Source organism: Streptomyces sp. NPDC043685 (assembly GCF_056436585.1).
Genome location: NZ_JBWKCH010000003.1, coordinates 1 through 57,671, shown reverse-complemented (window position 1 = coordinate 57,671; position 57,671 = coordinate 1). Strand labels below are relative to the sequence as shown.

Here is a 57,671-nt window from a genome sequence, read left to right as displayed (position 1 = left end):
GGCGGGCCGTTCTGCCCGTGGGCCTGCCAGCCCCAGAAGTGTTCGCCGGTGCGGCCCCAGCCGGTCTGGACCTCGTCGGCGATCCAGAGGATGCCACGCTCGTGCAGCACCTCCCGGAAGGCGGCGTACAGCCCGTCCGGCGGCGCGGTGAAGCCACCGACGCCCTGGACGGGTTCGGCGATCAGCGCGGCCGGCGGGCGGGTGTGTCCGAGCAGGTCCTTCAGGTCCTCGACGCAGGCCGCGATGAAGTCGTCGTCGCCGAGGGAGGCGAACGGGCCCCGGGTGCGCACGCCTCCGTGGACGTACAGCGTCTGGAGCGGGGAGAGGGAGGTCGGGGACCAGCCGCTGTTGCCGGTGATGCCCACGGAACTGAAGGAACGGCCGTGGTAGCTGTTGCGCATCGCCAGGACGGTGTTGCTGCGCCGGTACGTCGTGGCCAGCAGCAGGGCGGTGTCGTTGGCCTCGGTGCCGGAGGTGGTGAAGAACACCCGGGCGTCCGGGATGCCGCTCAACTGGGCGATACGCTCGGCGAGTTCGACCATCGGGCGGTTGAGGTAGAGGGTCGAGGAGTGGATGATCCGCCCGGCCTGCTCGCTCACCGCCTTGGTCACCTCGGGCAGCGCGTGCGCTGTCATGGTGGTGAGGATGCCGCCGAAGAAGTCGAGGTAGCGGTTGCCCTGGGCGTCCCAGACGTGGCGGCCCTCGCCATGGGTGATCTCGAGGGGCTCCTCGTAGTAGAGGGCGAGCCAGTCGGGGAGCACGGCCCGGTGGCGGCCCAGGAGGTCGTTGATCACGGCTGCACCAGTCCTTCGTAGGCGTCGGGGCGGCGGTCGCGGTAGAAGGCCCACGTCTGCCGCACTTCTTCGATCAGGTCGAGGTCGATGTCCCTGACCACGAGCTCCTCCTGGCTGTCGCTGGCGACGTCCCCCACGAACTGCCCGCGCGGGTCGACGAAGTAGCTGGTGCCGTAGAAGTCGTTGTCGCCGTACTCCTCCTGGCCGACGCGGTTGATCGCCGCGATGTAGTACCCGTTGGCCACGGCGGCAGCAGGCTGCTCCAGCCGCCACAGGTGGGACGACAGGCTCCGGTGCGTGGCGGAGGGGTTGTAGACCAGCTGGGCCCCGGCCAGGCCGAGCTGACGCCAGCCCTCCGGGAAGTGGCGGTCATAGCAGATGTACACGCCGACCCGGCCGGCCGCCGTGTCGAACACGGGCCAGCCGAGGTTGCCGGGCTTGAAGTAGAACTTCTCGCGGAAGCCCTTGAGCTGCGGGATGTGGTGCTTGCGGTACTTGCCGAGGTAGGTGCCGTCCGCGTCGATCACGGCCGCGGTGTTGTAGTAGAAGCCGGGCTGCTCCGCCTCGAACACCGGCGCGACGATCACCAGGCCGGTCTCGCGCGCGAGCGCCCGCATGCGCCGCACCGTGGGCCCGTCGGGGACGGGCTCGGCCCAGCGGTAGTGCTCGGGCTCCTCGACCTGACAGAAGTAGGGGCTGTTGAAGACCTCCTGGAAACCGATGATCTTCGCGCCCCGGCGGGCCGCCTCGCGGGCGTGCTCCTCGTGTTTCGCCACCATGGACTCGGTGTCGCCGGTCCAGGTGGCCTGGACCAGGGCGGCACGTACGACGTTGGCCATGAGCTGCTCCTTCGACGCGACGTCTGCGCCTCTACGCCCGTAGAAGCGGGCCGTAGAGCCACGAACGTAAGCCTCCGGCACGGGGTTGCCAAGACCATCGTCGCCAACCCGCTGGGCATTACGCGATTCGCACCCCTGCGGGTGAGTCGCCGGGAGCACGACGCCGCCCGTCACACGGCGAATCCGGCGACCCGCAGGGCGTGCACCAGATCCCAGCGGCGCTCCTGCGACACACCCCGGGCGGCCTCCAGCAGGAGCGGTACGAGCCGCCCCGGATCGGGTTCGGCGCTGCGGGCGGCCTCCTCGGGGGTGCGGGCTCTCACATACGCGTCGAGCAGCACACGGACCTCGCGGTCCCGCCCCTCGGCGACCAGCCCGAGGACGGCCCGTCCGAGCTCGGCCGGCGGCCGTGCGACCCCCTGCCGCAGCATCTGCCGCCCGTCCTCCGGCCGCCCCGCCGCGACCAGCGCGTCGGCAGCGGCGACCAGCCGTCCGGCGGGCAGCGCGGCGGCCTCCCACAGCAGGGTCTGCCAGTCGGCGTCCAGCCCGGCGAGGCGCAGCCGCTCCGCGAGCAGCGGAAAACGGCCCGGCTCCCACGAGGCGATCTCGGCCAGCAGCGCGTGCGCCTCCCCGCTGCGTCCCTCGCTGCGCAGCCTGGCCAGCACCTCCACGGTCCGCCCGACCTCGGCCGGATCGGCGTGCCCGGCCCTGTCGGCCTCCGGCGCGGGGCGCTCCACCGCCACCTCCTCGCCGACCCCGGCGAACCGCGCGCCGCGCGGGGTACGGCCGGTGGCTACGGGGGCCGTGACGGGCGGGGACGGCACGGCAGCGGGCACCTCGACGACGGGCACGGCCTCCTCATCGCCCATCCCCGCGAACCGGGCACCGCCGCGACGGCGTTTGCGGGGGTGAGGGGCACGGGGTGAGGGGGCCGGGGGCGCGGGGGTTGCGGGTTCGGGGGTTGGGGGTCCGGGGGCGGGTGGCGCCGGGGCAGGGGCGTGGAGGGCTGGTGGTGCGGTGGCAGAGGGCGCCGGGGCCGGTGGTGCGGTGGCAGGGGACGCCGGGGCGGGTGGTGCGACGGCAGGGGGCACCGGGGCCGGTGGTGCGGCGGCGGGGGGTTCGGGGGTCTGGGCGGTGAACGCGCTGGGGGTGGGTGCGGCCGGAACGCCCAGGGCGTCGTCGGCCGTACCGACCGCGAGGCCTTCCCCGGGCTTGCCAAGGCTCGCGGCCCACCGGGGAGCATGCCACCGGTCGACCGCGAGGCCTTCCCCGGGGCTGCCCGGGCTCGCGGCCCACCGGGGAGCATGCCACCGGGTCGAGGTGCCGAACGCCTCGGGCGCGCCGCCCGCGGCGTCTCCGGCAGCTCCACCCCGCGGCCCGTCACCGTCGCCCCACGCCCCGAACGGGGTCCCCCGCTCACGCCGGTCCACTTGATCCATCCGCGACCGGAGTTCCGCGCAGCGCGCGTCCGCGCGTTCGTGGTCGTCCTGGGCCCAGGCCAGGGCCACGCGGAGGGCGTCGGCCTGTTCGGGGGTCGTGGCCGAGGTCAGGTGGCGGGCCAGGGCGGCCCGGCGTTCCGCGGCGTACCGCTGTTCGCGGAGCATGGCGTCGAGGCGGTCGCCGAGGGCGTCGCGGCCCCCGGGCCGGGCGTCGTACGCGGTGAGCGCGGCGGCGTGCAGGGCGCGTGCGCGGTCCGTCTCCGGGCCGGTGCCCGCGGCGCCGTACGACCCGGCGAGGTCCTGAAGCAGTGCCTCGACCATGTCCCAGGGCGGCATCTCCCGCCCGTCGAGGCAGGCCCGCATGCCCTCCGGGTCGCGCTGCCAGAACACCGCGCACCAGCCGCCGGACGGATCGAGGCGCGCCAGCAGGCCGTCCAGGTACCTCGCGAACTCCCCGACTGCCGCCGGGAGTTGATCCGCCGCCATCGCCAACTCCCGTGAGACCGGAGCACTCCGTCCCGTAGGCAACACCAGTTGTGTTACGGACGTGCTACGGGGAGTTTTCACATGCGGCGCGGGGATCTCAGAGCGGCACCGGCACGCACCGCCCGACCAGTTCGTCCATCGACAGCCCGAGCACCGAGGCCAGCGCGGCCACCGTGAAGAAGGCCGGGGTCGGAGCCCGGCCGGTCTCGATCTTCCGGAGGGTCTCGGCGGAGATACCCGCGCTCGCGGCGATCTCCGCCATGCTCCGGGAACCTCGCGCCTCGCGCAGCAGCCGGCCGAGCCGCTCGCCGCGTTCGCGCTCTTCGGGGGTGAGAGGGGTGCGCACCATGACCCCATTCTAATACCGGTATAGTAATTGGCATGGTGGAGCTCAAGACAGACACGTCGATCGACGCGATGTACGAGGCGGGCCAGGTCGTCGCCCGCGCCCTGACGGCCGCGCGGGAGGCCGCCGGTGTGGGCGTCTCGCTGCTGGACCTGGACGAGGTGGCGCACGCGGTGCTGCGGGAGGCGGGCGCGACCTCACCCTTCCTCGGGTATCACCCCTCCTTCGCCCCGACCCCCTTCCCCGCCGTCCTGTGCGTCTCGGTCAACGACGCGATCGTGCACGGCGTCCCCGGCCGCTACCGTCTGCGCGACGGCGACCTCGTCTCCATCGACTTCGGCGCCGAACTGGGCGGCTGGGTCGGCGACTCGGCCCTCAGCTTCGTCGTGGGCACCCCGCGCGAGGCGGACCTCCGCCTGATCAGGACCGCCGAACAGGCCCTCGCGGCCGGCATCGAGGCCGCCGTCGTGGGCAACCGCATCGGCGACATCGCCCACGCGATCGGCACGGTGTGCCGGGGCGCCGGCTACGGCATCCCGGACGGCTTCGGCGGCCACGGCATCGGCCGCCGTATGCACGAGGACCCCGGGGTGCCGAACGAGGGCCGCCCGGGGCGCGGCATGCGGCTGCGACACGGCATGGTGCTGGCGATCGAGCCCATGGTCATCGCCGGTGGCACGGACGACTACCACGCGGCCCCCGACGGCTGGACCCTGAAGACGAACGACGGTTCCCGTGCCGCTCACGCCGAGCACACCGTGGCGATCACCGACTCGGGGCCGAGGATCCTGACGGCGCGCTGAACCCGGCCACGGGCCTCCCTTTCCTCCTGGTATGCCCTGAAGGTGCCTCTCGTCGACGATCGTGCGAAGGTGTTCTACGAACGCGCCCCAGGTGTAACCGGCTGCCACCCGGGTTACCCGACCCCGGCACGTCGACCAGCGAGGGCGTCCCCCGCCCGCGCGCCGGGGACGCCGGGAACGGAAAAGCCCATGAGCAGCGGCTTCACCAGCCCGGAGGGCTACGGCTCGGATCCCTTCGGAGAATTCCTCGCACGCTTCTTCGGCGGACCTCGTCCGGGTCCCCGGCAGATCGATCTGGGCCGGTTGCTGAGCCAGCCGGCCCGGGAGCTCGTCCGCGGCGCCGCCCAGTACGCCGCCGAGCACGGCAGCCGGGATCTCGACACCCAGCACCTGCTGCGGGCCGCGCTGGCCACCGAGCCCACCCGCACCCTGCTCAGCAAGGCCGGGGCGAACCCCGACTCGCTCGCGTCGCAGATCGACGACCGGTCGGGGCCGGCGCAGCACACCCCGGACGACGCCCCGCCGCCGACCGCGCTCTCCCTCACCCCGGCCGCCAAGCGTGCCCTGCTGGACGCGCACGACATGGCCCGGGCGCGCGGCTACGGCTACATCGGCCCGGAGCACGTGCTCAGCGCCCTGGCGTCGAACCCCGACTCGGCCGCCGGGCACATCCTGAACGCGGCCCGCTTCGCCCCCTCCGAACCGCCCGAGGCGCCGGAGGCCCCGCAGTCCGAGCGCCCGCGCCCCACCAACACGCCGACGCTCGACAAGTACGGCCGTGACCTCACCGAGCTGGCCCGGCAGGGCCGGATCGACCCGGTGATCGGCCGGGACGAGGAGATCGAGCAGACCGTCGAGGTCCTCTCCCGCCGCGGCAAGAACAACCCGGTGCTGATCGGCGACGCGGGCGTCGGCAAGACCGCCATCGTGGAGGGGCTGGCGCAGCGCATCTCCGAGGCGGACGTACCCGATGTGCTGATCGGGCGCCGCGTGGTCGCCCTGGACCTCACGGGCGTGGTCGCGGGCACCCGCTACCGGGGTGACTTCGAGGAGCGGATGAACAACATCGTGGGCGAGATCCGCGCCCACTCCGACCAGCTGATCATCTTCATCGACGAGCTGCACACGGTCGTGAGCGCCGGTTCCGGCGGCGAAGGCAGCTCGATGGACGCCGGGAACATCCTCAAGCCGGCCCTGGCCCGGGGTGAGCTGCACATCGTGGGCGCCACCACGCTGGAGGAGTACCGCCGCATCGAGAAGGACGCTGCGCTGGCCCGCCGCTTCCAGCCGATCATGGTGCCCGAGCCGACCGCCGCCGACGCGATCGAGATCCTGCGCGGTCTCCAGGACCGCTACGAGGCCCACCACCAGGTCCGCTACACCGACGAGGCCCTGGTCGCCGCCGTGGAGCTGTCGGACCGCTACCTCACCGAACGCCGGCTGCCCGACAAGGCGATCGACCTGATCGACCAGGCCGGTGCCCGGGTCCGGCTGCGCGCCCGCACCAAGGGCACGGACGTGCGGGCCCTGGAACGGGAGCTGGAGCAGCTGACCCGGGACAAGGACCAGGCCGTCGCGGACGAACAGTACGAGCAGGCCACCCAGTTGCGCGACCGGATCGCGGAGCTGAAGCAGCGCATCACCGACGCCGGCGGCGACGGCGAGGTCGACGAGGGTCAGGACCTAGTGGTCGGGGCCGAGGCGATCGCCGAGGTGGTGTCCCGGCAGACCGGCATCCCGGTCAGCAGCCTCACCCAGGAGGAGAAGGACCGCCTGCTGGGCCTTGAGCAGCATCTGCACGAGCGGGTGGTCGGCCAGGACGAGGCCGTCCGGGTCGTCTCGGACGCGGTGCTGCGCTCACGCGCCGGGCTCGCGGCCCCCGACCGCCCCATCGGCAGCTTCCTGTTCCTCGGCCCGACGGGTGTGGGCAAGACCGAGCTGGCCCGGGCGCTCGCCGAGGTCCTCTTCGGCAGCGAGGACCGCATGGTCCGACTCGACATGAGCGAGTATCAGGAGCGCCACACCGTGAGCCGGCTGGTCGGCGCCCCGCCCGGTTACGTCGGGCACGAGGAGGCGGGCCAGCTGACCGAGGTCGTGCGCCGTCACCCGTACTCGCTGCTCCTGCTGGACGAGGTGGAGAAGGCCCATCCGGACGTCTTCAACATCCTGCTCCAGGTCCTCGACGACGGGCGGCTGACCGACTCGCAGGGCCGCACCGTGGACTTCAGCAACACGGTGATCGTGATGACGAGCAACCTCGGTTCCGAGGCGATCACCCGCCGGGGCGCCACGACGGGCTTCGCCGCCGGTGGCGCCGACGCGGACGAGGAGGCCCGTCGCGAGCAGATCCTGCGCCCGCTGCGTGAGCACTTCCGCCCCGAGTTCCTCAACCGCATCGACGAGATCGTCGTCTTCCGCCAGCTCACCACGGAGCAGTTGCGCCGGATCACCGACCTGCTGCTGGACCGCACCCGGTCCCTGGTGCGGAGCAAGGGCGTCACGGTGACCTTCAGCGACCGGGCCGTGGAATGGCTGGCCGAACGCGGCTACCAGCCGGAGTACGGCGCCCGCCCGCTCCGCCGCACGATCCAGCGCGAGGTGGACAACGAGCTGTCACGGCTGCTGCTGGACGGCCGGGTGGAGAAGAACGGCCAAGTGAGGGTGGACGTGCAGGACGGTCGCCTCGCGTTCAGCACATCGCCCTGACGGGGCGCGGGGAACTGCGCCACCAGTCCCCCGCGCACCCGCGCCCGGCACTCAGCGCACAGGCCGCACCACCATCGCCGACCCTCCACCCCGCCGCACGGTCTCAGCGGCTGCCAGCCACTTGCCGCCGGGCAGCCGCTGCACCCCCGTGGCCGCGCCGATCTCCGGGTTGACCTTGAAGGAGTGCCCGATCGCCTCCAGTTGCTTCCTCAACGCGGCGTCGTCGTACAGCCCGGGCTCCAGCTCGGTCTGCGCGGCGTTGCGCTGGCTGGCCCGGGGCGCGGCGATCGCGTCGACCAGCGGCAGCCCACGGTCGACGAACCCGGTGAGCGTCTGGAGCACGGTCGTGATGATCGTCGCGCCGCCCGGCGACCCCAGTGCCACCACGGGCCTGTCGTGCCGGTCCAGCACGATCGTCGGCGAGATGGACGACCGCGGCCGCTTGCCCGGCCCCGGCAGGTTCGGGTCGTGCACGGCCGGGTTGGCCGGGCTGAAGGAGAAGTCCGTCAGCTCGTTGTTGAGGATGAAGCCCCGCCCGGGCACGGTGATCCCGCTGCCCCCGGTCTGCTCGATGGTGAGGGTGTAGGCGACGACGTTCCCCCACTTGTCGGCCACCGTCAGATGCGTGGTGCTGTCGCCCTCGTAGGTCGTGGGGGCCGCCGTGCCACCGGCGCCGCAGCGCGCGGGGTGGCGCGGGTCCCCGGGCGCCACCGGACTGGTGAGCACCGCGTCGTCCTTGATGAGGCACTCGCGCGAGTCGGCGAACCGCTGGGACAGCAGTTCCTTCGTCGGCACGTCCTCGAAGGCGGGGTCGCCGACCCACCGCCCCCGGTCGGCGAAGGCGATCCGGCTGGCCTCGATGAAGCGGTGCAGATAGCGGGCCTTGCTCGCCTTGGACAGGTCGGTCCGCTCCAGGATGTTGAGCGCCTCACCGACCGTCGTGCCACCGGAGGAGGACGGTGCCATGGAGTAGACGCCGAGGCCGCGGTACGAGGTCCTGGTGGGCGCCTGGAGCTTGGTGCGGTAGGCGGCCAGGTCCTTCGCGGTCAGGTCGCCGGGCCGGGCGTTCCAGCCCGAGGCGGGGTTCACCGGCGGCTTGTTGACGGTGTCGACGATGTCGCGGCCGAGGCGGCCGCGGTAGAGCGCGTCGACGCCCTTGCGTCCGAGCTCCGCGTAGGTGCGGGCGAGGTCGGGGTTCTTGAAGGTGGAGCCGACGACGGGGAGTCGGCCGCCCGGCAGGAACAGCTCGGCGGTGTCCGGGAAGTAGCGGAAGCGGGTCTCGTTGGACGCCGTCTGCGAGCGGAAGGTCTCGTCGACGGTGAACCCGTCGCGCGCCAGGCGCTCGGCCGGCTTCAGGACACTCGCGAGCCGCTTGCTGCCCCACCGGTCGAGCGCCGTCTGCCAGGTGGCGGGCGTGCCCGGGGTGCCGACGCTCAGGCCGCTGCTGACGGCGTCGGAGAAGGCGAGGGGCTTGCCGTTCTCGACGAAGAGGTTCTCGTCGGCGCTGAGCGGGGCGGTCTCGCGGCCGTCGATGGTGCGCACCGTGCGGGACTCGGCGTCGTAGTAGACGAAGTAGCCGCCCCCGCCGATGCCGGCGGAGTAGGGCTCGGTGACGCCGAGCGCGGCAGCCGTGGCGACGGCCGCGTCCACGGCGTTGCCACCCTTCTTGAGGACCTCGATCCCGGCCGCCGAGGCGTCGGGGTCGACGCTCGAGACGGCGCCGCCGTAGCCGACGGCCAGCGGGGACTTCTCACCGCCGGTGCTCTGCGCGGCGGGTGGCGGGGCCGCCGCTCCCACCGAGACCACCACGGCGGCCGAAACCGCCAGGACCGTCAGATTCCGTGCGACAGGGCGACGCATCCGCACCTCCAGTCAAAGGCCGTCCGCGCAGCTTAATTCATCGCCATGGCCGCGTCAGGCAGGCGTCGAACACCGGTGCGTCGGGCCCGCTAGCATGCGCGCCCATGAGTGACGACGTGCGCAACATCGTTCTGGGCGTGATCGCAGCAGGCATCAGCGCCACGCTCGGCTGGGTGGCCCGCACCTACCTGTGGAGGCGCAAACTGCGCAGGAAGCAGGCGTTCTTCGGGCTGCCGGACAACTCCGAGTCCCTGCTGGTGGTGAACCGGGGTGCCACCGGGCCCGAGTTCGCCGTGATGCGCTACGACGTGTTCGCGCTGCTCGAACTCGCCGCGCTGATCAAGGACTGCAAGGCCCACGCCCAGATACTCCCGCACGACACCGCACGCCAGGGCTTCGGGGAGCGCACCGAGTTCTGCGTGGGCGGCCCGGCGTCCAACCGCCGGATGGCGGCCCACCTGTCCTCTCTGCTGCCGGGTGTGCGGGTGAACGTCGACGCCGAACCGGGGCCGGACCGGGGCGCGTTCCAGGTGGGCGGCGAACGCTACCGCGTGGACAACGGCAGGCAGGAGTACGCCCTGCTCGCCCGCCTCACCGCGGACCGCAGCCGGAACAGCCGGCCGGTGTTCCTCTTCTGCGGCCAGACCTCGATCACCAACCAGGCCACCACGCGCTACCTCGCCCGCAACCACGAGAAGCTGACGCGCAAGTACGGCAACAACCCCTTCGTCCTGCTGCTCAAGGTGATCAACTCCCAGGCGTACGGCCCCGATGTCGTCGAACTGGTGGACGACGTGACACGAGCGGCGCAGACCCCCCTGCCCGCCGCGACGACGGCTCCACGCAATACACACCGTGCGTCCTGAAGTCCTCCACGGCTCAACAATCGTTACTGGCACGTAACTTACCGACGGGTTACCTCTGGTAAGCCGCCGACGTTACCGTTCGGTCACTTTGCACTGACACGAGTGAGGAGTGACCCGTGGGACCCCACCGCAAGGCCCTGCGCACCACCGCCGTAGGCGCCGTCTCGGCGACCCTGGTCGCCGGCACCGCCCTCGGGCTCGCCCCCACCGCCCAGGCGGCGCCGCACCCCGTCCGCTTCGTCGACATCACGGGCGACGGCGGCACCGTCCTCAAGGCCAACGTCGTCACCCCCGCCGGCGCCCGCGACGAGGACCGCTACCCGCTGCTCGTCATGCCCACCAGCTGGGGCCTTCCCCAGATCGAGTACCTGGCCCAGGCGCAGAAGCTCGCCGACTCCGGGTACGTCGTGGTCACCTACAACGTGCGCGGCTTCTGGCAGTCGGGCGGCGAGATCGAAGTGGCGGGCCCGCCGGACATCGCCGACGCCTCGAAGGTCATCGACTGGGCGCTCGCCCACACCCCCGCCGACGCCGGGCACATCGGCATGGCGGGCGTCTCCTACGGCGCGGGCATCAGCCTGCTCACCGCCGCGCACGACCGGCGGATCAAGGCCGTCGCCTCGCTCAGCGGCTGGGCCGACCTGATCGACTCGATCTACGGCGGACGCACCCAGCACGTCCAGGCGTCCGCCCTGCTGGACGGCGCGAGCCTGGTGACGGGCCGCCAGAGCCCGGAACTGCGGCAGACCTTCGACGACTTCTACCACTCCAACCTGGCGAAGGAACCGGAGCTCATCGCCTGGGGGAAGAAACGTTCCGCTGCGACCTACGTCGACCGGATCAACGACAACGGCGCGGCGATCATGCTGGCCAACGCCTGGGGCGACAGCGTCTTCCCGCCCAACCAGTACGCCGACTTCTACGAGAAGCTGACCGGCCCCAAGCGACTGGAGATGCGGCCGGGAGACCACGCCACCGCCGAGCTGACCGGCCTGTTCGGGCTGCCCAACGACGTATGGAAGGACACCGAGCGCTGGTTCGACCACTACCTGAGGGGCGAGGACAACGGGATCGACCGCGAGCAGCCCGTGCAGCTCAAGTCCCGTGCGGCGGGCGGCTACGAGGGCTACCCGGACTGGAAGTCGGCTGGAGCGGACGACCGGAAGATCGCCCTCGCCGGCTCGAAGACCATCCACGCGAACGTGAACTCGGGCGCGGACGGCGGAATCGTCTTGCTGTCCAGCATCCTCGACCAGGTGGCCCGGCTGCCCCCGATGGCCTCGATCCCGCTGCTCCCCCGCCGCTGGGCCGCCGTCTGGCAGTCGGAGAAGCACGCCTCGGCCCAACAGGTGCGCGGGACGGCCCGGTTGCACACGACCCTCACCGCGACCAAGGAGAGCGGCACCCTCGTCGCCTACCTGTACGACGTGGGGCCGCTCGGCCTCGGCAAGCTGGTCACCCACGCGCCGTACACCTTCCACGGGCGTACCCCCGGAAAGCCGTTCGGCGTGGACCTGGAGCTGTACTCCACGGCCTACGACGTCCCGGCCGGGCATCGCCTCGCCCTGGTCGTCGACACGGTCGACCCGCTCTACATCGAGCACAACCCGTCCGGCGCGCAGCTGACCTTCTCCTCGCCGGCGAACGACCCGTCGTACGTGTCGGTTCCGCTGCGCGAGCAGTGATCTCCGGCTGCCGCCGGACGGGCCTGGCCGATGTGAACCGCCGCCCCCATGGCCTTCGGGCCGTGGGGACCGCGCCCGGTGGGAATGCCCCGCGGACCGGACGGGCGGTCTGCTCACCCCCTGCGGGATCGGCGGCCTTCGGCGAAGTCCCCCTCTCCGACAGGGATGAAGAGCACATCGTAGTCGAGGTCCGATCCGATGAGCCGTCCGGTGCTCGCCCGTTCAGTGCTTGATGATCTTGGAGAGGAAGTCCTTGGCCCGGTCGCTGCTGGGGTTGGTGAAGAACTCGTCGGGGGTGCGGTCCTCGACGATCCGGCCGTCGGACATGAAGACGACACGGTTGGCGGCCGAGCGGGCGAAGCCCATCTCGTGCGTGACGACGATCATGGTCATGCCCTCGCGGGCGAGTTGCTTCATGACCTCGAGCACCTCGTTGATCATCTCCGGGTCGAGGGCCGAGGTCGGCTCGTCGAAGAGCATCGCCTTGGGCTCCATGGCCAGGGCGCGGGCGATCGCCACGCGCTGCTGCTGGCCCCCGGAGAGCTGCGCCGGGTACTTGTCCGCCTGGTCGGCGACGCCGACCCGGTCGAGAAGTTCCCGGGAGCGCTTGTCGGCGTCCTCCCTCTTGCGCCCGCGCACCTTGACCTGCCCCAGCGAGAGGTTCTGCAGGACGGTCTTGTGGGCGAAGAGGTTGAACGCCTGGAAGACCATGCCGACGTCGGCGCGCAGCCGGGCCAGGGGCTTGCCCTCCTCCGGCAGCTCCTGCCCGTCCAGGATGATCTGCCCGGACTCGATGGTCTCCAGGCGGTTGATCGCCCGGCAGAGGGTCGACTTGCCCGACCCGGACGGGCCGATGACCACGACCACCTCCCCCCGGCCGACGGTGAGGTTGATGTCCTGAAGGACATGCAGCTCCCCGAAGTGCTTGTTGACGTCACGCAGCTCGATCAGCGGATCGACGGCCATGCTCAGCCCTACTCACTCTCAGCTGTGTGGTGGTTGCCGCAACGTATCCAGGCAAGATCGCACTTGTGGGGCGACACGCACTTTTCGATCATTAGCCGTATTTACGTCGGACTTTGGGTCGGCGGGCGTCGTCATGGGGCTCACGACTCCGCGACTTCGGCGTACAGCTGCGACAGCTCGGGCACTCCGTTGACGGCCCACTCGTGCCCGGAGTCCACCACGTCGAACTCCCGGCCGGAGGCCAGCCGTACGACCGGTTGCCCGTCGGACCGGATCTCCCAAGCGGCTCCCGGCACGGTGCGCACGATGACGGAGCCGAGGTAGAGCCCGGCGTCGTTGCCGAGCCAGGGCAGCATCTCCTCGTCGTCCCGCCAGCGCGGTACGAGCTGGTCCAGGGCCTCCAGGGAGGCCGCCGAATCGTCCAGCCGGACACCCTCGCGGTACGCCTGGGAGCGGAGCAGTTCGCACTCGGCGAGGAGTTCCGCGATGCCCGCGGGGTCGGGGAACCCGACCTTCTGGCGCCGGTGGCCCAGGAAAGGGATGTTCATACGTCCAGCGTGTCATTCGTACCGCCGTACGCACCACAGGGCGCGCGGACCCGCCGATCCGGGGCGTGTTCAGGCCGGGTTCACGCGACGCGCGTTGACGGCTCACTCCCGTCTCCCTAACTTCACGGTGCGCTTCATGTCCCGGCGGTCGTTACCTCTTCGGTTGCGTCCCCGCGTCCGGTGTTGTCGCGTCGTGTGTCGCTGAGCGGGAGGAGTCGGCCGTGCGCCGATCTGTCCGGGAGGTCCTCGTCGTCCTGGCCCTGTGCGGGTCGCTGGTCCCGGCGGTCTCCGCACGGGCCGTGGAAGAGGGGCGGGCCGCGCCGGTGCCGCTGGAGCGGCTGTTCGACAATGTGGCCGTCAGCGAGGACGACCGGCCCGGTCGGGCCGACTTCGACGGGTCGGGAGCCTCCCTGTCGGCGCGGGACCTCACCGCCGCGGGCTGGACGCCGGGCCGTGCCCTGACAGTGCAGGGCGCCCGGCTGACCTGGCCGAAGCGGCGGCCCGGCGAGCCGGACAACGTCCGCGCCACCGGGCAGGACGTGCGGATCACGGGGCGCGGGGACGCCCTGGCCTTCCTGGTGGCGGGCACCGCCGGCACGGAGGTGGGCGGCCCGGGCACGGTCACGTACGCGAACGGCTCTCGCTCCGGGTACCGGCTGACCGCGCCCGACTGGCGCACCGGGCCGCTCGCGACCAAGGCGGTGGCCCTGCCGCACCTGAACACCCCGGGCGGCCAACTCACCGGGCCGGCCCGCCTCTACGTCGTGACGGTACCGCTGGTCCCGGGGCGCGCGGTGGCCTCCGTCCGGCTGCCGCGCGCGACCGGACTGCACGTCTTCGCGCTGTCGGTACGGACCGCCACGCGGGGCTGGACGGGCAGCTGGACGACGGCCACGGGCGGCTACACCGCCGTGGGCCCTTGGACGGACCGGACGCTGCGGCTCGTCGTGCACACGTCGGCCGGCGGGCCCCGGGTGCGGGTGCGGTTCGACAACACGTTCGCGGCGGCTCCGGTGCGGATCGGCAGCGCGACCGTCGCGGTGCAGGCGTCGGGCGCCACCGCGCGGGCCACACCGGTGGCGCTGGCCTTCGGCGGAGCGCCGGGCGTGACGATCCCGGCCGGGGGCCAGGCGTACACCGACCCGCTCGGATTCTCCGTCCCGGCGGACGCCGACCTGCTGGTGAGCTTCCATCTGCCCGGCACGGTGTCCGCGGCGCCGGTGCACGGGCTCGCCCAGCAGCGCTCCTACGTCAGCGAGCCCGGTGATCACGCGGCGGACGGCGCCGCCGGGGCCTACACCGCCACGATCACCCGCTGGCCGCTGCTGGCCGGGGTCGACGTGAGCGGCGGCCCCGGCTCGGTGGTGCTGCTCGGCGACTCGATCACCGACGGCGACAAGTCCACGGTGGACGCGAACCGGCGCTGGCCGGACGTCCTGGCCGGCCGGCTCCTGCGCCAGAGCACCGTCCCGCGCTACGGCGTGCTGAACCTGGGCGTCTCGGGCAACCGGGTGGGCAGCGACCGGTACCCCGGCGACGGGATCTCCACGGACACGGCGGGGGTGAGCGCCCTGCACCGCTTCGACCGGGACGTCCTCGCCCAGCCGTCGGCGCGTACCGCCGTCGTCTTCGAGGGCGTCAACGACCTGCGGTGGGGCGCTTCGGCGGAGCAGGTCGTCGCGGGGCTGCGGGAGCTCGGGGCGCGCGGGCACGCCCGGGGGCTGCGGATGCTCGCGGCGACGATCCTGCCCTGCGAGGGCGAGGCCCGGTGCACGGCCGCCGTCGACACCGAGCGCGTCGCGGTGAACGAGTGGATCCGCGGCAGCGGGGTCTTCGACGGGGTGCTCGACTTCGACGCCGTGGTCCGGGATCCGCAGCGGCCTGCGCGGATGCTCCCGGCGTACGACAGCGGGGACCACCTGCATCCGGGCGACGCGGGACTGGCGGCCCTGGCGGACTCGGTCGACCTGCGGCTGCTGCGGCCCTAGACCTCCAGGTCCACGACCACGGGCGCGTGGTCGGAGGCGCCCTTGCCCTTGCGCTCCTCGCGGTCCACATAGGCGTCGCTGACGGCCTTGGCGAAGGGCGCGTTCGCGTACACCAGGTCGATGCGCATGCCGCGGTTCTTCGGGAAGGCGAGCTGGCGGTAGTCCCAGTACGTGAACGGGTGGTCGTACTTCAGGGGCCGCGGGACCACGTCCGACAGGCCCGCCTCGCGCAGGGAGGTGAGGGCGGCGCGCTCGGCGGAGGTGACGTGGGTGGAGCCCTCGAAGAAGGCGGGGTCGAAGACGTCGTCGTCCGTCGGCGCCACGTTGTAGTCGCCCATCACCGCGAAGGGGCGGCTGCCCGCCGCGTCACCGGCGACGGCGGCCTTGAGGGCCTCGAACCACGCGAGCTTGTAGGCGTAGTGCGGGTGACCCACCTCACGTCCGTTCGGCACGTAGACCGACCAGACACGGAGCGGGCCGCAGGTCGCCGAGATGGCACGGGGCTCCACCGAGCCGTCGTACCCGGGGTCCCCGGGCAGGCCCTTGACGACGTCCTCCAGACCGACGCGGGACAGCACCGCCACGCCGTTCCAGCGGCCGGTCGCGTGGACCGCCGACTCGTAGCCCAGCTCGCGCAGTTGCTCCGCCGGGAACTGTTCCTCGGAGACCTTGGCCTCCTGGAGGCACAGCACGTCCGTGCCGCTGCTCTCCAGCCAGGCCAGGAGCCTCGGCAGGCGGGCGGTGATCGAGTTCACGTTCCAGGTCGCGATGCGCATGTCCCACAACCTACCCGGCGGGTACGACAACGCGGCCAGGTCCTTCGAGGGCCTCAGACCTCGGCGGAGTCGCCCGGCGTCAGGCGCAGGTGCTCGGAGCCGCCGAGCTGCCCGATCTGCCGGTCGTAGATCGGGCGGGCCAGGTCGGTGAGGAGGGCGTCGTGGACGTCGTAGGCGCGCTGCGGCTCGACCTCGCGCACGTAGTCGATGACCTCGGAGATCTTGCTCCAGGGCGCCATCACCGGGAGCAGCAGCGTCTCGACCGGCCTGCCGGGGACGGTGAGGGCGTCGCCGGGGTGGAAGACCCGGCCGCCGTCGACGAGGTAGCCGACGTTGGTGACGCGCGGGATGTCCGGGTGGATCACCGCGTGGAGCTCGCCGTGGACCTCGACGTCGAAGCCCGCGGCGCTGAAGGCGTCGCCGTGGCCGACGGTGTGGACACGGCCCGGGAAGGCGGCGGAGATCTTCTCCGCGACCGCCTCGAGGGTCCAGATCTCGGCGGCCGGGTTGTTCTCCATCGCGGCGCGCAGCCGGGACTCGTCGAAGTGGTCGGGGTGCTCGTGGGTGACGAGGATCGCGTCCGCGCCGAGCGCGGCGTCCTCCTCGCTGAAGGCGCCGGGGTCCAGGACGAGGGTCCGGCCGTCCTTCTCCAGGCGGACGCAGGCGTGCGACTTCTTCGTGAGCTTCATGGTCTCCATCCTGCCTCGGGACCGTGCGCGGCTCACTCCTGTGGCGTGGTCTCCTCCCGGATGACCTGCTGGGCCACCGTGAACGCGCTGTTCGCGGCCGGTACGCCGCAGTAGACGGCCGCCTGGAGCAGCACTTCCTTGATCTCGCCCGGGGTGAGGCCGTTGCGCAGGGCGGCTCTGGTGTGGAAGGCCAGTTCGTCGAGGTGCCCGCCGGCGACCAGGGCGGTCAGCGTGACGCAGCTGCGGGTGCGCCGGTCGAGGCCGGGGCGGTCCCAGATCTCCCCCCAGGCGTAGCGGGTGACGAACTCCTGGAAGTCCCCGGAGAACTCGTCGGCCTGCGCCAGCGCCCGGTCCACGTGCGCGTCGCCCAGCACCTCGCGGCGGACCTTGATCCCGGCGTCGTACGGGTCGGGCCGGGCCGGGGCCTGCTGCGGTACGGCGACCGGGGCGATCTCGGCGACGGGGCCGGCCTGCGGGGGCTGCGGCGGGGCGGGCGACAGCACCGGCTTGAGGGCGGCCGGGGGCAGGGCGTTCGGGCCTGTGGAGGTCTCGAAGACGGGCTGCCAGGCCGTGGAGAAGTGCCGCACCAGCAGGTCGGTGACGGCCGCGGGCTGCTCCACGGGGACCAGGTGGGAGGCGCCGGGCACGACGGCGAGGCGGGCGTCGGGGATGCCGGCGACCAGGGTGCGGGCCTCGGCGGGACCGGTGACCTGGTCGTCCGACCCCACCAGGACCAGGGTCGGCACGCCGACCCGGCCGAGCTCGGTGCGCACGTCGAACGAGGCGAGCGCCTCGCAGGAGGCGATGTAGCAGCCGGGGTCGGTGGTGCGCACCATCTGTACGGCCCACTCGGTGATCGCGGGCTGCGCGGCGGCGAACCCGCCGGTGAACCAGCGCTCGGGCGCCGTACGGGCGATCGGGTCGAGACCGTTCGTGCGGACGATCACGCCTCTCTGCCGGAACTCGTCGGCCGTGCCGAAGCGGGGCGAGGCCGCGATCAGGGCGAGCGACGCGAGCCGCTCCGGGTGGCGCAGGGCCAGCTCGATGCCGACGGCGCCGCCGAGCGCGCAGCCCGCGTAACCGAAGCGCTGCACGCCGAGCCCTTCGAGCGTGACCAGCAGCCGCGTGGTGAGTTCGGCGACCGACCCGGCCGGGTACGCGGGGGCGCCGCCGTGGCCCGGCAGGTCGAACCGGAACACGCGCCACTGTTTGGTCAGCTCCGGGACCTGGCGGTCCCACATGTGCCAGGTGGTACCCAGTGAGGGCCCCAGGATCAGGACGGGAGCCTCTTCTGGCCCGTCAAAGCGGTATTGCAGGGTGTTCGACGGTGTCTCACTCACGCCTCAGACCTTCTCACGCATCGCGGATGCCCCTACAACGGGGGATCGGGGGGTACCGTTCCGGCCGGGTGAGGACCTGGCGGGCGGCATATAGCTTGAGGCGTCGGATGGTCTCTCGTCAGGCTCGTTGGTGAGCAGCGGGGCTAGATGCGGTGGACTTGGAATCGCTGGTTGGTGCTGCCCGTGGCCGCCCACTGGCAGATGCGGGCTCCGTCGGCGGTGGAGGCCTCCCACACGTCCAGAGCGAGGCCGCTCTGTCGGTTGACCAGACTGATCACACCACCGCCGTGGTCGACTGTCCGCCACTGCTGGCCTGCGGCGTCGGTATCCGGCTGCTGGGTGATGTCGGCGCCGCCGCTGCCACTGGCGACGTGCAGGACCAGACCACTGTGCCCGACCCGAATCTTGTAGTGCCCGCCGTCGGAGGGCAGGAACGTGAAGTGCTGGTTGAGTCCGGCGGTGATCTGCCACTGGATCAGCCGCGCACCGGCGTCCGTGGACGCACCGCTGATGTCGGCGGCCTTGCCACTGTGCTGGGCCACCAGCCGACAGGCCACGCCGGTCTCCACCGGCCCTGACCTGAGTGCGGTCGCGCGGTAGGTGTTTCCGGCCCGGCCGGCGAACTCGATGAGATCGGCCTCGAGCCGTTTCGGCTGGACCGGCTCGCCGCTCGAATCATCCTTCAGCGTGAAGTCGCCGGCGAGGATCCGGCTGCGCACCCGGACGACGCCGGTCCGGTCGGGTGTGACGACGAACTCGGTCCCGCCGCTGCTCCACTCGGCGCCGACGGTGTATCCGCCGCGGCCGCGCAGTCCGCGCACGCGCCCGGTGGGCCAGGCGGCCGGCAGCGCCGGCAGCACGTGCAGTTCGCCGTTGTGGCTCTGCAACAGCATCTCCGCGATGCCCGAGGTGGCGCCGAAGTTGCCGTCGATCTGGAACGGTGGGTGCAGGTCGAACATGTTGGGCGCGAGCCGGTCCGTCCGCACCAGGTCCCGGAGCAGCTTGTGGGCCCGGGCGCCGTCCTCCAGCCGGGCCCAGAAGTTGATCTTCCACGCGAGGGACCATCCCGTCCCGTCGTCGCCGCGCAGCTCCAGCGTCCGCCGCGCGGCCTCGTGCAACTGGGGTGTCCCGCGCTTGGTGATCTGGTTGCTCGGATGCAGCCCGTACAGGTGGGAGACGTGCCGGTGAGTCCGCTCGGTCTCCACCCAGTCGGCCAGCCACTCCTGGACATTGCCCCTGGAACCGACCCGCGTCGGCGCCAGCCGGTCCCGGGCCGCCACTGCCTGAGCGCGGAAGGCGGCGTCCACGCCGAGGATCTCGCCGGCGCGGGCGACGCCGTTGAAAAGGTCGCGCAGGATCTGGTTGTCCATGGTGGGCCCCGCGCAGACGGTGGCGTTCGCGTGGTGAGCGAGCTCCGGAGAGTTGGACGGGTTGGTGACCAGGTGTCCGAGCGTCGGGTGGGCGACCAGGGTGTCGAGGAAGAACTGGGCGGCGCCCTTCAGGGCCGGATAGTTCGAGCGGAGGAAGTCGATGTCACCGGTGAACAGGTAGTGGTCCCAGATCAGGGTGGCCAGCCACGCGCCACCGGTCTGCCACATCCCCCACCGCGCTTCGTCGACCACCGAGGCGCCCCGCCACGCGTCGGTGTTGTGATGCGTCACCCAGCCGCCGGCGCCGTACTGCGCCTGGGCCACCCGGGCGCCGGTCACGGTCAGGTCGTCGATCATGTCGAAGACCGGGAGGAAGCACTCGGACAGGTTCGTCGTGTCGGCGGGCCAGTAGTTCATCGGCAGGTTGGCGTTGACGGTGAACTTCGAGTCCCAGGACGGAGCCATCTGGTCGTTCCAGATGCCCTGCAGGTTCGCCGGCTGGGTGCCCGGCCGCGAGGACGAGATGAGCAGATACCGGCCGAACTGGAACAACAAAGCGGAAAACTGTGGGTCGTTCACTTGCGCGTGCCGTGCGATCCGTACGTCGGTCGGCTGGTCGGCCGCCGCCGTACGTCCCAGATCGACCGACACCCGGTCGAACAGCTTTTGGTAGTCGGCGACATGCCGGCTGCGTAGTGGGTCGATGCCGACGTCGCGGGCAGCGTTGAGGTGGCTCCGCGCGATCCCCTGGTAGTCGCCGTCGACCTTCCTGAAGTTGACGTAGCTGGAGCCGATCGACACCAGCACCGTCACGCTGGTGGCGCCGGAGACCCGCAGCGTGCCGCCCGAGCTGCTGACCGTGCCGCCCGTCACGGCGGCGTTGGCCAGGGCGAGGAACCGGACCCGTCCGGCGATGCCCTCCATGGCGGCGGAGATGCCGTCGAGGGCGATCGTGGCCCCGTCCGGGCTGGACACCGTGGTCCGTTGCGGACTGTCGAAGGTGGAGGTGAAAGCGATGGAGTTGGCCCGGTCGGCCGTCAGCCGGACCACGATCACCTGGTCGGGTGCGCTGGCGAACACCTCACGCTGGTACCGCACGCCGTTCAGTACGTAGGTCGTGGTGGCCGTGGCGGTGGTGAGGTCGAGCGTCCGGTTGTACTGCGACGCACCGGTGGCGCTGCCGAAGGAGAACAGAAGGTTTCCGACCGGCTGGTAGGCCAGCTGTCCGGCCGGGCTGCCCAGCATCGTCTGATTGATCAGGTCCTGCGCCGGCCCCCACTGATCCGCGAAGACCCGCCGTCGGATCTCCGCGATGTTGGCCGCCCCGCGGGGGTTGGCGGAGTCGTACGGACCGCCGGCCCAGACGGTGTCCTCGTTGAGCTGCAGCCGTTCGGTGTCGACGTTGCCGAACACCATCGCGCCGAGGCGCCCGTTGCCGATCGGCAGCGCCCGCAGCCAGTCCGAGCCGGCCGGCTTGTCGTACCACAGGGCGAGGTCGTTCGCGGCCCGAACCTCCGGCGGCACGGCCGAGCCGTCCCTGGCAGCGGCCGTCCACCCACCCGGCACGATCCCTGCTCCAGCCGCCGCCCCGGCGGCGAGAAACCGTCTGCGTGTCACCTCGGACATGTCGTTCTCCCTTCACGGACTGGAACAGGTTGAAGCGCGGTCCGTCACTGCAGCCCTGCCCCCGTGGGCGCGAGGCGGGCCCCGGCGCGCAGGAAGTCCCGTGAGCGGCGGGACACCGCGGGGGCGGCAAGCGAGTGCCGGGGCAGCTCGACCGCGACCGGGCCCCGGCAGCCGACCGCTGCCGGCGCGGCCGGTACCGGGGGAGGTCGATCGCGCCGTCGCCGAAGTCCAGGTGCTCGCGCGTCCCTCGACGCGTGCCGTCGATCCGCACCTGGACCAGGGGCCGCGCCACGTCCCGACGCGGTCGGGTACCGGCAACGGCTCAAGGCAGCGGCCGGCGGTCACCGGCCACCCTGTCCGCCCAGTCGGGCGTCGCGTCGCGCGTCAGTGTTCTGGATCTGCCATCTCTGGTTGTCGCCGCCCCAGCACGACCACAGTTGCGTCTTGAGGCTGGCGGTGTTCACGTCGAGGCAGAGGCCGGAGTGAAGGCTGCGGATGGTGCCGTCGGTGCCCACCGTCCAACGCTGGTTGTCACCGCCGTTGCACGCCCACGTACCGACCACGGTGCCGTTCGTCGTCCCGCTGCTGTACGCGTCCAGGCACTTCTGGCCCCCGAGTGCGGTGATCTGTCCGCCTGCCGTCAAGGTCCACTGCTGGCCGACCGAGTTGGCGCAGGTGTACACCTGGACCTGGATGTTCGCCGTGGTCCCGCCGGGAATGTCCAGACAGCGCCCGGTGCCGGCGTTGCGCAGCAGGCCGGCCGGGGCCGGGACGTCGCCGTCCAGGCCCCAGCCGTACCGGAGGCGCTCGCGGCCGCTGGCACTGGGGGTGCTGAGGGTGAGGTCGGTACCGGTGCCGTGCAGTTTCTGCATGGCATACCAGTCGTCGCCCTGGCCGGCGCGTATCTTCCCGCCCAGCCCGGGCCAGTAGACGGAGCCGATCCGCAGTTCCCGGAGCACCGTGGTGGTGGCCCGGAAGTAGCGGACGAAGTTGTCGGTGCTGCCGGCGTCGTGGTAGTTGAGCCCGGTATCCATCGGCGCGCCGAACTCGTCGACGACAGTGCGGTCGGCGCAGGAGCCGATCGCGTTCCGCAGGTACGCCACCCACTGGTCGTAGGTCTTCGCGCCGCTGAAGAACGTGTAGTGGTGCAGCGACAGGAACGTCCCGTCAAGGCGGCGGTCGGCGCACATGGATTTGATGTCGGTGTTCAGGCCGGCACCGCTGACGAAGATGCGGTTCCGCGGAATCGACGGGCGGCTGCTGATCCAGTTGCTCACCACGTTCGCCCACTCGGCGGCGCTGTGCCCCGCGGGTTCGTTCATCGGCTCGAAGTGGACGAGGTTGTTGGTGCCGTACCGGGCAAGCACGGTGTTCCACATGGCGTCGAAGGCGCTGGGGTTGACGATGCGACCGTCGCGGGCGGCCACCCCGTCGTCCCAGTAGGAGAGGACGACCTTGAATCCTTTCGCGGTGGCCGCGTCTATCGCGCCCGTGTACGCGTTCCACCAACTCGTCCCGACGGTGTAGGTGTTGATCGGGAGCCGGACGGTGTTGGCGCCGAGGTTGTTCTCGAAGCCGGTGTAGACGGCGTTGGCTTTCGCCACGACCGTCTGGTAGCTGTCGGAGCCGCTCAACCCGTGAAGGACCAGCGGTCCACCGTGGAAGTTGTCACCGAGCCGGGCCCAGTTGACGCCGCGGAACGGGGCCGTGTCGGCGGCGGCCGTCGAGGCGTTCTGGTGCTCGACGACCGCGAGCGCGCTGAGAGCGGTGAGGATGCAGGCGAGCGCCCGGGCGAGGTAGCGCCTGGGACGGGTGTGGGGCATGGTCGTGCCTTCCCGGTGGCGGTTGGTCACGTCTGCGCTGTACAGGAGCTGTTGATGTCGGCCGCCCGGCGGCAGGTGGCCGAGCCGGCGCGGAGCTTGCCCTCACCGCGCCGGCCCCCTCCCAGATCGCTCGCAGCGAGCATGTCAGCGTCATGCCGCTGCTGTGGCGCCTGGAAAGCCTCGCTCCCCCGCTTCACCCGGATCTCCGGTCAGCGGGTGGAGTGGCCGCGCACACTCATGCCATTGACCCGGGTATGGCTGACGATCGCTTTTGGCGTCCGCTCACACAGGTCATGAATGGAGAACGTTACGCGTCGACGACCAAAAGATTGACAGATTGCCATGGTCCATTCAAGAGGGAGCCGTCGATAAATGTGAACCTGAGCTCTCGTGCAACTAACCGGAGAAGCGGGACTATTCACGGCACCCCTTTCATAACCTTTTCATGCATCCAATTGGAGTGACGGACGCGTGTAAATCGCGGAAGTTTTCGTTATCGGCGGCCGGCTTGAAGAGTCGCAGTCGCCGTAGTGCCGAATGCGCCGAGCCGCTCTCGGCCGACTCGGCTCCCACCACGACGGAATTCTCGGTCGCCCCGGCGAGCGCGGGTTTGTCGAGCACCGTGTCCGACCGCGCCAGAGGGACGGGGAGCAGCGTCAGGGCGACGATCAGCCGCTCAAGGGGCACCAGATCGCCGGCGGCCCGGCCGCAGTCCGTACAGGATCGCGTGTGCCTGGTGATGCGCTTACGCCACAGCGTGCTCGGTACGCCGTCCCAGCCCCCCAGCGCGGCGGCCAGCCGCGGGCACCGGGGACTGGCCTCCAGCGCGGCGACGAGTGACCGGCTCGCCTCCAGCTGGTTGCGCATCCTCTGAACGCGCACGCCCGCGTGAGCCACGCTCGTTCCCAGCGCCGCCGCGAGCTCCGACCTCGTCAGCCGGCCCGCGGTCTCCAGCCACCACAGCGACAGCAGGGCCCGGGCATCCGGACCGAGCCATCGACTGGCGCGTACGGTCTTTCGGCGATGACCGGACAGCTCGACGTGGATCAGGGCAAGGTTCTCGGCGTCGGCGTCCGGCGGGTCGGTCATCTCGTCGAGGGAGGCCGTCCGTTCGGCGTCCGCCTGCCGCCGGTGCAGATGGGTGCTGATCTGTCGTGTCGCGATCGTGGCCAGCCAGGGCCGGAAGCACTCCGGGGCGCGCAGCGTGCGCAGCTCGGGAAGTGCCCGGAGCATCGTCTCCTGCACCACGTCGTCGACGTCCGCAAGCTCACCCAGTGCCCTGCGCACGATCGCGTACACCAGCGGCAGGTACGTCGCGGCCAGGTCGTCGAGCGCTCGTGCATCACCGGCCTGTGCGGCGACGACCAAGCTCGTCTCGTCGGCTCGGCCGGCTCGCGTCACGAGTCCATACACGTTGTCCCGGGCAAGGCGGCGCCAGGTGCCGCGCTCGTCGGCGCCCTCGGGTTCGCGGGCACGATCGACTCGTGCGCGGTCGGCCGGTAACGCTGGGCGGTCCATCATCGCCCCGGCCCTCCGCCATCGAAGGCAGGAGCGATGCCGTCGACATGTCCCGGCGCCGGGGAGGCAGGCAACACCGTGGCCCCGGCCGGATCGTCGGCGAGTCTCCGGCCACCGGCCGGGATCCGGCCAAGGATCGCCTGGTTGCGCTGGGGGTCCGCGCGTAATGCCCCGGTATGCCCGGCGGCGTCGCAGCCCGATGCGATGGCGTTGCCGGTGACGCCGCGCCCGCCCCGCCCCTTCGCCGGGGCCGGCGCCTCGGCGACCCGGCACTCGGTCTCGAGGGTGCGGGCCCCGCGGTGGACAACCGCCTTCATCGATCCTCCCTCTCCATGGTGTCGAACGTCCCTTCCGCGGTGGATCGGCATGGTCCGGGGGTGACGGCGAGCAGCCGCCGGCCGGCCTGCTCCGGCCGTATGTGCGGTCCGTCGGGTGCGTGTGCCGTTCGCTGACGGGCCGCGGTCATCACCGTTTCGTCAATCCGGATGCCCAGGCCCGGCGTGTCGCCGAGCACGAAGGCGCCGTCCTCGACGTGCAGGTCCATCGCGACGCCGATCGGCGGCCGCAGGTCCTGCAGTTCGCTGACGAGGTGGTTGGGCACCGATGTCGCGGCGTGCAGCAGCGCGGCAGGCGTGTTGCCGATCGGGCTGACCGGCAGGTCGTAGGCGTGCGCCAGCGCGGCGACACGCAGGAAGTGGGTGACTCCCCAGACGGCGGCCGTCTGGACGATGTCGACGCCTCCCGCCGCGATCAGCGGGCGGAACTGCTCGAGGCCGGTGAGGTTCTCCCCACTGGCGACCGCCGTCCGTACGCCACGGCTGACAGCGGCCAGGCCGTCGGCGTCCCAGCGCCGGACCGGCTCCTCGATCCAGGTCAGGTCGAGTGTGCGTTCCAGCTCACCGACGTGGCGTACCGCCTGCTTGCGGCTCCAGGACTCGTTCGCGTCCAGCATGAGCCCTGGCCGGGTCCCGTGCGCGGCCTCGGTCAATACCTCGCGTACTAGCGACAGCCGGTGCCGGTCACGCTCGATGTCCAGGCCTCCCTTGAGCTTCGCCGCCCTCAGCCCGTGTTCGGCGTAGGTCTGGTAGGTGGCGACGAGTTCGTCGTCGGTGAGGCCGATGTCCAAGCCGGAGGCGTAGGCGTGGACCATGCGGTCGTTGCCGCCGAGCAACCGCCACAGCGGCTCACCCGCGGCCTGTGCCTTGATGTCCCACAACGCCGTGTCGAACGCCCCGATCGTGCCGAACACCACGCCGGCATGCCCGGCTTTGAAGGTGTGCCGCAGCATGCGGTCGTAGAGGGCGGTCACCGCGCGCGGGTCCTGGCCGTCGATGGCGGCGAAGATCACCTCGGCTTCCACGTGCGGTCCCAGGCCGACTCCGGTGATCCCCTCATCGGTCTCGACGACGACGACCGGCACGGGCACGACGCCGTCGACGTACACGCCGTTGGCGTCACCGACAGGCCGGCCCCATCGCTGAACCGTCGTCAGGGTCCTGTACCCGGTGATGCGCATGCGTCAGCCCTTCGTCGCGCCGGCCGTCACGCCGTCAGCGATCTGGCGCTGCAGGAACAGGTAGGTCACCAACACGGGTAGCCCGGCGATCAGGACACCGGCTGCGAAGGTGGGAATGTCGGCGGAGTACTGGCCGCGCAGTGAGGTGATGCCCACCATCAGGGTGCGATGGTCGGCCGACGGCATCATCAGCAGCGAGATGAGCACGTCGTTCCAGCAGAACAGCGCGTCGAGGATGCCCACCGACAGCAGGGCCGGAGCGCCCATCGGCAGCATGATGCGCCGGTAGACGCCGTACAGGGTGTTCCCGTCGATCCGTGCGGCGTCGACGAGCTCGGGGGGCACCGCTCGGTAGTAGCTCGTCATCAAGAAGACGGTGAACGGCAGGAACTGCGCCACGTAGGCGAGGATCAGCCCCGGATAGGTGTCGATGAGACCGCCGCCGGCCATGATCCTGGCCAGCGGCACCATGATCACCTGGAACGGGATGAACAGCGCCGCGAGGCAGACCAGATACAGCGCGGACGAGCCACGGAACCGCACCTGGGCCAGCGCGAACCCGGCCATGGACCCGATGAGCAGTAACAGCGCCACTGCGCAGGCCACCACGATCACGGAGTTGAGGAAGTACCGCCCCATGCCGACGCTGTTCCACGCGGTGCTGAGGTTGTCCCACCGGAGCGTGCTTGCCAGGGAGAACCGGTCGAGGATGTACTCCCGGCGGGACTTCATCGCGACGTTGGCGGTGAACAGCAGCGGGTAGATCGTCGCCAGGGCGAGGAGCGCCATCGGCACGGTGACCAGCCATCTGCTCGGTCCCGGACGAGACATCAGTCCTCCCTCCCCGCCCGGCGCAGCACGCTGACCTGCAGCAGGCCCACGACCAGCATGATGAGGAAGAGGACTGTGGACGCGGCCGACGCGAGCGCCGGGCGGCTCATCTGCCCCTGCTGGACCCAGATGTAGTACTCGGGCAGGTAGGTCGATCCTTCCGGGCCGCCACTGGTCATGACGTAGAGCAGCCCGAACATCGAGGTCAGCATCCCGACCATCGTGGTGACGACGACGAACTGGATGGTGCGGGAGAGACCCGGGAGGATCACGTGCCAGATCATTCGCGCGAGCGAGGCGCCGTCGACCCGGGCGGCGTCCAGAAGTGCGGGGTCCAGGGTCGCGAACCCGGCCAGGAACACCACCAGCGCCATCCCTGACGTCGCCCAGATGTGCACACCGACGACGGCGAAGATGGCCACGTCGGGGTCACCGAGCCAGTCCACCGGGCCGGCCCCCAAGCTGCCGAGCACGGCGTTCAGCGGACCGTCGAACGCCAGGAGCAGGTTGAAGATCGCGCCGACGATCACCGGTGAGAGCACAGCCGGGAAGAAGTAGACGCTCCGGAAGAAGGGGTGTCCTGGCACCCGCAGGTAGAGGAAGGTGGCGAGCAGCCCCGGGATCGCGACCGCGACCGGCAGCAGCAGCACCAGCAGTCCGACGTTGCGCAGCGCGGTGCGGAACAGCGGGTCGCCGAGGAGCTCCGCGTAGTTGTCGAGCCCCACCGTGGCGCCGTTGCGTTCACCGTCACCGGTGAAGGAGAAGTTGACACCCAATCCCAGGGGCCAGAGCCGGAGCACCACGATGATCAGGACAGCGGGGGCGACCAGGACGTAGGGGGCGAGACGTTCGGCGCGACGGCCGCCCCGGACGCGCGGAGATTTCGGCGCAGGGCCGCGGCCATCCACCGCCTCACCTGCGCGCGCCCCGTCGTTCCGCCGTGCTCGTGCTTGACCGGTGCGGACCGACGAACCCATGGGTGACATGGCCTCAGCCCGCCTGGTCGGACGCCGCCAGCTGCTTGACCGCCGCGTCGACCGTGACCGATCCGCTCAGCAGTTGCTGGGACAGCCGCCCCAGCAGGTCCACGGTCTTGGACGACAGGGCCACGTGCAGGGCGGGCTTGCCACGGTCGATCTCGGAGACGATGGTGGCGACGGCCGGGCCACCGCTCGAGACGTCCACGGTGCGGTCGGCCGCGATGGCACCCGCGTCGGCGTAGAACGACTTCAGTGCGTCGGTCGAGGTCAGGGAGCGCACCAGGTCGGCGGCGACCTCGGGGGCCTTGGTCCGCTTCGCGACGGCGTAGCCGATGCCGCCGTCGTAGGGAAGGCTCGGCGTGGCGCCGAGCGTGACGACCGGCGACTTCATGACGCCGACATCGCCGGCGTCGAGGAATTCGGCGAAGTCCTTCCAGTGCCCGACGTCCGACATCAACCCGATGACGTGGGCGGCCTTGTTGGACTGGAAGACCGCGAACGCGTCGTTGAACATCGCCGTCGAGTTCGCCCCGTCGTTGTTCAGGCCTTTGTCGTTGACCTCTTTCCAGAGCGAGAAGATCCGCTTGACCGCCGGCGAGGACCAGTTGCGCTCGCCGGCGATCCAGTCGTCGTACTCCGTGGGCGACAGGACGCCCGAGCCGAGCCCGGACAGGAAGAACTGGATACCGACGCCTTCCTTGTTGCCCTGCGCGAAGCACCTGGCACCGGTCGCCTTGGTGATGGTCCGGCAGTCGGCGACGAACTCGTTCCAGCTGGTGGCCGGCTGCTTTGGGTCCAGCCCTGCCTTCCGGTAGAGCGACTTGTTGTAGTAGATCGGGTGTCCTTGCAAGGTCACCGGAGCGGCATAGGTCTTGCTGTCCTTGGTAAAGGCCTCCCACCCGGCCAGCCGCTTCTTGTCGTCACGGACGTACTCGTCCAGCGGCAGAAGGGAGTCCGCGCGGTCACGGATCTGCCCGCCGCCGTTGAAGAGCATGACGTCCGGCCCCTTGCCGGCTTGGATGGCGGCCCCGAGCAGGGTGTAGTACTGCTCGAACGGCTGCGCGACGAACTCGACCGAAACGCCGGGATGCCGCTTGGCGAAGTCGGCCTTGGCCTTTTTGACGTAGGAGGACGCTGTGGCGTCGCCCGACTTCCAGTCCCAGACGACGAGCTTGCCCTTCGAACCACCGGAAGCCGAGTCCGGGTCGGAGGCGCTTCCGCAGCCGGCTAAGAGAACGAGCCCGGCAACCAGGGTCGCCGACCACAGTGTTCGCTGCTTCATTGCTGCCCCACTCTCCTGAGGTGGCCGGCTGTCCGGCAGTTGAGGTTGAGAAGGAACGCAACTCGTATGACTTATGTAACTCGTATGACGTATGACGTCAACCGGATGCCCTATAGTTGGCGCACATCCGTGGTAGGGCACTGGCCCCGGGGGGTGTCATGACGGCAGTACCGCAGTCATCCGCAGAGGCCTCCGAGGCCCCCGCCTGGAGCCGGCGCCCGGCGAACCTCGCCGCCGCGGTCACGGCTGAGCTGGTGGAGCGGATCGTCCGTGGAGTCCATCCGTCCGGTTCGCCGCTGCCCTCCGAGCCCGTGCTCTGCGAGACCTTCTCGGTCAGCCGCACCGTGGTACGCGAGGCGGTGAAGATACTTCAGGAGAAGGGGCTGGTGCAGGTCCGCCAGGGCGCCGGCACGATGGTCACCCCGCCGGCGATGTGGAACATGCTCGACGAGCTGGTCCTCGGCGCGACCATCGCCGAGGACGAGAGCCTGGCCATCCTCGATCACCTCGTCGCGACCCGCCGCGTGCTGGAGTCCGATATGGCCAACGTCGCCGCCCGCCTGGCGAACGCCGAGGTGATCGACCAGCTACGCAGTCTGGTGGAGCGGATGGATGAGCTCGTCGACGACCCCGCTTCGTACCAAGAGGTGGACCGGGCGTTCCACGACACCGTCATGCAGGCGTCGGGGAACCGCATCGGCCGTGCCGTGGTCCGTTCGCTGGAGCGCCAGGTCATCAACTCCGCCCGTTACATGGGCCGAACCGGCCGCGTCTTCTGCATCACGTCCAACCAGGGCCATCGGCGCGTCTACGAGCGGATAGCCGCTCACGACCCCAAGGGTGCGGCCGAGGCGATGTTCACCCACATCACCGAGGCGTGGGTGGTGCGCCGCAGCGGGCCTGGCGAGCCGACCCGGCTGCGGCGTTAGAGGCGACTGACGGGTCCGGCAGCTCGACGCCGCCGGCGTTCCGCTATCGCAGTGCCCACTGCTGGTTGGTGCCGCCGTTGCAGGACCAGAGGGTGATTTTGGTGCCGTTGGCGGTGCCGCCGGCGTTGGCGTCGAGGCACAGTCCGGACTGGACGCCGGTGATGGTGCCGTCGGTGTTGACGTTCCACTGCTGGTTGTTCTGGCCGTTGCAGTCCCAGATGACGACCGGCGTGCCGTTGGTGGTGCCGCGTCCGCTGGCGTCCAGGCACTTGCCGCCGGAGACGGTCAGTTGCTTGCCGGTGGTGTGGGTCCAGGTCTGGCCGGCCGCGCCGGTGCAGTCCGAGAGTTGGGTCTGGGTGCCGTTGGTGGTGGCGGAGCCGGGGACGGTCAGGCAGCGGCCGGACTGCGCGCCCACGATCTGCTGACCCGTGGGCGGCGGGGTGGTGCCCTGCGGTCCGGCGGACGCCATCACGTCCTGGGCGCCGGAAGGCCAGTTGCCGTTGGCGACCGTGACATTGCCGGAGACCACGTTGCCTCGGTCCCCGTTGGTGATGTTCGTGCTGCCGTTGGTCGACCAGTTGTTGGTGACGGTCCAGTTCCCCATGTTCTCGCCACCCCAGTAGTTGGCCGTCGCCCACGTACCGGTGTTCGAGAAGACATTGTTGGTGGCCGTGTAGTACTTCGAGCCCTCGTCGAAGTACACCCCGAAGTATCCGTTGGTCCGCAGGCAGTGGTTCCGGCTGATCAGCGCACTCGGGTTCCATCCGAGCGTGTAGATGCAGCCACCGTCGTTCATCTGCTGCATTACATCGTGGATGTAGTTGCCGATGAGCCGGTTGTTGGACGCGGTGGTCGGCGTCGTGTAGCGCGGCTGGTAGTTGTACAGGCCGCGGTTGGCATAGTGGTTGCTGCCGCCAGCGTCGTTGGCGCCCCAGCCGTACCCGATCGACATGCCGGAGTACGGCATGTTGTAGACCTCGTTCTGGGCGACGGTGCTGTTGGTGACGTACGTGGTCAGGACAGAGACGATGCCCCGGTAGTCCGCCCCGAGGTCATGGATGCGGTTGTTGCTGATCGTGATGTCCCTGTTGACCATGCGCTGGTCGCTGGGGTGGTGGGCGTCGGCGCGCACGCCGCCCACGAGGATGCCACCGGCTGAGCTCCGGGTGATCTCCGACCGGGTCACCGTGATGTCGCGGGCCCCCAGGCCGACGCCGCTGGCGTGCGCGCCCGCGTCGTTGCCGATACCGATGGCCGTCTGGCCCAGGTTGACGAACCGGGAGTCGCTGAAGGTGATGGTGTTGGCGGCGGAGATCTGCACGGCGGCCGGCATCTGCCGCCAGTGGGGCCGGGCGGCCTCGAACTGCGTGCAGCCGTTGTGGCAGGAGTCGAAGCCCGGCCAGCTCCAGTCGCCGGAGAGGTACGCGCCGGTCTGCTGGTCCGCGTAACCCTGGTTGCTGCTGGGGCCCAGCCAGCTCGTACCGGTGAAGGTGATCCCGCTGAACGTGATGTGGTGCGCCGGCTCGCCGTACGTGCCCCCGAGGTTCACCAGCGACTGCAGCGTCGGCAGTTCCACGCTGACGTTGCTCATGTTCTGCCCGGCCTGGGGTTTGTAGTACAGGGCTCCGGCCCTGGGGTTGAGGTACCACTCGCCGGGCGAGTCCAGGAACTCATGCGCGTTGGACAGGTAGAACGGACCGGCCCGGTGCGGCCGCATGAGGGTGTCGTAGCCGAAGTTGTTGTTGTTCCACGCCGGCTGCTGCATCGTGATGAAGTTCCCGCTGATGCTCTGCACCGGCGAGTACCGGTCGGTGAAGGAGTTGACGCTCTCCACCTCGATCCGGCTCTGGTCGGCCAGGTTGTTCAGATAGCTCAGCGCACCGCCCGAAAACCTCATTCCGGCGCTGGTGGCCGTGAAATCGGCCCTGTTCACCTGCGTGCGTGCCCGGGTGGCGACGGCGCCGTCGACATAGAGCTGCCGGGTGTCGAGACCGGTTGGCACGTCGGCCTTCCAGATGTTCTTGGCCGCGTCGGCCACCGACCAGCCGGTGACCGCCCGGGCACCGGTGATCACCGGACGCGCCGACGGGGCGGCCCGCCACACGACCGTGTGGCCGCCCGAGCCGGAGTCCTCCGCCGTCAGCCGCAAGGGTCGGTCCAGCCGGTACACACCGTCGGCCAACTGCACCACGATGTCGTCCGACATGGTGTCGTTGAGCGACCGCACCGCCGCCTGCGCGGCTGTCAGTGAGCACGGCTGCGCGCTGGAACAGTCGGTACCGGTGCCGGACGGTGAGACGTGCAACGTGAGGGGGGCTGCGGATGCGGGCGCGGGGAAGGCCATCACGGCGGTCGCGGTCAAACCGGCCGTCGCGGCTACGGCGAGAAGCCGCATTCGTATCGTGGGGGTCGTGAACACGTTTTCTCCTTGTGGGTTCCAGGACGGAAGGGGAGGACGGCACGTCCGGGCTGCTCGGCGTGCGGGGACGAGGGCTCGCAGAGGGGGCACGATGTTCGGGCGTGGGCGTTGCGCCCGGCTCGGCGCCGATCGCCGTACGGTCGGCGAGTCGTACGGCGGTCGGTGCACGGGCCGGTCGGACCGTGGTGCGGTTTCCCGTCGGCCGATGCGTATGACGTATGACGTCGTTCGGAAACCAAAGCCACCCCTGTCAACCGGTCGAGGGAGCGTTTTCCAGCCCCTGGAGGACGGTCCGGAGATAGGACAGCCCGTCACGGGCAAGGGCGTTCTGCGACGGGGCGAGCGGCCGCCAGATCGAGGCCGCGGTGGCGATGGCCTCGTTCTGCGCGGTGAACGACTCGATGCACACCGCGCCGCCGTAGCCGGTCGTGGCCAGACCGGCGAGGAAGCGTGGCCAGTCGAAGTGGTCGGCGCCCGGAGTGCCGCGGTCGGTGCCGCTGACCTGGACGTGCTTGAGATGGGGACCAGCCGTGACGAGCGCCCCGTAGGGGTCGGCCTCCTCGATGTTCATGTGATAGGTGTCGATCATGAGGCCGACGTTCGCGGGCAGGCCGTCGATCAGCTCCACCGCCTGCTCGACCGTGTTGACGACGCTCGTCTCATAGCGGTTGAGGGCCTCCACGCCGATGCTCACGCCCCGCTCCCCCGCGTAGTCGGCCACCGGCCGCAGGGCGCGGCGCACGTCCGCGTAACAGGCCGCGCGCTCCCCCGGTGACATGCGCCAGGTCCGCCCCACCGCGGCGTAGACCGGGCCGCCGACGCAGGGCGCGCCGACGGCCACCGCACTGTCCACACACGTTTTCAGGTACGCCACGGTGGAGGCGACGACCTCCGGCGGGGCGTTCGCGAGGTCACGTCCGGGCGAGGTGACCGCACAGACGCCGACCGCGCGCAGACCGTAGGCCGCCAGCAGGTCCCGGGTGCGGGCCGGGTCCCAGTCGCCGGGTCGCTCGATCGGCAGCTCGACCGCGTCGAAACCGAACGCGGCGATCCGCGGCACCAGCTCCGCCAGGGCGTCGTCGTCGACCGGCGAGGCCCAGACCCACGGGTTGACACCGATGGTGTACACCGGACTACTTCCAGCGCCGCGGATAACCGGGAAGGTCCGTGCAGCCGCACATCGCGTAGTGCAGCGGCGGCATGCCGGGGTCGACGTACTCGTCCAGGTTGTCCTGGGTGATGGTCGGCTGGGGCAGCTTCCACGGGTTCGGCACCCGCTCGCCGCCGAGGATCTTCAGCGCCGCGATGATCGGGGTGCGCCACTGGTAGGTCGGGTAGGTCGGGGCGATCGCCGTGAGCTTCTTGTCCTTCCACAGCTTCAGGAAGTCGAGCTGGTCCTCGCCGTTGATCGGCGGCACGGGCTTGCCGGCGTCCTCGAACGCCTCGACCGCCGCGCCCGCGACGGCCCCGGCGTCCATCCAGACGCCGTCGATCGTGCCGTACCGCTGGAGGTAGTCGTTGACGATCTTTTTCGTCCTGGCCGGGTCGCCGTCGGTGAACTCGACGCCGACGACGTCGACGCCCGCCTTGTCGAAGGCGACCTTCGCCGCGGACCAACGGGTCTCCAGCACGTCGACGCCGGGCAGGATGCGCAGCGCGAGCACCTTGCCGCCGCGCTTCATCCTCTCGGTGACGAACTCCGCCGCGACGTGGCCGAATCCGTAGCCGCCGATCGGGTTGATGAACGTCACCGGGCAGCTCGTGTCGACGCCGCGGTCGAAGACGATGACCGGCAGGCCCTTCCGGCAGGCGGCCTCCACGGCCGGGGTGAGCGTCGCCGTGGTGTTCGGCGAGACGATGAGCGCGTGGCAGCCCTTGCCGAGCAGGTCGTTGATGTCGGCGATCTGCTTCTGGTCCTTGCCTTCGGCATCGACGTGGACGAACTCGGAGATCCGGCCGCGGTGCGTGTCGACCTCGGCCTGCATGGTCTTGAAACCGACCTGGCGCCAGGGGTTGTTCAGCCCGGCGTTGGAGAAGCAGATCTTGTACGGTCCGGGCTTCTTGAACTTCGCGGTCTCCACCATCGCCGGGTTGAGCGCCTGCTCCCAGGGCTTGCCGGGCGGCCCGGTGGGCGCGGCGTCCAGGAGCGCGAGCTGCTTGTCGTAGTCGGCCCGCACGAAGAACTTCGACTGCTTCCCTGTGCCCGCCCCGGTGCCCGCGGAGGGCGAACCCGATGCGCCGGTGGTGGGCTCGTCGGTGGAGCAGCCGGCCAGCACCAGTAAGGCGCTCACGGCCAGCACCGTCATGGAATGCCTCACTGGATCCCCTTCATCTGGACGGGAGACGGAAGGACGCCGCCGCCACGGCGAGCAGAATGATCGCGCCCTGGACGGTCGGTTCGAGGGCGCCGGAGACGCCGTAGAAGTTCATGAGCGTGAAGAGCGTCTCGAGGGTCAGCGCGCCCAGCATCGCGCCGACGACCGAACCGCGGCCCCCGCCCAGAGCGACACCGCCGAGGACCGCCGCGGTGATCGCGCCGAACTCCAGGCCGGCACCGGCCTGGAACGACACTCCGCTGTACCCGCCGATCAGGACCGCCGCGAGTGTGGCGGCGAGTCCGCTGAGGACGAACGCCATGGTCTTGGCGCGCCACACGCGCACGCCGCTCAGCTCGGCGGTGCGCGGGTTGCCGCCGACGGCGACCAGGGTGCGGCCGAAGTCCGACCGCGTCAGCACCAACGCCGCAGCGGCCGCCGCCACCAGGACGACCAGGGCGTACGGTATCCGGCCCAGCGCGGGCACGTCCTCGAACGCCGACCGGCCGAGCCGGCGGAACTCCTCGGACAGGCCGCCCTTGGGGGCACCGTCGGACCACAGGTACACGGCACCGACGAGGATCAGGAACATCCCGAGGGTCGTGATGAACGACGGCACCCGCAGCCGCGTGGTGACGAGGCCGTTGACGAGGCCGACGGCGATGCCGAACGCGAACAGGAGCACGACGACAGGCCAGCCGGCCGACGGATCACCGTCGATCAGCCGGGCGGCGATGACCACCTGCGCGGTGACCAGAGAGCCGACGGACAGGTCCAACTCGCCGGAGACGATCACGAAGTACTGGCCGGCGGCGAGCAGGACGACCGGCGCGCAGCGGCCGAGGAACGACATCAGCGACGGCGGCGAGAGGAAGTCCGGTTGGCGGGCGGTCAGCAGCACCAGCAACACCGCCAGGATCACGACGATCGGTGCGAGACCGCCGGAGCGGAACTCAAGGAGCCGCAGTGGGCGCGCGATCCGCATGCTAGGACGCCTTTCGCATCGCCCGGCGGGCGTAGACGGCGACCGCCGCGATGATGATCACGCCACGGATCACCTGCTTGAAGAACGCGTCGACCTCGAGTTGGTTGAAGACGGCGTCGATGCTCGCGAGCAGCAGCACGCCGCCGACCGTGCCGGCAACGCTGCCGCGCCCGCCGGCCAGGGCGGTGCCGCCGAGCACCACCGCGGCGATCGACTCCAGGTCGTACAGTCCCTCGGTGCCCACTCTCGGTGCGCCGGCGCCGAGCCGACCGGCGAGGTAGACCCCGGCGAGGCCGGCGCACAGGGCGCACAGCACATGGGCGGTGACGAGGACCCGGCTGCCCCGCACGCCGGAGAGCCGGGCGACCTCCGGGTCACCGCCCACGGCGATCAGGTGGTGGCCGAAGCGGGTGCGCGCCAGCACGAACCAGGCCGCGGCGGCGACGGCGAGCAGCAGCAGGAACGACAGCGGCACCGGGCCGATGCGCTGGTACCCCAGGCCCTGCACGAGGGCGGGCGCGGTCTTGCCGGCCGGGCCGTCGTATCCGTTGTCGAGGTATCCCTTCAGCAGCAGTCCGACGCCGACGGTCGCGATGAAGGGGTTGATCCGCGCTGCGGTGACGAGCAGACCGTTGACGAGGCCGATCGCGGCGCTGACGGCGAGCGCCAGGCCGATCGCGGGCAGCATGGCACTGTCGTCACCGGCCATGGTCTCGGCGGCGACGAGGGTGCTCAGGCTGACCACGTACGCCACGGACAGGTCCAGCGAGCCCCCGACGACGACCAGCGTCTGGCCGACCGCGACGAGGCCCAGACCGGCGGCGACGTGCAGCAGGCTCACCGTCGTCGGCACGCTGAACAGCCGGCCGCCGTCGATCCTGACGATGAGCCAGCCGACCGCCAGGGTGAGGACCAGGGCGACGAACACGCCGGGCGGGGTCCGCCGGGCGGGCAGGGACAGCGCGCCGCTCATCCGGCCGCCTCCCGCGCGGTGCCGACCGCCAGGGCGACGACATCCTCCTCCGTCGCGCCGGCGGGCAGCTCGCCGGCGATCCGGCCGTCGCGCATGACGATGATCCGGTCGCTCATGCCGAGCAGCTCGGGCAGCTCGGACGAGACCATCAGCACGGCGGCACCGTCGCGGGCCAGCCGGCGGACGAGATCGTGGATCGCCGACTTGGCGCCCACGTCGATGCCCCGGGTCGGCTCGTCGAAGAGCAGGATCCCCGGGGCGAGCGCGAGCCACCTGGCCAGCACGACCTTCTGCTGGTTGCCCCCGGACAGGAAACGGATCTCCTGCTCCTCCCCCGCGGCGCGAAGATCGACGGCCGTGAGCAGCTCCCGGACCCGCGCGGTCCGCGCACCGCGGCCGAGCCGGCCCGGGCGGACGGCGCGGGCGGCCAGCAGCGCGTTGTCGAGCACCGATTGCCCGGCGACGATCCCCTCGCCCTTGCGGTCCTCGGAGACGTAGGCGATACCGGCCCGTATCGCGGCGCGGGGCGAGCGCAGCCGGACCGGCGCTCCGTCGACGGTCACCTGGCCGGTGCTGAACGGTGCGGCACCGAACAGGGCGCGGGCCAGCGCCGACCGGCCGGAACCCTGCAGGCCGCCGACACCGAGCACCTCGCCGGCGCGCACCCGCAGGTCGATGCCGCGCAGCTTCCGGTTGCCTCCGCCCCGGACACTCAGCCGCACCGGGCCCAGCTCCTGCGGCTGCGCCGGGCCGGGGTAGTAGCTCGACAGCTCGCGGCCGACCATGTGGCGCACCAGCTGATCGGCGCTGGTGTCCGCGGTGTCCAGGGTTGCCACCGCCCGGCCGTCCTTGAGCACCGTGATCCGGCTGGACAGGTCGAAGACCTCCTTGAGGCGGTGCGAGACGTACAGCACGGCTATCCCGTGCTCCTGCAACCGCCGTACGAGCGCGTAGAGCTGGCCGACTTCGTGGTCGGCGAGAGCCGCGGTGGGCTCGTCCATGATGAGCAGCCTCGCGTCGAGGGCGAGCGCCTTGACGATCTCGACCACCTGTTGCTGCGCCACGCCGAGTCGTCCCACGCGCGTGTCGGGCGGTAACGAGCCCTCCCCGATCGAGGTGAGGAGCCCCGTGGTGTGGCTGAGCATCGCCCTGCGGTCGACGAGCCCGCGGCGCAGGGGCTCGCGGCCCAGCCAGACGTTCTCCGCGACCGTACGCTCGGGCAGCAGGGTCAACTCCTGGTGGACGATGCCGATACCGGCCTGTTGGGCCTCACGCGGGCCGGGGAACGTCCGCGGTGCGCCGGCGAACTCGATCGTTCCCTCGTCGGGCTGGTGGACGCCGGACACCACCTTCATGAGCGTGGACTTGCCGGCGCCGTTCTCGCCGACGACCGCGTGCACCTCGCCCGGCCGGACCTGGAGGTCGACGCCGTCGAGGACCCGCACGCCGAGGAACGACTTGCCGATGCCTCGCAGAGCGAGCAGCGGCGACGGCAGCAGGCCAGACATCGTGGGACCCTCTACATTCGCGTCGTCAGCAGGATTGAGTCACCGGTAGCTGAGCTATCGTCGAATAGCCGCGAACTTTCTTTGCACGCGATGGCGACATCGCGGACCCGAGGGTAAATGCCTCGATGAGCGCCTGGCAATAGCACCGGACATCTCGGTGGCCCATTCGCCGTGCGAACTGCTCAATGCGGGACGGCGATTGGCCGGCGGCGGTTGATACGCAAAATGTGTTATCGAATCGGTCCTCCCACGGTCGCACGCCCAGCCGCGACGACTGATGCGCAAAATGTGTTATGGCATCGATCCGACGACAGTCGCGCGCCGAACCGGCGATGATTCATGCGCAAAATGTGTTATGGAATCGGCCGCACCCGAAGCATATTGACTGTTGCGATAGGCCGCTGCATGCTGTCCGGCAGATCACGGGAGACGGTCGCATCTGGTGTGACGCCCCCCTCTCTTCCGTAGGGACTTGACTGCCCGTCACGGCGGACGGGATGACGAGCTGACGGCACACGCGTGCCTACGACGCGCTCAGGCACTCCGGCGCATCGGAGGTGCGGCCGGCGTATGCCCGTGGTCATGCCATCGTTGCTCCGCCGAAATAGGAGACGGCATGCGTCGCATCATATTTGTCCTGGGGGCGATCGCGAGCGTGCTCCTGTCGCTCGTCATCGCGCCACCGGCGTCAGCGGCGCCGGCCTTCCGAGCCCTGGTCTTCACGAAGACGACCGGCTACCGGCACGATTCGATCCCTGCCGGCCTCGCGATGTTCCGGGAGCAGGCGGCGGCCAACAATTTCGAGTTGGTCCACAGCGAGGACTCGAGCGTTTTCACCCCGGCGAACCTCGCCACCTTCGACGTGCTCATCATGTTCCAGACCTCGGGAATGGTGTGGACCACGGCGGCCCAACGCCAGGCGGTGGAGGGCTACCTCGCCAGCGGCAAGGGCATCGTCGCGATCCACAACGCCACGGACATGGGCGTCGAGAACGAGTACCCGTGGTGGGACCAGACCATCAACGGCGGCGCGCACATGCCGGAGCACTCCCCCGGCGTGCTGTCCGGCACCGCCGTCGTCGCGGACAAGAAGCACCCGTCGACGGCCGGCCTGCCGGACCGCTGGAACCGCAGCGAGGAGTGGTACAACTTCGACCGCAACCCCCGCGGTGACGTCCACGTCCTGGTCACCGCGGACGAGCGCACGTACAACCCGGGCTCCCGCGCCATGGGGCCGGACCACCCCATCTCCTGGTGCCGCTCCACCGGCGGCGGCCGCGTGTGGGCCACCGCCATGGGGCACACCAGCGCGGCCTACAGCGAGACCCATTTCCGCAACCACGTCCTCGGGGGCGTCAAGTGGGCCGCCGGCAACGAGCCCGGCGACTGCGGTGGCACCGTGTGGAGCAACTTCGAGAAGCGCGCCCTCGACGACAACACCGCGGACCCGATGGCCCTCGCGGTCGCCCCGGACGGGCGGGTGCTGTACGTCCAGCGGGGCGGGCAGCTGAAGATCTTCAAACCGACCACGAACAAGACCGTGACGGCCGCCACGCTCAGCGTCTACACGGGCGGTGAGGACGGCCTCACCGGACTGGCGCTCGACCCCGACTTCGCCAAGAACGGTTACGTGTACCTGTACCACTCCCCGGCCGGAGTCCCGAACGACATCAACCGGGTCTCACGGTTCACGCTCACCGGCGACACCCTGAACATGTCGAGCCAGGTGACGATCATCGACATCCCCGCGACCCGGGACCGCACGTTCGCCGAACCCGGCCACACGGGCGGCTACATCGAGTTCGGCCCCGACAAGAACCTCTACATCGGCACCGGGGACGACGTCCCACCGAACCTCGACCCCAACTGGCAGGGCTACGCCCCGCTGGACTGGCGGCAGGGCAAGGCCAACCTCGACGCCGCCCGCACCGCCGGCAACACCAACGACCTGCGGGGCAAGCTCCTGCGCATCCGGCCGTCGGCCGACGGCGGCTACACCGTCCCGGCCGGCAACCTCTACCCGCAGGGCACGGCGCAGACCCGGCCGGAGATCTACGCGATGGGCTTCCGCAACCCGTTCCGCTTCTCGATCGACCCGGAGAACGGGTGGGTCTACCTCGCCGACTACGGCCCGGACCGGAACCCGCCGACCACCAACCGGGGCCCCGAAGGGCTCGTCGAGCTCAATGTCATCAAGACACCGGGCAACTACGGCTGGCCGTTCTGCCACGGCGACAACCAGGCCTACGCGCCCTACAACCCGAGCACCGGCGCCGTCGGCGCCAAGTTCAACTGCAACGCGCCGGTCAACAACTCGCCGAACAACACCGGCCTGACCAGCCTCAAGCCGATCGTCGCGCCGAACATGTGGTACGGCTACGGCGTCTCACCGAACTTCCCCGAACTCGGCTCCGGCGGCTCGGGACCGATGGGCGGACCGGTCTACCGCTACGACGCCGCGAACCCGTCCGAGACGAAGTTCCCGCCCTACTACGACGGGGTCCACTTCTTCTACGAATGGTCGCGCCACACCGTCAAGGAGGTCCACTTCGACTCCGCGACCGCGGTCACCCGGACCAACCCCTTCCTGCCCGGCGCCAAGTTCCTCAAGCCCATGGACATGGAGTTCGGGCCCGACGGCTCGCTGTACCTGCTCGAATGGGGCAACAACTTCTCCGGTGGCAACAACGACTCGGGTCTCTACCGCATCGACTACAACCACGGCGGACGGTCGCCGATCGCCAAGGCCACCGGAACGCCCACCAACGGGGACGCGCCACTGAACGTGCAGTTCAGCAGCGCGGGGTCCACGGACCCCGATCCCGGCAGCACGCTCACCTATCACTGGACGTTCGGTGACGGCACCACGTCCACGGCGGCCAACCCGTCCCACACCTACACCGCCAACGGCAACTACACCGCCCAGCTCAAGGTCACCGACAACACCGGCAGGACGGCCTTCGCCAACGTGCCGATCACCGTGGGCAACAGCGCACCGACCGTCACCCTCACGATTCCGACCAACGGCGGGATGCTGGACTTCGGCGACCGCGTCCCGTACAAGGTGTCCGTCTCGGACCCCGGCGGCGCGCCCGTCGACTGCGCCAAGGTGTTCGTCAACCCCGCCCTCGGCCACGACGACCACCAGCACGAGACCACGGACCATCCGGGGTGCTCGGGCACCATCGACACGTCGCTGCTGGGCGGGCACCCCGACGGCGCCAACCTGTACTACGTCCTCAACGCCCGCTACACCGACGACGGCGGCCCCGGCGGTGCGAACCCGCTCACCGGCTACGCCCAGGCGATCCTCCAGCCCAAGCACAAGCAGGCCGAGTTCTACACGGACCAGTCGGGTGTGCAGATCGTCGAGCAGGCCGGCGCGGAGAGCGGCAAACGGGTCGGCGACATCTCCGACGGCGACTGGATCGCGTTCAAACCGATGAGCCTGTCGGGCGTCTCGAGCGTGCGCTACCGCCTGTCGTCGCCGAGCGGCGGCGGATCGATCGAACTGCGCGCCGACTCCCCGACCGGCACGCTCCTGGCCACGACACCGGTGCCCGGCACCGGCGGCTGGAACACCTACCAGTCCACACCGGCGGTGAACACCGCCGATCTCTCCGGCTCGCACCCGCTCTACCTGGTGTTCAAGGGCACCTCGAACAACTGGTTCGACCTCGACTCGCTCACCTTCGGCGGCAACGGGGTCGGCGAACCGGGCAGCGGCGGCGGTGGCGGCGTCGCCGGCCGGACCTGGACGGTCGCGGCGCAGCACAGCGGAAAATTCATGGATGTCGGCGACGCCTCGACCGCTGACGGCGCCCAGATCGTCCAGTGGCCCGCCACCGGCGGCAACAACCAGAAGTGGCAGGCCGTCGACGCCGGTGGCGGCGCCGTCCATCTGAAGGCGGCGCACAGCGACAAGTGCCTCGCCGTCACGGGCGGGTCCACCACCCAGGGCGCGTTCCTTCAGCAGTCCACCTGCAACAACGGCAACCCGCAGAAGTTCCTCGTCACCCCGTCGACCACGGCGGGCGTGTACACGATGAAGAGCGTCCCCAGTGGACTGTGCGTCGACGTCAACGGCGGCTCGACGGCCGACGGCGCACGGCTCCTGCAATGGAGCTGCCACAGCGGCACCAACCAGCAGTGGCGGTTCACCGCCGTATAGCCCGTCCGGTGGATGCCCGGCGCGGTCGCGCGCCGGGCATCCCTTCCTACGACCAGGTGAGGAACCGCCATGGTGTTTCGAATACCTCGGCCCCGCCGGTACGGACGTCTGTCCGCGCTGGGCACCGCCCTGGCGCTTGTCGCCGTCGGCGCCACCGCGGTGGCGGCACCGATCGAGCCCGGGCAGAGCGCCCCCATCGTGGGCGCGCAGTCCGGTCGCTGTCTGACCGTCCCCGGCTCCGCCACCACCAACGGCACCCAGACCCAACTCTCGGACTGCACCGGCGCGGCCGGCCAGACCTGGACCCACACCGCAGGCAAACAACTGACCGTCCCCGGCAACAAGTGCCTCGACGCCAGCGGACGCGGCACCACCAACGGCACCCCGGTCGTCATCTGGGACTGCAACGGCCAGAACAACCAGCAGTGGAACGTCAACACCGACGGCACCATCACCGGCGTCCACTCCGGACTCTGCCTCGACGCCAACGCCGCCGGCACCGCCAACGGCACCAAAATCACCCTCTGGTCCTGCAACGGCGGCACCAACCAGCAGTGGAGCTCGCCGACCCCGCCGCCGGACCCGCCGGTGCCGGGTGGCGCGGGCACGTGCGACATCTACGCCTCGGGCGGCACCCCCTGCATCGCCGCCCACAGCACCGTACGAGCGCTCTACGGCACCTACGACGGCAACCTCTACCAGGTCCGGCGCTCGTCCGACAGCACGACCCGGAACATCGGCGTCCGGAGCGCGGGTGGCACCGCCGACGCGACGACGCAGGACTCGTTCTGCGCGGGGACCACCTGTGTCGTCACCGTCGTCTACGACCAGTCCGGACGCGGGAACGACCTGTGGTACCAGGGATCGAGTGTGGTTCCCGGATCCAGCCAGAGCCGCCCGGCGACCGCGACGTCGGAGTCGCTGGCGGTCGGCGGCAGCAAGGCCTACTCGCTCTACATCAACCCCGGCAACAGCTACTGGCGGGACGGCCACCTGACCGGCGTACCCACCGGCAGTGCCCCCGAAGGCATGTACATGGTGACCAGCGGCACCCATGTCAACGGCGGCTGCTGCTTCGACTACGGCAACAGTGAGACGACCCGAGCGGCCGACGCGGCCGGGGCGATGGACGCGATCAATTTCAGCACTCAGTGCTGGTTCGGCGGCTGCGCCGGCTCCGGCCCATGGGTCCAGGCCGATCTCGAATGGGGGCTCTACTCCGGTGGCAGTCAGACCTGGAACAGGAACCAGCGGGCCTTCACCAGCAAGTTCGTGACGGCGATGCTGAAGAACAACGGGACGAGCCGTTTCGCGCTCAAGGGCGGCAACGGCCAGACCGGAAGCCTGACCACGCTCTGGGACGGCGCGCTTCCGCCCGGCTACAGCCCCATGAAGAAGCAGGGCGCCATCATCCTCGGCAGCGGTGGTGACTGCTGCAAGCCCGGCGGCGGCGCGAACCTCAGCGCCGGCACCTTCTACGAGGGCGCGATGGTGTCCGGATACCCGTCCGACGCGACCGAGAACGCGGTACAGGCCAACATCGTCGCCGCCGGCTACCGCTGAGTCGCTCCATCCATGAAGGGAGAAACGTGATGCGACAAGGGAAGCATCGTCACCGATGGCGCGCGCCGATCGCCGTGGCCATCACGCTCTTACTCGCCGCGGCCGGCATCAGCGGCATCACGGGGACGTCCGCCGCCGCCGAGGCCCCCTCTCGCGCCGCGAGCGCCGGATGTGGCAAGCCCCCCACGCTGTCGAGTGGTCCGCGCTCGATTCAGAGCAGCGGCAAGACGCGGAACTACATCCTGCGGGTGCCCGCCAACTACGACAACAACCGCCCGTACCGACTGGTCTTCGGTTTCCACTGGAACGGCGGCACCGCAGGCGACGTCGACTCGGGAGGTACCAGCGGATACTCCTGGTCGTACTACGGCCTGCGGGCGATCTCGAACGACAGCGCGATCTTCGTCGCTCCCCAGGGCCTCGGGAACGGCTGGGCCAACTCCAACGGCGAGGATCTGACCTTCGTCGACGACATGATCAGGCAGATCGAAGCGGGCCTGTGTGTCGACACCAACCAGCGCTTCGCCGGGGGCTTCAGCTACGGAGGCGGCATGAGTTTCGCCCTCGCGTGCGCCCGGCCGACAGTGTTCCGCGCGGTCGCCGTCTACGCGGGCGGACAGTTGAGCGGGTGCAACGGCGGTACTCAGCCGGTCGCGTACATCGGACTGCACGGCTTGCGGGACCCGGTGCTCCCGATCGCCACAGGACGTTCGCTGCGGGACAGGTTCGTGCGGAACAACGGCTGCACCCTCCAGAATCCGCCGGAGCCGGCGCGGGGCAGCCTCACGCATGTCGTCACGACCTACTCGGGGTGCCGCGCCGGCTACCCCGTGGCCTGGGCCGCGTTCGACGCGGGCCATACGCCCAATCCTGTCGATGGTTCACCCGGCGACTACGAACCGGGTGAGAAGTCGTGGACCCGGGCGGTGGTGTGGAACTTCTTCACCCAGCTCGACGGCTCGCCGCCCACCCCGCCGACCCCGACGACGTTCCGGCTGCGCAACGAGGGTTCGGGCCGGTGCCTGGACGTCAACGGCGCGAACGCGGCCAACGGCACCCCGATGATCGTCTGGGACTGCCACAGCAACGCCAACCAGCAGTTCACCCAGAACGGTGCGACGCTGCGGGTGCTGGGCAAGTGCGTGCACGTCCCGGCCGACGCCGCCGCCGGCACGCGGGTGCAGATCCAGGACTGCGACGGTGGCGCGAACCAGCAGTGGGCCTTCAACGGCAACGGCACGATCCGCAACAGTCAGAACGGGCTGTGCCTGGATGTCAACGGCGCGAGCACCGCCAACGGCTCCGCGGTCATCGTGTGGAACTGCCATGACGGCGCCAACCAGCGCTGGACGCGAGCATAGGCACACGAGTGAAGGCGGTACGTGACATCACGTGCCGCCTTCACTTGCTCCCTGGCGAGCCCGGGCGCACCACTCCATCACCGTGGTCCTACCGATGACCGAGGAGCCCAGAAATGAGAAGGATCTTCATGGCGGTCGCCGCGGTGCTCGCCATCGCCGTGGCGTCGCTCGTCCGGCCGGCGGTCGCGGCGCCGGCAGCCGCGGCCACGCTCGTCGAGGTCACCGGCTTCGGCGCCAACCCGACGAACCTGCGCATGTACCTGTACGTGCCGGACCGCATGGCGGCGCGGCCGGCCGTCGTGGTCGCCTCGCACTACTGCGGGGGAAGCGGCCCGGCTTTCCACGCCGGAAGGCCGTACGCCTCGCTGGCGGACCGGTATGGCTACATCGTGATCTACCCGTCGGTGACGCGCGGCAGCAAGTGCTGGGACGTCGCCTCGCCACAGGCGCTGCGGCGCGGCGGAGGCAGTGACCCGGTCGGGATCATGTCGATGGTCGACTACGTGAAGCAGCGGTACCCCGTGGATCCCTCAAGGATCTTCGCCGTCGGTGAGTCGTCCGGGGCGATGATGACGAACGTCCTGCTCGGCCTCTATCCGGACGTGATCGCCGCGGGTGCCTCGATCGCCGGCGTGCCGTTCGCCTGCTTCGCCACGGCCAACGGCTCGGAGTGGAACACCGACTGCGCCCAGGGACGGATCACGAAGACCCCGCAGCAGTGGGGTGACCTGGTGCGGGGCGCCTACCCGGGGTACACCGGGGCGCGGCCCCGGATGCAGATCTGGCACGGCACCGACGACGACATCCTGCGGTACCCCAACTTCGGAGAGCAGGTCAAGCAGTGGACGAACGTGCACGGCCTCAGCCAGACGCCCGTGTTCACCGACTCGCCGAAGGCCGGCTACACCCGCACCCGCTACGGCGCTACGGGCGGCGCCGCGCCGGTCGAGGCGATCAGCCTGCAAGGCCGGGGGCACGGTCTGCCGGACGAGACCGCGGAGATCATCCGCTTCTTCGGCCTTGACACGACGCCGCCCACCACCCCACCGCCGCCCACGGGTCAGCAGATCGTGGGCGCGCAGTCCGGCCGCTGCCTGACCGTCCCCGGCGCCGCCACCACCAACGGCACCCAGACCCAACTCTCGGACTGCACCGGCGCGGCCGGCCAGACCTGGACCCACACCACCGGCAAACAACTGACCGTCCCCGGCAACAAGTGCCTCGACGCCAGCGGACGCGGCACCACCAACGGCACCCCGGTCGTCATCTGGGACTGCAACGGCCAGAACAACCAGCAGTGGAACGTCAACACCGACGGCACCATCACCGGCGTCCACTCCGGACTGTGCCTCGACGCCAACGCCGCCGGCACCGCCAACGGCACCAAAATCACCCTCTGGTCCTGCAACGGCGGCACCAACCAGCAGTGGAGCCGTCGTTGAGCGGCGGCGGCGTCCCTCTCCTTGCCTGAGAACCCGGAAGGGCCACCGACACAGGGGCGGGTGGCCCTTCCGGCGTGCCGCGTCAACTCAGGGCAGGGTCCACTTTTGGTTGGCTCCGCCGTTGCAGGACCACAGGTGCACGAGGGTGCCGTCCGAGGAGTTGGCGCCCGACACGTCCAGGCACTTGCCCGACTGCGGGTTCCGCAGCGACCCGTCAGCAGACGCCTGCCAGTTCTGGTTGGCGCCACCGTTGCAGGACCACAACTGGACCTTCGCCCCGTCGGCCGTGCCGTTACCGCTGACATCCAGGCACTTGCCCAGCGCCTTGACCGTGGACCCCGGCGTCACCGTCCACCGCTGCCCCGCCGAGCCCGTGCACGACGAGATCTGCACCGCCGTCCCGTCCGCCGATGCACCGCCACGGATATCCAGACACTTGCCCGCGAGCCCCACGACCGGACCCGCGCCGGGGGTGGGTGGCGGGCTGCCGCCCAGCTCCTTGATCCGGACGTTGCGGAACGACACCTCGTCCCCCGTGCCGTGATTCTGGATGCCGACGTGGCCGGCGAGCGAGCGGGCGGGGTCGGTGTCGGTGAAGTCATTGATCTTCGTGCCGTTGAGCCAGACCTGGAGCCGCTCGCCCTCCACGAGCAACTCGAAGGTGTTCCACTCGCCCGGTGGGTTGAGCGCCGCGTCCCGGGCAGCCGTGTCCGGGGCCTTCACGGCGTAGACCGACCCGGTCGTGCGGTCAGGCACGTCGGTGGCGTCGATCTGGACCTCGTAGCCGTTGTCCAGTGCCGACTGCGGGTCGCTCGACGGTGGAAAACCCACGATCACGCCGGAGTTGTCGTCGCCGGCCGTCTTCCAGTCCAGCTTCAGCGAGTAGTTGGTGAACTGCCGTGCGCTGTACCAGAGCATGCCCATGCCGCCGTAGGAGGCGAGGGTGGCGTCCGAGTTGGTGAAGCCACCCGGGCCGGCCTGCGACCAGCCGGTGGTCGAGCCGTTGTAGAGGGTCGTATAGCCGTTCTCGGGCCGGCAGTCGGCCTTGGTCCGGCCTGCCGCGTACCGGATGCCGCCGAGCAGGTGCGCCCGGAACGCCGGCTCCGCGTACGACGCCTGGCTGTGCCCGCCGCCGGTGTAGAAGGCCCGGCCCCCCGAGTGGGTCTTGCACCAGGTGTGCGGATGGTCGGCGCCCATCGAGCCGCCCGAGTACGACGACTCGTCCAGCGTGGTGAGCACGCGCGCGGTGGTACGGGGATTGGTCCGGAAGTTGTACCACTCGTCGGTGCGGGTCCATGTCTGCGGCAGGTGGGCGGTCGCCGCGTGCGCTCGCCCCTCCACCTTGACGTCGGCCCGCTGGACAGCGGGGTGCGAGGCGAAGTAGGCGCCGACCAGATCGCCGTAGAACGGCCAGTTGTACTCCGTGTCCGCGGCCGAGTGGACGCCGACGAAGCCGCCGCCTGAGCCGATGTACGACTGGAAAGCCGACTGCTGGGCGTCGTTCAGAACGTCGCCGGTGGTGTTGAGGAAGATCACCGCCTCGTAACGGCTCAGGTTGCCGGTGGTGAAGTGGTTGCCGTCCTCCGTGGCCGTCACCGTGAAACTGTTCGCGGCGCCGAGGTCGCGGATGGCCTGGATCCCTGCCGGGATCGAGTCGTGCCGGAATCCGGCCGTCTTGGAGAACACGAGGACGTCGTAGGACGGGTCCGCGGCACTGACGGGGCTGGGCTGCCCGAGGAGGGCCAGGGCGGCGAGTGTCGCGATCGCCCCACCAAGCAGGGTTCGGGGTTGTCTGCGCATGTCCGTCGCTCTCTTCCTGGTGAGAGATATCAGGGCAGGGTCCATTTCTGGTTGGCTCCGCCGTTGCAGGACCACAGGTGCACGAGGGTGCCGTCCGAGGAGTTGGCGCCCGACACGTCCAGGCACTTGCCCGACTGCGGGCTGCGCAGCGACCCGTCCGGGTTCGCCTGCCAGTTCTGGTTGGCACCACCGTGGCAGGACCACAACTGGACCTTCGTCCCGTCGGCCGTGCTGCTGCCGCTGACATCCAGGCACTTGCCCAGCGCCTTGACCGTGGACCCCGGCGTCACCGTCCACTGCTGCCTGGCCGAGCCCGTGCACGACGAGATCTGCACCGCCGTCCCGTCCGCCGAGCTGCCGTCACGGACATCCAGGCATTTGCCCGCGAGCCCCACGACCGGACCCGCGCCGGGTGTCGGGCCACCGCCGGGATTGAAGGTGAACGCGTCGACGTCGAAGAGGAATCCGGAGCCGCCGGTGAAGGTCAGGTAGAGCGTGGTGGTGCCGGCCGGCGCGCCGGAGATCGATCCGTTGACGGTGGTGAAGTTCGTCCACGAGCCGGTGACCGGGACGGTGGCGGAGCCGAGGACGGTGCCGGTCGGCGAGCCGGCCCGGACCTGCAACGTGCCGCCCGCGCCGGCTGACGACACCCGGGCGCTGAACGATGTGGCGTTGCTCAGCTTGTACGGCTCGAAGGCGATCCAGTCGCCGTTCTCGATGTCACCGACGGACTTGCCGCCCTCGGCGGTCGACTTGTCGTAGGTGGCGATGCCGGACGAGGTCTTGTAGTGCTCGGCCTGCCGGTGCTTCGGCTGAAGGATGTGCTGCGTGTGCGTGGTGAGCCCGGCTTTGTCGGTGTATTCGGCATCGAAGACCCCGAAGATGTTCGCCGCGTCGTCGTGCTCACCGTCGACCGGGATGGTGATCGTGCCGGAGCAACCGGTCTTCGAGGTGATCGGGTGGCCGTGGCTGTCGTGACCGACGATGTACGTCAGCTTGACCTTGGCGCAGTCGACCGTGCCGTCCTCCGGATCCGTCACGGTGATGTTGAACGGCACGGTGTCGCCGAAGGCGAAGATCTCGCCCGCGGCCGGGCTGTTGATGGTCACCGTCGGCGCGGTGTTGCCGACGGTGATCCGCACGTCGGCGGTACCGGTGGCACCCTGTTGGTCGCGCACGGTCAGCGTGGCCGTGTAGTCGCCGTTCGTGTCGTACGTCTTCGTCGGGTTGGCGGCGGTGGAGCTGGTGCCGTCACCGAAGCTCCACGCATAGGTCAGTGCCCCGCCGTCAGGGTCGGATGAGCCGGCCGAGGAGAACGTCACGGTCAACGGTGCCGCTCCGGAGGTCCGGTTGGCGCCGGCCATCGCCGTGGGCGCCCGGTTGCCGCTGCCGACGTGGTCGAAGCGGTAGAGGGCGGAGTACTGGTCGCCCTGGTACAGCCCGGCGCCGTAGTCCAGCACGTAGTAGGAGCCGTCCGGGCCGAACGCCGAGTCGATCACCTGCTTGCCGTTCCAGGGGAAGCTGTCGATGGTCCCCGGGGAGCCGTCGGCGTTGAGGTGGATCGGCTTGATCCAGCCGCGGCCGAACTCCGTGGCGAAGAACTGCCCGTCGAACGACTGCGGGAACTTCGTGGGCGAGCTGACGTTGGGGTCGTACCGGTACACCGGACCCGCCATCGGCGACTCCGAGCCGCTGCCGAACGCCGGCGGGCTGCCGGCCTCGCCGCCGTAGCGGATCCAGGCGGCCTTGGCGGGGGGCAGCGTGCTCAAACCGGTATTGCGGGGCGAGTTGTTCGTCGGTCCGCCCGAGCAGTTGTACTTGGCGCCTGCCGTATTGGTGGCGAAGTCCCACTCGGCGTACGTCTCGGAGCTGGTGTTCGTGCCGGTGCAGTAGGGCCAGCCGTAGAAGCCCGGGCCCGTGACGCGGTTGAACTCGACCTGGCCCTGCGGCCCGCGCGCCGTGGTGGCGCCGGCATCGGGGCCGTAGTCGCCGACGTAGACGATGCCGGTGGCCTTGTCCACGCTCATCCGGAACGGGTTGCGCAGGCCCATCGCGTAGATCTCCGGCCGGGTCCTTGCCGTGCCGGGCGGGAACAGGTTGCCTGCCGGGATCGAGTACGATCCGTTCTCGTTCACCTTGATGCGCAGGATCTTGCCGCGCAGGTCGTTGGTGTTGGCGGCGGAGCGCTGCGCGTCGAACGCCGGGTTGCGGTTGGTCCGCTCGTCGAGTGGGGAATATCCGGCGGACTCGAACGGGTTGGTGTCGTCGCCGGTGGACAGGTACAGGTTGCCCGCCGCGTCGAAGTCGATGTCTCCGCCGGCGTGGCAGCAGATGCCTCGGTCGGCCGGCACGTCGAGGATGTCCACTCTGCTGGACTGGTTGAGCGTGAAGTCGGCGTTGAGCGTGAACCGGGAGAGCCGGTTGACACCCTGCCACGCCGACCAGTTGCCGCCGGTGGTCGGGGCGTCGCCTCCTGGTGTGGACAGCGGCGGGGCGTAGTAGAGGTAGATGTGCCGGTTGGTGGCGAAACCCGGGTCGATGCCGATGCCCTGCAGGCCGTCCTCGTCGTGCGTGTACACGGGGATGGTGCCGATCACCTTGGTGGTGCCGCCCGCATCCGTGCGGCGCACGGTCCCGTTGCGAGCGGTGTGCAGCACCGACCGGTCGGCGAGTACGGCCAGCGACATCGGCTCACCGACCTCCGCCACCCCGCGGGCCAGTTGGACCTGCTGGAAGTCGGCGGGGTTGATCGGGTGCGCCGAGGCCGATGTCGCACTGGACAAGGCCGCGCTGAGAGCGGCCGCGACCAGGAGCAGAGCCGAACCGATGGCCGGCCAACGCGCGGCTGCGGCCCTCCCGATTATCATGAGCATGACAATGCACTCCCCTTCCTGAACAGGTGGCTGCCAGGCTTGGGGCGCGCGCTGCCGCGCCGATGCCGTAGCGGGATGTCGCCGCTTCGGCCCGCTGGGTGTGCTTCAGCAGGCCACTACGCCGAGCGGGGGCAACCGCTCGGAAACGTGAGAAGTCGATGGCTACCGCGCTGTCGGGTCACATCGACGACCGTGACGGTCCACCGACAAGGCTAGAAGACTTCAGCCCGACGTGTCCATACTTCCTTCCGGACCAGCCAGGCTTCTGTGGACCGGCTGCCTGGTGACCACCGGGAGCGGTGCGCACCAGGCCACTCCACCGGCCCGCCCCTCGCCGAGGAGGATGGATCAATGTCCGGCAACCACGCCGGACAGCTCGTTCGTGCTCTTCGGCAGGGTCACGGACGTGTCCTTCTTCCCCGACTCGATGTCGACGGCGTGCAGCTTGCGCTTGCCCGGCTCGGAGACGTACGCGGTGTGGTCGCGGAGGAAGAGGGGAGATACCGGCGTTGGCCCTCACCGCACTGGTCGGCCCGAACGGAAGCGGGAAGTCCACCCTGCTGGGAGTTCTGGCCGGAGTGATCCAGCCCCATCAGAAGGCTCCACCACGCCGGCGACCGGCCACCGGCGTTCGTCCCTCAGCGCGGCGCCGTCGGTGACGCGCTGCCCTTGACGGTCAGGCAGACGGTCGAGATGGGGCGCTGGGGTGAGCGCGGGCCATGGCGCCGGCTGACCCGGCAGGACCGCGCCATGGTGGAAACGGCCATGGAACGACCGGGCATCATGGACCTCGCGTCCCGCCAACTCGGAGAGCTGTCCGGCGGTCAGAGACAACGTGCCCTGATCGCCCAAGGGCTCACCCAGGAGTCGGATCTGCTGCTCCTGGACGAACCCACCACCGGACTCGATCCGGAGGCCAGGGAGCGGATCGCGGCGCTCCTGACGGAACTGGTCAGCGACGGGGTGACCGTCGTCCAGGCCACACACGACCTGGAAGCCGCCCGCTCGGCGGACACCTGCCTCCTGCTCCGCGACGGTCACCTGGTGGGACAGGGCGACCCCGAGCAGCTTCTCACCGCCTCGGCGCTCGCCCGAATGTGGGAGACGGCGTGAAACGGCCCGTCACAGCCCCTGGCGACGTTCCTCGCGTGGCACGGCCATGTGATGACGGAGCGCGGTCTCGCCGGCATCGCGGCCGGACACGGGAAAGCTTCTGGCGCGTGCTCGCGCCGCCGGGACCGATACTCTGAGTACCGGCGAGCGACGAGGAGTATCGGTGACCGTATGCGAGCCTGGAGACGGTGGTCCGACCGGTCCTCCTCCTGAGAACGGGCACGCCCGGGACAGGGCGATGAGTTTGGCGGGGACGCTGGCGGCGGCGGAGACCGCGGCGCCCGTGGAGTCGCTAGACGTAGTCGCACGCATGCTCAAGGATCACCTCGGGGCGCATTCGGTGTCGTTCCTGATCACCGATTTCACCGGCGGCTCGGTCGTACGGCTGGGGGCGGCGGGCAGCGTCGACACCGATGAACCCGCCCGGCGCATCACGCTGCGCGGCACCCTGTACGACGACGTGATCCGCACCCAGCGCCCGAGCATGGAGGACAAGGGCGAGGGCACGTTGGTGCGGATCGTCGCCCCGGTGACCAACCGCGGGGACGCCATCGGGCTCCTCGAACTGTTCCTGCCCGCGGCACCGGACGCGCAGGTGATGCGGGAGATCGGCGAGACCGCGCACGCCCTGGCCTACATCGTCATCGCGAACCGGTCCTACACCGACGTGTACCAGTGGGGCCGTCGTACCGTCCCGCTGAGCCTGGCCGCGGAGATCCAGCACCGGCTGCTGCCGTCGTCGCTGGCATGTGAGGCTGCGCAGTTCGCGGTGGCCGGAGCGCTGGAGCCGGCCGACCACGTCGGGGGTGACACCTTCGACTACGTGATCGACCGGGACACGGTCCAGCTCTCCGTCACCGACGCCATGGGCCACGACGTCGACGCCGCCCTGTTGGCCACCCTCCTGGTGGGCGCGCTGCGCCGGGCCCGACGGGCCGGCGCCGGTCTGGCCGAACAGGCCCGCCAGGCCGACCAGGCCATGCGCGAGCACGGCCGCCACGGCTACGTCACCGGTCAGCTTCTGCGGATCAGCCTGATCGACGGCGAGACCGAGTTCATCAACGCCGGGCATCCCTGGCCGCTGCGGATGCGGGACGGGCAGGTGCGGGAGATCACTCCGAAGATCGATATGCCGTTCGGCTTTCCTGCCCCTCACGGCTACCGGGTCCAGTCGCTGGACCTGCGGCCCGGGGACCGGCTGGTGATGCTGACCGACGGCATGCTGGAGCGCAACGCAGGCAGCCTCGATCTGTCCGACCTGATCGTGCGCACCCGCGCGCTGCATCCCCGCGAGGCCGCCCGCACCCTCATCGCGGCGATCGTCGACGCCAACCATGGTCACCTGCAGGACGACGCGACAGTCATGTGCCTGGACTGGCAGGGCGTCGGCCACTCCCGGCGTGACGCCGACACCGGTGCCGACCTCACCGACGCGTCCGCCCCGTCTCGGACGAGGTCAGTAGGCGCAGGGCATGCGGCACCCGAACCGGACGACGCTCGAAGCAACTGAGGTCAGGAAGTCCGGGCCGAGGCCGCACTCGCCTCCGCCTCGACAGCTCAGGGCCGCGCAGCAATGGCTGCGCGGCCCTGAGCCTGTGCACGCCCCGCTCAAGATCAGGCGCTTCGCCCGGTGGTCGGCAGAGTCCGCACGGGCGGTGCTCACCGGACGCGGCGTGGACGATCCCCGGGCAGGTCTGCGAGGTCAGACCAGGTTGATGTTCTCGGCCTGCGGACCCTTCTGGCCCTGGGTGACGTCGAACGTCACGGCCTGGCCCTCCTGGAGCTCACGAAAGCCGGTGGAGTTGATCGCGGAGTAGTGCGCGAAGACATCCGGGCCGCCGCCGTCCTGGGCGATGAAACCGAAACCCTTCTCCGCGTTGAACCACTTCACAATTCCCGTTGCCATGAGATGCCTTCCAGTCGATGAACGCCTCCCACTTCATGGGGAAGGCAGAGGTGATCGCCCTGGTCCCTGCGGCACAGCACAGCAAAACGCCCACACCAGAGGCGTGGGCAAGAGGGAATTCCGAACCACGACAGCTGACGCAGACGTTACACGCCCACACGCCGCGTCACCATAGGAAACGATCACGCCGCGGATTCGGTGGCGCGGCGGTATGCGGCGTTGAGGCGCTTCGCCGATGGCACGGAGGAACGAGGAACAACCAGGCGGCGGCTCGAGTAATCGCTTGCCGGAGCCGCACCGGGCAAGGAGCGCCGCGCCGCCGTCGTCGTTCGCCTGCCATGCGGGGTGATCGCTCGTCAGGACAGCCGTCATCGGATCACCTCACCGCGACCATCCCGGCACCCGCACCGGACCGGCCCGAGGACCGCGGCGGCTGCTCGCTCTCACATCCCCGGCGCTGCCCGGTCGGTGGCGGTGTCGATGAGGATCTGTTCAGCCTGCGTGACGTTGCCGGCGCGGGCGGCCTCGGCCATCGCGGCGCGCGCAGCTTCGGGCGTCGCGTGCGGCGGGACCACGAGCAGGGAGAAGAGGTCCTGCTCGCCACGGGTGATGAGGACGGTGTCGTCGCCGACCGGGAAGGAGTCGATGTGCACCACCCGGTCATCGATGACCAGCCTCGTCGGCAGTCCTTCCCAGGCGCCGGCGTCCAGGCCGACACGCATGACCGGCCCGAGGCACTCGGTCAGGGCTGCGACCAGGGCGGGGAGCTCCGTGGCGATGTCCCGGGACCGCGGCCACCACGCTCCGTCGAGAACACCCCGGCGGTCGTGCGTCGTCTCCAGCCGTAGGACAGCCGTCCCGGGTTTCAGGGCCTGGTGGACGGCGTCCGGCAGGAGCCTGGTCACGCGCGGGGAGCCGGAGTCGGACATCGCACTCGCCTGCCTTCCTGCCTGTAAGGAAAACGGAGTGACTTCCTTGCTTCACGGTACTCCGCGGCCCACACCGGCTCGCCAGCTCGCCGGTCACACCCGAAGGCCACGTCGCATGCCGGAGTAGAGTGAAAGATCGCCGCTCATCTGTGCCCGAACAACGAGGTCGCCATGCAGCCCACGGAAACACCCCCGGACGGGCACGCCGAGGTGCGTATCGTCGCGGAAACCCCCGAGGTCGCCCGTCGCGTCGCGGAGGTTCTCCGCCAGTGCTTCGCCGCCACCGAGCAGCGCAGCTATCCCGCGGACAGTCAGGGAGGGACCCGCCTCCAGCTCACCGTGGACACCACCCGCCCGGCAGAACCGGCACGGTCCTGGCTGGAGACGAGCCGCTCCTCGGAGGGCGACCGCCGAGGGAAGTGAGCCCACGTCCAGGAGCGGTCCGTTCGGCCTCTTCGGACCGCGACCGCCCTCGTGACGGTGGAACAGGCCGGCGGAAACGCGCGCGGCAATCCGGCGGGCAGGCGTGGGGAGTTCGGTGAGCAGGTCGTAGGAACGGGGCCACCACGCTCCGTCGATGGGCTGGGGCATACCGCCGGGGGGAGCCAGACGCAGGCGGAGGAGGGGACGGGAGGGAGGAGGGGGCTGCAGCGCGGTGGTCATGAAAGCTCCTGTCGACTGCCGTGCGGCGGAGGAGGTGAGTGACCGGTGTCAGGCGCGGCGGGCGGCCGCGCGGTCCGGAGTGGGCCCGCGCACGTCGTGCACCCAGCCGGGGCGTTGCACGAGGCGGACGACGACGACGGCGGAGGGGACGAGCCGGCCGCGGTCGACGCCGTGGTGGGCGCTGGTGGGGTCAGGTCGGCGTGGTGGAGCAGCCCGATACGCACACGTTCCGCCCACAGCAAGGCTGTTACGCCGTACAGCCACGTACCGCCGATGACCCAGCCCCTCGGGGGCGTAACGCTCCTGCGGCGTGCGGTCGTTGCGGAACAGTCAGCCGACGTGCGCGTGCAGCAGCCCACACAACTGGCCGCGCAGACGCGTGCCGCAGCGGTACGGGGAGTGCGGATCGCCAGGCCGTGCGGTGAAGGCGTGATGGCGGCGATGGGTGGCGGCCCAGCCGATGACGTCGCCTGGAAGCTCATCGAACCGGCCACCGCGAGCGCGATGCGCACGGGACGCACGGCCCGGTGGCCACCGTGGGTGAGGCCGCGGTGGAAGCCGACCGTGACGCCCGGACCCGTGATCGTGTGGAGGACGAAGGCGAGGACGATGTCGGCAAGAGCCGGCACGCTCCCAAACGAGGCAGGCCGGATCGCGGGGCCACCGCGTTGACACGGACCGTCGCCGGACGTTGACTGGTGGCACGGCACAGGGCCATGCCCCCCGACACACGGCGAAGCATTCCGCCCACCCGCCTCGCCAAGACCCCGCGGGAACCCACCTACGGGACAACAGCGCGGCCGGCCATGACCGTTGCACGGACGATCAGGAACAGAACACGGCGCAGACGATGAAGGGCAGGATCGCCCAAGAGCTCGGCCGGGGCACCCGCAACAGGCGACCGCAACACCGGGGCAGGATCGGCCGGGTCTCCGGGATCCTGAAACCGGCAGTCCAGAAGACCGAGAGCGCCTTCGGGCGGAACGGAAGCGGCACCCGATGATGTATGACCAGACACGCGCCCAGCAGCCCGCGGGCCAAACCAGGGGCCCCGCCGAACGGCGTCCCCAGGGCCCGGAGCCACTGCTCCCGTCGACGGAGAGGGACAAGATCGTCCTGCGCCTGCGGCACGCCCTCAACACCTTCGCCGACACTCCGCGCGAGGCGCTGGAAGAGGCCGAGAGCGCCTACGACGAAGCCACTGCCCAGCTCGTGAACGCCCTCGCGGAACGGCGGCGCCTCCTGCGCGCCGGGTGGCAGGACCAGGCCCCCGGAACACAGTCCGACGAACTCCGGCACGCGCTGAGGCAGTACCGGGAGATCACCCAGCGACTGCTCCAGCTCTAGGGGGCCGCGTACTCCGCGCTGTGGCGGAGCGCGGAGTAGTGTGGACGGTACCGAGGGCATTTCGCACACCGGCTTCCACGCCGGGTCGTCCCCGGCGAAAGATGAAACCCGGGTCGCCGCAGAGGCGGCCCGGAGACGGGTCCGCATCATGTCGGCGACCTTGTACCCCACCCTGCCGCACCCCGAGCCCGTCGCAGCCCCCGCCGCGCGTCTCGCGCTGAAGACCGACGGCACCTCCCGCGGACTCCTGGACGGTGCCTGGTGGCCCCGTTCCCGTGATCTGCTGAGCGAACTGCC

Annotated in this window: 42 protein-coding genes and 1 pseudogene (1 of these 43 running past the window's edge); 15 read left to right on the top strand and 28 right to left on the bottom strand. The window is 70.3% G+C overall.

The annotated features are described in order from the left end of the window. The 4 genes from AC0665_RS09490 to AC0665_RS09475 all read right to left on the bottom strand — a co-directional run. Positions 1–794 carry the 5' portion of an aspartate aminotransferase family protein gene (locus tag AC0665_RS09490; protein ID WP_478609510.1) on the bottom strand. The gene continues 496 nt to the left of window position 1, outside the view, so only the first 794 of its 1,290 coding nucleotides appear in the window; the start codon lies at positions 792–794; the stop codon falls past the left edge of the window. Beyond that, complete coding sequence (locus AC0665_RS09485; RefSeq protein WP_363122123.1) at positions 791–1,633, bottom strand: nitrilase-related carbon-nitrogen hydrolase; 843 nt, start codon at positions 1,631–1,633, stop codon at positions 791–793. The genes AC0665_RS09490 and AC0665_RS09485 overlap by 4 nt, the downstream gene beginning before the upstream one ends. 170 nt (positions 1,634–1,803) lie before the next feature. Further along, complete coding sequence (locus tag AC0665_RS09480; protein ID WP_478704744.1) at positions 1,804–3,558, bottom strand: hypothetical protein; 1,755 nt, start codon at positions 3,556–3,558, stop codon at positions 1,804–1,806. A 97-nt stretch (positions 3,559–3,655) separates the two neighbouring features. After that, positions 3,656–3,907 (bottom strand): helix-turn-helix domain-containing protein, encoded by a 252-nt coding sequence (locus AC0665_RS09475; RefSeq protein ID WP_478609516.1) that lies wholly within the window; start codon positions 3,905–3,907, stop codon positions 3,656–3,658. A 32-nt stretch (positions 3,908–3,939) separates the two neighbouring features. On the opposite strand from AC0665_RS09475, the gene map reads away from it, so the two are divergent. Both map and AC0665_RS09465 read left to right on the top strand, forming a co-directional pair. Next, a complete protein-coding gene (map, locus tag AC0665_RS09470; protein ID WP_478609518.1) occupies positions 3,940–4,707 on the top strand; it encodes a type I methionyl aminopeptidase in 768 nt (255 codons plus the stop codon). Between the two features lie 189 nt (positions 4,708–4,896). Next, positions 4,897–7,413, top strand: a complete 2,517-nt coding sequence (locus AC0665_RS09465; protein ID WP_478704743.1) for an ATP-dependent Clp protease ATP-binding subunit — start codon at positions 4,897–4,899, stop codon at positions 7,411–7,413. A 51-nt stretch (positions 7,414–7,464) separates the two neighbouring features. On the opposite strand, the gene ggt is transcribed toward AC0665_RS09465, so the two are convergent. Beyond that, a complete protein-coding gene (ggt, locus tag AC0665_RS09460; RefSeq protein WP_478609523.1) occupies positions 7,465–9,273 on the bottom strand; it encodes a gamma-glutamyltransferase in 1,809 nt (602 codons plus the stop codon). Positions 9,274–9,377: 104 nt separating this feature from the next. On the opposite strand from ggt, the gene AC0665_RS09455 reads away from it, so the two are divergent. Then, a complete protein-coding gene (locus AC0665_RS09455) occupies positions 9,378–10,139 on the top strand; it encodes a hypothetical protein (RefSeq protein ID WP_478609525.1) in 762 nt (253 codons plus the stop codon). A 116-nt stretch (positions 10,140–10,255) separates the two neighbouring features. Continuing rightward, positions 10,256–11,824, top strand: coding sequence for an alpha/beta fold hydrolase (locus AC0665_RS09450; RefSeq protein WP_478704742.1), 1,569 nt, complete (start codon positions 10,256–10,258; stop codon positions 11,822–11,824). Positions 11,825–12,046: 222 nt separating this feature from the next. Here AC0665_RS09450 and AC0665_RS09445 read toward each other — a convergent pair whose 3' ends face one another. Next, the gene (locus AC0665_RS09445) at positions 12,047–12,790 is read right to left on the bottom strand and encodes an amino acid ABC transporter ATP-binding protein (protein WP_478609530.1); all 744 of its coding nucleotides are present in this window, start codon (positions 12,788–12,790) and stop codon (positions 12,047–12,049) included. 140 nt (positions 12,791–12,930) lie between these two features. Continuing rightward, positions 12,931–13,338 carry a DUF6278 family protein gene (locus tag AC0665_RS09440; protein ID WP_468403474.1) on the bottom strand — a complete coding sequence of 136 codons (408 nt, stop codon included), beginning with the start codon at positions 13,336–13,338 and terminating at the stop codon, positions 12,931–12,933. Positions 13,339–13,559: 221 nt separating this feature from the next. On the opposite strand from AC0665_RS09440, the gene AC0665_RS09435 reads away from it, so the two are divergent. Next, complete coding sequence (locus tag AC0665_RS09435) at positions 13,560–15,326, top strand: SGNH/GDSL hydrolase family protein (protein WP_478609533.1); 1,767 nt, start codon at positions 13,560–13,562, stop codon at positions 15,324–15,326. Here the strand turns inward: AC0665_RS09435 and AC0665_RS09430 are convergent. From AC0665_RS09430 to AC0665_RS09380, 11 genes are all read right to left on the bottom strand, one after another. Then, positions 15,323–16,102 carry an exodeoxyribonuclease III gene (locus AC0665_RS09430; protein ID WP_363122112.1) on the bottom strand — a complete coding sequence of 260 codons (780 nt, stop codon included), beginning with the start codon at positions 16,100–16,102 and terminating at the stop codon, positions 15,323–15,325. The two genes, AC0665_RS09435 and AC0665_RS09430, sit on opposite strands and share 4 nt — an antisense overlap. Positions 16,103–16,155: 53 nt before the next feature. Continuing rightward, positions 16,156–16,791: an MBL fold metallo-hydrolase gene (locus AC0665_RS09425; protein ID WP_363122111.1), complete on the bottom strand. Its 636-nt coding sequence runs from the start codon at positions 16,789–16,791 to the stop codon at positions 16,156–16,158. A gap of 32 nt (positions 16,792–16,823) precedes the next feature. Then, positions 16,824–18,131 (bottom strand): bifunctional 3-oxoadipate enol-lactonase/4-carboxymuconolactone decarboxylase PcaDC, encoded by a 1,308-nt coding sequence (gene pcaDC, locus AC0665_RS09420; protein ID WP_478609536.1) that lies wholly within the window; start codon positions 18,129–18,131, stop codon positions 16,824–16,826. A gap of 143 nt (positions 18,132–18,274) precedes the next feature. Beyond that, on the bottom strand, positions 18,275–21,127 hold the full coding sequence (locus tag AC0665_RS09415) for a glycosyl hydrolase family 95 catalytic domain-containing protein (protein ID WP_478704741.1): 2,853 nt from the start codon (positions 21,125–21,127) through the stop codon (positions 18,275–18,277). Positions 21,128–21,468: 341 nt separating this feature from the next. Beyond that, positions 21,469–22,980 carry an RICIN domain-containing protein gene (locus AC0665_RS09410; protein ID WP_478704740.1) on the bottom strand — a complete coding sequence of 504 codons (1,512 nt, stop codon included), beginning with the start codon at positions 22,978–22,980 and terminating at the stop codon, positions 21,469–21,471. A gap of 402 nt (positions 22,981–23,382) precedes the next feature. Then, a complete protein-coding gene (locus AC0665_RS09405) occupies positions 23,383–24,471 on the bottom strand; it encodes an RNA polymerase sigma factor (RefSeq protein WP_478704739.1) in 1,089 nt (362 codons plus the stop codon). After that, positions 24,468–24,785: a hypothetical protein gene (locus AC0665_RS09400; RefSeq protein WP_478704738.1), complete on the bottom strand. Its 318-nt coding sequence runs from the start codon at positions 24,783–24,785 to the stop codon at positions 24,468–24,470. The genes AC0665_RS09405 and AC0665_RS09400 overlap by 4 nt, the downstream gene beginning before the upstream one ends. Next, positions 24,782–25,984, bottom strand: a complete 1,203-nt coding sequence (locus AC0665_RS09395) for a mandelate racemase/muconate lactonizing enzyme family protein (RefSeq protein WP_478704737.1) — start codon at positions 25,982–25,984, stop codon at positions 24,782–24,784. Before AC0665_RS09395 ends, AC0665_RS09400 begins: the two co-directional genes overlap by 4 nt. A gap of 3 nt (positions 25,985–25,987) precedes the next feature. After that, positions 25,988–26,815 (bottom strand): carbohydrate ABC transporter permease, encoded by an 828-nt coding sequence (locus tag AC0665_RS09390; RefSeq protein WP_478609549.1) that lies wholly within the window; start codon positions 26,813–26,815, stop codon positions 25,988–25,990. Continuing rightward, positions 26,815–27,801, bottom strand: a complete 987-nt coding sequence (locus AC0665_RS09385; RefSeq protein WP_478704736.1) for a carbohydrate ABC transporter permease — start codon at positions 27,799–27,801, stop codon at positions 26,815–26,817. The genes AC0665_RS09390 and AC0665_RS09385 overlap by 1 nt, the downstream gene beginning before the upstream one ends. Positions 27,802–27,805: 4 nt before the next feature. Further along, the gene (locus AC0665_RS09380) at positions 27,806–29,077 is read right to left on the bottom strand and encodes an ABC transporter substrate-binding protein (RefSeq protein WP_478704735.1); all 1,272 of its coding nucleotides are present in this window, start codon (positions 29,075–29,077) and stop codon (positions 27,806–27,808) included. Between the two features lie 158 nt (positions 29,078–29,235). Here AC0665_RS09380 and AC0665_RS09375 point away from each other — a divergent pair, with 158 nt between their 5' ends. Continuing rightward, positions 29,236–30,006: a FadR/GntR family transcriptional regulator gene (locus tag AC0665_RS09375; RefSeq protein ID WP_478704734.1), complete on the top strand. Its 771-nt coding sequence runs from the start codon at positions 29,236–29,238 to the stop codon at positions 30,004–30,006. 43 nt (positions 30,007–30,049) lie between these two features. On the opposite strand, the gene AC0665_RS09370 is transcribed toward AC0665_RS09375, so the two are convergent. From AC0665_RS09370 to AC0665_RS09345, 6 genes are all read right to left on the bottom strand, one after another. Continuing rightward, positions 30,050–32,350: an RICIN domain-containing protein gene (locus AC0665_RS09370; protein WP_478705025.1), complete on the bottom strand. Its 2,301-nt coding sequence runs from the start codon at positions 32,348–32,350 to the stop codon at positions 30,050–30,052. Positions 32,351–32,675: 325 nt separating this feature from the next. Beyond that, positions 32,676–33,554, bottom strand: a complete 879-nt coding sequence (locus AC0665_RS09365) for a sugar phosphate isomerase/epimerase family protein (RefSeq protein ID WP_478609554.1) — start codon at positions 33,552–33,554, stop codon at positions 32,676–32,678. Positions 33,555–33,558: 4 nt separating this feature from the next. Next, positions 33,559–34,731: a substrate-binding domain-containing protein gene (locus AC0665_RS09360; RefSeq protein WP_478704733.1), complete on the bottom strand. Its 1,173-nt coding sequence runs from the start codon at positions 34,729–34,731 to the stop codon at positions 33,559–33,561. Between the two features lie 22 nt (positions 34,732–34,753). Next, a complete protein-coding gene (locus AC0665_RS09355) occupies positions 34,754–35,725 on the bottom strand; it encodes an ABC transporter permease (RefSeq protein WP_362054488.1) in 972 nt (323 codons plus the stop codon). A gap of 1 nt (position 35,726) precedes the next feature. Next, a complete protein-coding gene (locus AC0665_RS09350) occupies positions 35,727–36,698 on the bottom strand; it encodes an ABC transporter permease (protein ID WP_478704732.1) in 972 nt (323 codons plus the stop codon). Beyond that, positions 36,695–38,206, bottom strand: a complete 1,512-nt coding sequence (locus AC0665_RS09345) for a sugar ABC transporter ATP-binding protein (protein ID WP_478704731.1) — start codon at positions 38,204–38,206, stop codon at positions 36,695–36,697. Before AC0665_RS09345 ends, AC0665_RS09350 begins: the two co-directional genes overlap by 4 nt. Before the next feature lie 616 nt (positions 38,207–38,822). Here AC0665_RS09345 and AC0665_RS09340 point away from each other — a divergent pair. From AC0665_RS09340 to AC0665_RS09325, 4 genes are all read left to right on the top strand, one after another. Then, a complete protein-coding gene (locus AC0665_RS09340; RefSeq protein ID WP_478704730.1) occupies positions 38,823–42,377 on the top strand; it encodes a ThuA domain-containing protein in 3,555 nt (1,184 codons plus the stop codon). A 69-nt stretch (positions 42,378–42,446) separates the two neighbouring features. Further along, on the top strand, positions 42,447–43,940 hold the full coding sequence (locus AC0665_RS09335; RefSeq protein WP_478704729.1) for an arabinofuranosidase catalytic domain-containing protein: 1,494 nt from the start codon (positions 42,447–42,449) through the stop codon (positions 43,938–43,940). Between the two features lie 29 nt (positions 43,941–43,969). Then, positions 43,970–45,301, top strand: a complete 1,332-nt coding sequence (locus AC0665_RS09330; protein ID WP_478704728.1) for a ricin-type beta-trefoil lectin domain protein — start codon at positions 43,970–43,972, stop codon at positions 45,299–45,301. A gap of 113 nt (positions 45,302–45,414) precedes the next feature. After that, entirely contained in the window at positions 45,415–46,743 is a 1,329-nt protein-coding gene (locus AC0665_RS09325; protein WP_478704727.1) for an extracellular catalytic domain type 1 short-chain-length polyhydroxyalkanoate depolymerase, read from the top strand. 87 nt (positions 46,744–46,830) lie between these two features. Here the strand turns inward: AC0665_RS09325 and AC0665_RS09320 are convergent, their stop codons facing one another. Continuing rightward, complete coding sequence (locus AC0665_RS09320) at positions 46,831–48,543, bottom strand: lectin (RefSeq protein WP_478704726.1); 1,713 nt, start codon at positions 48,541–48,543, stop codon at positions 46,831–46,833. A gap of 29 nt (positions 48,544–48,572) precedes the next feature. Beyond that, complete coding sequence (locus tag AC0665_RS09315) at positions 48,573–51,416, bottom strand: RICIN domain-containing protein (protein WP_478704725.1); 2,844 nt, start codon at positions 51,414–51,416, stop codon at positions 48,573–48,575. A 500-nt stretch (positions 51,417–51,916) separates the two neighbouring features. On the opposite strand from AC0665_RS09315, the pseudogene aztA reads away from it, so the two are divergent. Together aztA and AC0665_RS09305 are read left to right on the top strand one after the other, a co-directional pair. Further along, positions 51,917–52,529 (top strand): annotated as a pseudogene (gene aztA, locus AC0665_RS09310) (zinc ABC transporter ATP-binding protein AztA). 238 nt (positions 52,530–52,767) lie between these two features. Next, the gene (locus AC0665_RS09305; RefSeq protein WP_478704724.1) at positions 52,768–54,039 is read left to right on the top strand and encodes a PP2C family protein-serine/threonine phosphatase; all 1,272 of its coding nucleotides are present in this window, start codon (positions 52,768–52,770) and stop codon (positions 54,037–54,039) included. A gap of 192 nt (positions 54,040–54,231) precedes the next feature. Here AC0665_RS09305 and AC0665_RS09300 read toward each other — a convergent pair whose 3' ends face one another. After that, entirely contained in the window at positions 54,232–54,435 is a 204-nt protein-coding gene (locus AC0665_RS09300) for a cold-shock protein (protein WP_468403422.1), read from the bottom strand. 443 nt (positions 54,436–54,878) lie between these two features. Further along, positions 54,879–55,364 carry a DUF5994 family protein gene (locus AC0665_RS09295; RefSeq protein WP_468632031.1) on the bottom strand — a complete coding sequence of 162 codons (486 nt, stop codon included), beginning with the start codon at positions 55,362–55,364 and terminating at the stop codon, positions 54,879–54,881. Between the two features lie 171 nt (positions 55,365–55,535). Here AC0665_RS09295 and AC0665_RS09290 point away from each other — a divergent pair, with 171 nt between their 5' ends. From AC0665_RS09290 to AC0665_RS09280, 3 genes are all read left to right on the top strand, one after another. Next, positions 55,536–55,787 (top strand): hypothetical protein, encoded by a 252-nt coding sequence (locus AC0665_RS09290; RefSeq protein ID WP_478704723.1) that lies wholly within the window; start codon positions 55,536–55,538, stop codon positions 55,785–55,787. A gap of 1,239 nt (positions 55,788–57,026) precedes the next feature. Next, entirely contained in the window at positions 57,027–57,374 is a 348-nt protein-coding gene (locus AC0665_RS09285; protein WP_468403414.1) for a hypothetical protein, read from the top strand. A 40-nt stretch (positions 57,375–57,414) separates the two neighbouring features. Then, positions 57,415–57,671: DUF5994 family protein (locus tag AC0665_RS09280; RefSeq protein ID WP_478704722.1), on the top strand; the 257-nt coding region annotated here is incomplete at its 3' end.

Excerpts from the sequence above, each read along its gene's own strand:
- AC0665_RS09485 (WP_363122123.1), bottom strand. The coding sequence starts at position 1,633 with ATGGCCAACGTCGTACGTGCCGCCCTGGTCCAGGCCACCTGGACCGGC.
- AC0665_RS09480 (WP_478704744.1), bottom strand. The coding sequence starts at position 3,558 with ATGGCGGCGGATCAACTCCCGGCGGCAGTCGGGGAGTTCGCGAGGTAC.
- AC0665_RS09475 (WP_478609516.1), bottom strand. The coding sequence starts at position 3,907 with ATGGTGCGCACCCCTCTCACCCCCGAAGAGCGCGAACGCGGCGAGCGG.
- map (WP_478609518.1), top strand. The coding sequence starts at position 3,940 with ATGGTGGAGCTCAAGACAGACACGTCGATCGACGCGATGTACGAGGCG.
- AC0665_RS09465 (WP_478704743.1), top strand. The coding sequence starts at position 4,897 with ATGAGCAGCGGCTTCACCAGCCCGGAGGGCTACGGCTCGGATCCCTTC.
- ggt (WP_478609523.1), bottom strand. The coding sequence starts at position 9,273 with ATGCGTCGCCCTGTCGCACGGAATCTGACGGTCCTGGCGGTTTCGGCC.
- AC0665_RS09455 (WP_478609525.1), top strand. The coding sequence starts at position 9,378 with ATGAGTGACGACGTGCGCAACATCGTTCTGGGCGTGATCGCAGCAGGC.
- AC0665_RS09445 (WP_478609530.1), bottom strand. The coding sequence starts at position 12,790 with ATGGCCGTCGATCCGCTGATCGAGCTGCGTGACGTCAACAAGCACTTC.
- AC0665_RS09440 (WP_468403474.1), bottom strand. The coding sequence starts at position 13,338 with ATGAACATCCCTTTCCTGGGCCACCGGCGCCAGAAGGTCGGGTTCCCC.
- AC0665_RS09430 (WP_363122112.1), bottom strand. The coding sequence starts at position 16,102 with ATGCGCATCGCGACCTGGAACGTGAACTCGATCACCGCCCGCCTGCCG.
- AC0665_RS09425 (WP_363122111.1), bottom strand. The coding sequence starts at position 16,791 with ATGAAGCTCACGAAGAAGTCGCACGCCTGCGTCCGCCTGGAGAAGGAC.
- AC0665_RS09415 (WP_478704741.1), bottom strand. The coding sequence starts at position 21,127 with ATGTCCGAGGTGACACGCAGACGGTTTCTCGCCGCCGGGGCGGCGGCT.
- AC0665_RS09405 (WP_478704739.1), bottom strand. The coding sequence starts at position 24,471 with ATGATGGACCGCCCAGCGTTACCGGCCGACCGCGCACGAGTCGATCGT.
- AC0665_RS09400 (WP_478704738.1), bottom strand. The coding sequence starts at position 24,785 with ATGAAGGCGGTTGTCCACCGCGGGGCCCGCACCCTCGAGACCGAGTGC.
- AC0665_RS09395 (WP_478704737.1), bottom strand. The coding sequence starts at position 25,984 with ATGCGCATCACCGGGTACAGGACCCTGACGACGGTTCAGCGATGGGGC.
- AC0665_RS09390 (WP_478609549.1), bottom strand. The coding sequence starts at position 26,815 with ATGTCTCGTCCGGGACCGAGCAGATGGCTGGTCACCGTGCCGATGGCG.
- AC0665_RS09385 (WP_478704736.1), bottom strand. The coding sequence starts at position 27,801 with ATGTCACCCATGGGTTCGTCGGTCCGCACCGGTCAAGCACGAGCACGG.
- AC0665_RS09380 (WP_478704735.1), bottom strand. The coding sequence starts at position 29,077 with ATGAAGCAGCGAACACTGTGGTCGGCGACCCTGGTTGCCGGGCTCGTT.
- AC0665_RS09375 (WP_478704734.1), top strand. The coding sequence starts at position 29,236 with ATGACGGCAGTACCGCAGTCATCCGCAGAGGCCTCCGAGGCCCCCGCC.
- AC0665_RS09370 (WP_478705025.1), bottom strand. The coding sequence starts at position 32,350 with ATGGCCTTCCCCGCGCCCGCATCCGCAGCCCCCCTCACGTTGCACGTC.
- AC0665_RS09360 (WP_478704733.1), bottom strand. The coding sequence starts at position 34,731 with ATGACGGTGCTGGCCGTGAGCGCCTTACTGGTGCTGGCCGGCTGCTCC.
- AC0665_RS09355 (WP_362054488.1), bottom strand. The coding sequence starts at position 35,725 with ATGCGGATCGCGCGCCCACTGCGGCTCCTTGAGTTCCGCTCCGGCGGT.
- AC0665_RS09350 (WP_478704732.1), bottom strand. The coding sequence starts at position 36,698 with ATGAGCGGCGCGCTGTCCCTGCCCGCCCGGCGGACCCCGCCCGGCGTG.
- AC0665_RS09345 (WP_478704731.1), bottom strand. The coding sequence starts at position 38,206 with ATGTCTGGCCTGCTGCCGTCGCCGCTGCTCGCTCTGCGAGGCATCGGC.
- AC0665_RS09340 (WP_478704730.1), top strand. The coding sequence starts at position 38,823 with ATGCGTCGCATCATATTTGTCCTGGGGGCGATCGCGAGCGTGCTCCTG.
- AC0665_RS09335 (WP_478704729.1), top strand. The coding sequence starts at position 42,447 with ATGGTGTTTCGAATACCTCGGCCCCGCCGGTACGGACGTCTGTCCGCG.
- AC0665_RS09330 (WP_478704728.1), top strand. The coding sequence starts at position 43,970 with ATGCGACAAGGGAAGCATCGTCACCGATGGCGCGCGCCGATCGCCGTG.
- AC0665_RS09325 (WP_478704727.1), top strand. The coding sequence starts at position 45,415 with ATGAGAAGGATCTTCATGGCGGTCGCCGCGGTGCTCGCCATCGCCGTG.
- AC0665_RS09320 (WP_478704726.1), bottom strand. The coding sequence starts at position 48,543 with ATGCGCAGACAACCCCGAACCCTGCTTGGTGGGGCGATCGCGACACTC.
- AC0665_RS09315 (WP_478704725.1), bottom strand. The coding sequence starts at position 51,416 with ATGCTCATGATAATCGGGAGGGCCGCAGCCGCGCGTTGGCCGGCCATC.
- AC0665_RS09305 (WP_478704724.1), top strand. The coding sequence starts at position 52,768 with ATGAGTTTGGCGGGGACGCTGGCGGCGGCGGAGACCGCGGCGCCCGTG.
- AC0665_RS09300 (WP_468403422.1), bottom strand. The coding sequence starts at position 54,435 with ATGGCAACGGGAATTGTGAAGTGGTTCAACGCGGAGAAGGGTTTCGGT.
- AC0665_RS09295 (WP_468632031.1), bottom strand. The coding sequence starts at position 55,364 with ATGTCCGACTCCGGCTCCCCGCGCGTGACCAGGCTCCTGCCGGACGCC.
- AC0665_RS09290 (WP_478704723.1), top strand. The coding sequence starts at position 55,536 with ATGCAGCCCACGGAAACACCCCCGGACGGGCACGCCGAGGTGCGTATC.
- AC0665_RS09285 (WP_468403414.1), top strand. The coding sequence starts at position 57,027 with ATGATGTATGACCAGACACGCGCCCAGCAGCCCGCGGGCCAAACCAGG.